Below are 57,671 nucleotides of genomic sequence, written 5' to 3'. Positions count from 1 at the left end.
ATGGCCTCGCATGCCTTCTCCTGCTGGAAGGTCTCTTTTTCTGAGCCGAGTTCGGGCTTCTCCCAGCCGTTGAGCTTGCCGTCGAACGCGAGCTCGAACGTGCGCAGGACGCGCGCTTCGTTGATGCCGGGGGCGACGAGAACGGTGCAGTGCTCAGCCGCGGGGATGTACCACTCGATGCCCTGAAGGACCATGAGCTTACGTTCATCGCGCGCCTTGCGGATGAGGCGGTTCGCCTCCCACACGCCACCTTCGTTGGCATGGCCCCAGTTCGAGTGCTCGGTGAAGGCGATGACGTCCACGCCGAACTCTTCGGCCTTGTCCATGATCATTTCCATCGTGTACTTCGCGTCGTGGCTGTAGAGCGAGTGCACGTGGTGGTCAACGACGAGCCATTCAAGACCGGTCTCGGCAGGCGCGAGGTCCGTGCCTTCGGCCGCGTCGGTGGTGGTCACGGGGGTTTCTTCGGCGATAGCGGAGCCGGTGGTTGCGGCCGCGGCGGCACCGAGGGCACCGGCGGCAACGCTGCCGCGGAGCACGGTGCGTCGGCTCGGGGCGAGCGAGGAGGCTTGGGGGGAGCGAAGCTCGGTCATGGGGAATCTTTCTCTCAGGGCGTCGGGAAGACCAATCAGAACGCTAGAGGGAGGAAGTGAATGGCGAGTAACGACTTGGGGGCGAATTCTGACACCATCTAGTTACCCCTCGTTCACTAAGGCCTGTCACAGTTGTCCTCGCTAACCCACTCCCCGCGCCCCAAGGAACGTGTAGAACCATGCAGCTCTCCCTCTCGCTCCGCCGCTCAGCTGCCCTCGCCGGCGCCGCTGCGCTCCTCGCCCTCCCCCAAGTTGCCGCAGCGGCAACCGAGGTCACCCTCGACGATTCCGTGACGGCCACGATTGAGAATGCCGAGGGCGTCCAGGCACATGGCGCACTCGATGCAGACCCCTTCACCTACACCGTGAAATCTCGCGTGAAGTGCGAAGAGCCCTACGTTGACGGCGCCCGCACCGTCTTCGTCCAGGGTGAAAGCGAGAAGGCTACCCGCGTGGTCATGTCGGGTATCGACTCTCTCGAAAAAGACGGCACGGTCGTCAACCCGATCGACGCGAGCTTCGTGGACGTCGCCGCCGAGGGCAAGGCAAACCTCCAGATCGAATGCGTGAAGATCGACAACGGCATTCCTCAGCCGGCACCCGAAGCGATCGTCCAGCCGCTCACGATCACGAAAGAAGAGTGGAAAATGGAGGGCGTGAGCTTTAAGGAAGCCGCTCCCGAAGAGCCTTCCGACGAAACCCCAGAGAAGAAGCCCACCGATTCCGCACCGGCTCCCGCACCGGCCGAGCCCACCAACGGCGCAGTGCCCGCCCCGGCAGAGCCCACCGATGGCACGGCACCTGGCACGGGTGAGGACGATGACGCTGCAGCCCCGGCAGTGCCTCCGAAGGGCAACGATTCCGACGGTGGCAAGCCCACCGGTGGCGCGAAGACTGACCCCTCGAAGCAGGCACCCGCGAAACCCACGAATGCTTCGCGAAGTGATCGCGGCATCTCGGGATTCATGCCTCGCACGGGCGCCGAAATCGCCGCGACGGCAGTTCTCGCTCTCGCGCTGATCGGCGGCGGCATCTTCGCCGTCGTGCGCATGCGCAAGAACTAAACAGCACGACGCACAAGGGAGGGCCCGGGCAGTTGCCCGGGCCAGACCTTCTTCAATCAGGACCTCTCGCGAGTCGCGTGACAGCCGCTCATGCAACACGAAGATGTCAATGTTTCGGCAACTGGAGTGATCTCTAAGTGACCGAACTGCTGCAAGAACACCAGGAACATAGCGATCGTCGCAAGAAAACACCACGGCAACACTTACAGAGTCGCGATCGTCTTTCTCTACCACAGTCCGATTTCAATCTCAGCATCACCGGCTAGATCCGCCCGGATTCCGCTAATTCGCCCTCCGACCCAAGGTAGCGACGGAGCAAAACCATCCCTGTCAACTTCGGCCAAATGAGTCGCTATCTCCAATTTCCTTAAACAGAGCAGATCCTGCAGGTACTGACCACTCGGTCTAGATCCGTCTACTAGGCGGAAGTAGGTTTCTAAAGCTTCCCTCGCAGCTGTTTGGTAACCAGCCCGGACTAGCGAAGCCGCAAAAGCAACCGCATCGTACAAAGGATCGCCGACGCCGGCCGCGCCCCAGTCGATTATCGCCAACGACCCATTGTCCACCAAAATAAGATTTTCAAAATGCAGATCGCCATGTATAGGGACACATTCTGGCAGGCGACACCCATCAAATCGGGCAGAAAGGCGCTCTAACGCAACATTCCAGGCCGCATCCCCGGAAAACACACACTTTGCTCGTTCCAAAACCGCTGACGGAGTATAGGCAATCGGCCTAGCGGCTTTTACAAAAGCGACGCTACGCTGTAATTGTCTCTGCGCCTCAACCAAGGCTCGCATGGCATCTACCGCCCTGGCGGTGTCCCATCGCTCAAGATTCTGGCCAGCTATCCATCTGCTACACATCACGGTTACAGGACTATCGCCAACCACGTCATTCACATATCTGGCGCCGCAGGCAGTTCTCTTCAGCCCTATAAGCCCGCCCCCAGGATCGCCTAACATGGCGTCCATTACCTCGGCGGTAAACTCTCGGTCAGAGCGGGCAATCCGCCCGTTTTGTATCGCAACCCTGACCGTCCACGCGTGATCGGCTTCAGTAAGCTTACCGATCCAATCAGATTCGTGCTGCACAAACCTTAGCTCCGCGCCAGGGCTCAGCTCCCAATGTGTTGACAAAACGTGCCGCACTCCATCTAGAACAACCGACTTACTCATCGCCCCCTGCACCCCCTACAATTTCCCTTAATCTCCTTGAGTAGTCCGTCCACTCCGCGACAAAGCTATCGTTCGATTCGAACGCAATTGACCTTTCGAACGCCTTCTGTTGCCATACAGACCTAAGCGCCTCCCTTGTCGCGATGAGGCGTGCACCGCGCGCGAATGTACTTCTCAGAGGTTGGCTACATATAGCCGAGGGGACGCCTGACCCCAGTACACCTCGCAGGTTGCCGGCTCCGTCTTCGCCACAAGCTTGCCGTCCCTGTAGGAGCGAACGACGGGCGCATTGAAGTTGAGCGCCTCAACCCAGTTCGGCGCATCGAGCACGATAAACCGCGCGGGGTTGCCCACCTCGATGCCGTAGTTGTCGAGGTGGAGGGTGCGCGCCGCATTGTGGGTCACGAAGTTGTAGGACTCCGCGATCTGCGGATAGCCCATCATCTGCGTGACATACAGGCCGTTCAGCACAACGTCACGAAGATTCCCCGTGCCGAGCGGGTTCCACGGGTCGCGGATATCGTCGGTCCCGAAACTCACGTTGATCCCGGCCTCCGTGAGCTCCTTGACGCGCGTCACGCCGCGGCGCTTCGGGTACGTATCCATGCGTCCCTGCAAATGCGTGTTCACCATGGGGTTTGACACGAAGTTGATGCCGCTCATCGTCAGCAGGCGAAGCAGACGAACGAAGTACGCGTTGTTATAGGAATGCATCGCGGTCGTGTGCGAAGCGGTGACCTTCTCCCCCATGCCGAACTCGAGGGCGCGCGTCGCGAGAGTCTCGAGGCCGCGCGAGGCCTCATCGTCGATCTCATCGCAGTGCACATCCATGAGCAGGCCACGATCACGCGCAAGCTCGCACGCGAAATTGAGGGAATCCACCGAATACTCGCGCGTGAACTCGAAGTGAGGAATCGCGCCAATCGCATCGACGCCCATATCAGCAGCCTTGACCATGAGGTCGCGGCCGTTCGGGAAGGAATCGATACCCTCCTGCGGGAACGCCACAATCTGGAGCGTAATGAGGTCGGCAAGCTCGTCGCGAAGCTCAAGCAACGCACGAAGGGCCGTGAGCTCGGGATCGGTCACATCCACGTGGGTGCGCACGTACTGCACACCGAAGCTCGCCTGGTCACGCGCGACACGGCGCACGCGAGTTTTGACATCCTCAACACTCAGAGTCTTCTTCCGCTCGCTCCAGCGCTCGATCCCCTCAAAAAGCGTGCCGCTCATATTCCACTTCGGCTCGCCCGCGGTGAGAACCGAGTCGAGGTGAATGTGGCTCTCCACAAACGGCGGGAGCGCGAGGCGCCCCTCGGCGTCCCATGTCTCTTCGCCCGGCTCCGCGGTGAGATTCGGTTCGATGTGGGTGAAGCAAGCGTCGGAAATGCGAAGGTCAACCAAGCCCTCGCGGCCCGGAAGGGAAACGTTCTGAATGAGCACAGCGAAGCCTTTCTGTTGGAGCGGGGGAACTGAGGTGAGGGAACGGGGTGACCCGCGCGGGTGAAAACCGCCGAGCACCCCGCACGTAAAGCCGCCCACGTGAGCGACCCTCCGGGGAACTAGTGCGGCACGACCCACCTGAGAGAGGCGACCGCGCCGCACCCACAAGTGTTTTTAGCGGCGCTTCGTCAAGGCTACGCCCACGAGGTGAATGGCGATCGCGACCGCAACCGCGTTGATCGCCGAGATGCCCCACGGCACGAAGTAGCCCACGAGACCACCAGCAATGACGCCGATGACCGCGTGCGGAGCGATCGTCTGCTCTTTCGCGTTCGGGTCGAGGTAGGCGTGCTTGCGCACCAGGAAGTCAGCGATGAGGATCGCACCGATCGGCGGGAGTGCCGCGTTGAGGAAGCTCAGCCAGCCCACGAAGTTGTCATACAGCCACAGCGCGCTCACCGTGCCGAAAATGCCCGCGATGAGAGTCATGGGTCGGGTGCGCACGCGCGTGATGTTCGAAAAGCCCAGGCCGGAGGTGTACAGGGCGTTGTTGTTGGTCGTCCAAATATTCGCGCCGAGCACGAGAATCGCAGGAATCGCGAGACCCTGGGCAATCATGACGTAGAAGATGTCATCCTTGCCGGTGAACGCCCCGCCCACCGCACCGAAGCTGAACATGAGGGTGTTGCCAAGGAAGAACGCGATCACCGTCGTGATGACGGCAACCTTCGCCGAGCGAGCAAAGCGCGTGAAGTTCGGGGTCGCCGTGCCGCCAGAAATGAAGGAACCCACGACCATCCCGATGCCGGTCACGATCGGCATCGACCCGCCACCGAACACCTCGACAAGACCGCCGGCCTTGCTGGTTGCCGTGACCATCGAGTACGTGCCGAGGATCGCGATAAGAGGAACGGAAATGAAGGAGACGACCTCGATCGCTTTCATCCCGAAGTAGGCGGAAGCAGTCATGGCGGCGCCGGCCACGATCACGATCCACCAGGGGCTGATGTGAAGGAGCTCGGCGACGGGGATACCCAGCATCGCAACACCCACGCCGAACCATCCCATCTGGGTCAGGCCCACGAGGGCGGAGGCCAAAAGCGAGCCGCGACGGCCGAAGGCACGACGGGCGAGGAGGTCAAGCCCCATGCCGGTCTTCGCGCCAAGGTAGGCGAGGCCACCGGTGTAGATCGCGAGCACGAGCCCGCCGAGCGTCGTGGCCCAGACGAAGCCGCCAAGATCGAGACCGTTGCCGATCTTCGCGCCGACGCTCATAGAGGCGGAGAAGAAAGTAAATCCGAGCATCACGAAGCCCACGGCCCAAAAACCGTGGCGCGCGGATGCGGGAACTGGGGTGAAGCTGAAGTCGGCGTCGTGGCCGTTTGCTTCGATCGGGGCCGACCCCGAGGCCGTCACTGCGGTCTCGTCGATTGAGGGGCCGGCGATAATGGGGGTGGTTGCGGGGCGCTCAGGCGCTGTGGTGCTCATGCACATTCCTCACGTGAAAACGGGACAAAGGCATGGCTGTACCCGGATCACATGAAGTGCTCGCATGGCTCTCTGTCCATGTCCGTGCACAACCGTTGGAAGGCTAGCACCCATCCCGCGCCCTCGGGAGCAATTCGAGGCTTCTAGTGGCGCGGCTCGCGTTTGCGGGCAGCAATTTTTCATGCGGCCCGGCTCTCCCAGCTGCCCCCATCTGGCCAGTTCCCCAGTTCCCCCAGTCACCGGGCTCCACCAGCTGCCCAGCTCCCCCAGTCGCACAGCTCCCCAGCCGTCTTTCCCCCAGTCACCGTCGCACTTCATGAAAAAACTGAGCCGCCCCCGGCCCAACAGCCGGCCAACAGCCCAGTTTCTTCATAAACCGGAACGGCAGCGCGTCAGTGCTGCGCCGCCGCCGAGTCCCCATCGCCTCCATCGCCGAGTTCGTGGGCCTTGTCTTGGGCGGCGCCCGCAACGTCAACGACCTTGTCGGTAACACCCTTGGCCTGAGGGAACTTCTCCTCGGCCTTCGCGGCGAGGTCAACAACGGCGTCCGCTGCAGCATCAACGCCTGCGGGAATCTTGTCTTTCGCCGTGTCCGCGATGGACTGCGCGGCATCTTTAACCTTGTCGAGGGGGCTGCTGTCGTTCATTGGTACTCCTTCGGAGAGGGGCGCCCCGCGAGGGCGCCACTTTTTTAGCGTTGAATAATTTTACGAACACTTTGTGCGAGCAAACAGAGAGCACCAAAACTGCTGTTCGATAAACTCAAGCGCCGGATGTTTCCCAGCGAAAGGCGTTTCACGTGGCCATCTCGAACCTCACTGTCTCCCAGCCCGGCCCCACACCGGGGATCAGCAAAGGCGGCACGGAGTTCGATGTCGTGATCCTCGGCGCGGGCCTCAACTCGCTCAACGTCTCGATTGCCTTTCACAAGGCCTACGGCATGCGTTCACTCACCGTGATGCGCACCCCTGTCGCGATGAACGAACGCACTGTCACAAGCGCTCACGTCGCTATCGGTGCTGGGGCAAGCGAGTGCGATCTCAAGGATGCGCTCGTTCAGCTTGCGAAAGACAAGCCCGTCAAGCGACCGACGCTCTTGCTCGCGAATGCCGATTCGTTCATTTCCTTCATCGACACGTACCGGGCCGAGCTCGAGGAGCACTACCTTCTCGCGCAAATTGATTCCGCTTCCCTCGCGAAGCTGGCCGACAAGGCCCACTTCCAAGAAGCGTGCAACGAGCTCGACATTCCGACGATTCCCACGGCCGTTGTTGACTTCTCCCGGTACGGCGAAGCCGATTTTGACGCGCCCGAGCAGCTTCCGTGGGCCTACCCAATCATCGGCAAACCCGCGAACACCGCCGATTATTCGCGCGTCAAGTTCCCCGGCAAGCGCAAAGTATTCGTGCTCAAGTCGCAGGCCGAATACAAGGAACTCGTGGCAAAGCTCGGGGACGCTGGCTTCACGGGGCGGTTCCTCTTCCAGGAGCTCATCGAGGGTGACGACACATCCGAATACTCCATCACCGGCTACCGCTCGCGCTCGGGCGAAGTGACGCTCACATGCGCTGCGCAGGTGTTGCTGGGCGAGCACACGCCCGATGCGCTCGGCCGCCCCGCAGCGATGCTCACCGGTCCTCACCGGGCGATCGTCGCGCAGTTCGAAAAACTCCTCGACCACGTGGACTACGTCGGCTTCGCCAATGTTGATCTCAAGGTCGACCCGCGTAACGGAACGGCCTACTTCCTCGAACTCAATCCGCGGCTCGGACGCAACAACCACTACGTCACCGCGGCAGGCGGCTCCTACCCCGAGCACATTGTCGCGGACCTCATCGACAACGCACCCCTTGAGCGTGTGCGCGCCGAGGAGCAGCACCTCTATTCGATCCTCCCCATGCGCCTCGTGAAGCACTACGTCACCGAACCCGAACTGCGCGCTCAGCTCGATTCCGCCGTTCGCGCCCACGGCGTGGACAACCCCTACCGCTATGCCCCGGAGGGTGCGTGGATGAAGGGCTTCGCTCTCGCTTCGGGTCTGCGCCAGGTGCAGAAGTTCCGGAAGTACTACCCGAAGGCTACGCGCACCGGGTTCTAACCGCGCGTGAACCTCGTGGGCGGTCCGGGGAAGCCGCAGAGCTTCCCCGGGCCGCTTCTCCTATGAAGAAAGAATGAGAAACGCCTGCTGAGGCCTAGTCTCGAGCGGGTGCTACCTCGCTCTCACCGGGCTGGTCGTCACGTTCACCGTCATCCACGAGATCGTCGAGGTTCACGACGTCGAGGCCTCCCGAGAGCGCGTACTCTTCTTCGGGGCTCAGAATCAGCCGGTGGCGGCCCCATAGCCAGAAGGTAATGAGCATGACCGCGTAGATCACGATGATCGCGATGATCGCGGGCAGGTAGTCAGGGTTGAGGAGGAAGCCCAGGAAGATGAGCGCGGAGATGACGGCGGCGATGATCGCTCCAGAGTTTCCCCACGGCGATTTGTAGGGACGCTTCGCGTTCGGGAATCGCTTGCGCAGCACGAGGAACGACACCATCTGCATGAGGTAGGCGACGACGGCACCCCAGGCAGCGATGTTGAGAACAACCGCACCGGCGATTCCGCCCTCGCCACCGGCAAGATCGACGCCCACAAGGGCGCAAAAACCGATGACGGCGCCGGCGATAAGGGCAACCCACGGCGTCTGCGTGCGCCCCGTGAGCGAGAGGAACTTCGGGTAGTAGCCCGCACGCGAGAGCGAATACATGTTGCGCCCGTAGGCGAACATGATGCCTTGAAGTGAGGCAAGCAGGCCCACGAGCGCGAAGAGTGCGAGGACGGCAGCGAGACCGTCGCCTACGATCGCGCGGAAGCCGTCGAGGAGCGGTTCGCTTGCCCCGGCGGTCGTTTCCGCGCCGAGCACGCCGGTGTTCAGAACGAGCACGAGAAGGCCGGTAACGACGAGCGTGAAGCGGGCCCACAGTGCCGCCTTGGGAATGTCACGTACGGGGTTGTGGGCCTCTTCGGCTGCGAGCGGCAGCTCCTCGATACCGAGGAAGAACCACATGGCAAAGGGCAGAGCGAACAGGATCGGGAGGAAACCGTGAGGCAAGAAGGCCGAACCGCCCGCGTCGGGAACGATGTTGAAGAGTGAATCCCATGAGAAAGCCCCGGAGAACAGCGCCATCGCACTGAAGACGAGCAGGATCACGATCGAAATGATCGACACCAGAATGGCGAACCTGAACGATACCGCTGCGCCCGAGGAGTTCAGCACCACGAAGATCGTGTAAAGGATGAGCCACCACACGGGTTTTGGCAGGTCAACGCCAAGGAGTTGCGATACCACCGCGTCGGCGTAACCCGAGGAGAAGTAGACGATCACGGCGGTTGTCGCGACGTACTCGATCGTTTCGGCAAGGCCCGTCACGAAGCCTGCATAGGGCCCCATGGCCGCTCTCGCGAACGAGTACGCGCCTCCGGTGTGGGGCATGGCGGCGGCCATTTCGTTGATCGAGAAGATGAGGCCGTAGTACATGACGATGAGAATCGCGTAGGCGATGAGCATCCCGCCGAAGCCCGCGAAATCCACGCCGAAGTTCCAGCCGGAAAAGTTACCGGAAACGACCGCGCCGACCGCGAGGCCCCAGAGTCCGAAAATGCCGGCCGCGCGCTTGAGCTGACGTTTTTCAAAATATTCGGTATCCGCCGTTCGATAGGTGACGCCACCGACCTTGGTGACTTCCCCCGATTGCGTGGAGGGTGAGGCGGGTGATGCTGCCGTGCGTTGAGGAGATTGACGATCGTTTTGATCAGCCATTGCATACCTTCCGTAGTGACGAGACCACGTTGACTCGTGTGTGCTGCCCCACACTACTCGCCTAATGGTTGGATTTCCACGCTTTTGTAGAAATTTATTGGCATGAGTTGTAGACAATCGACCCGGAACACCCAGCACTTTGCCAGACTTTCGGGTTGCATAGCTCACATCGTGTGGTCTAATGGTTGCCAGACCGATGTTTAGTCAATGGCTTGCATCGCCACGTAAGGGCCCCGCCAGGCCACACCGAAGCACAATGAGGAGCTTCCATGTCAGGCAACGAAGGAATGCTGACGTTCTCAGAACTCACCAACCGCATCCACGCCGGCGATATCGACACCGTGATTCTCGGATTCACGGACATGCAAGGCCGACTCGTAGGCAAGCGCATCTCCGCTCGCCTCTTTCTCGACTCCGTCGCCGAACACGGAGCCGAGTGCTGCAACTACCTCCTCGCCGTCGACATCGACAACAACACTGTGGACGGCTACAAGATCTCCAGCTGGAAGAGCGGCTACGGCGACATGGTCATGAAGCCAGACTTGGCCACGCTGCGCCAGGTCCCGTGGATCGAGGGCTCCGCACAGGTCACCGCGGACCTCCTCACGACCTCGGGCGAGGAAGTCGGCCCCGCCCCGCGCAGTGTCCTCAAGAAGCAGCGCGCTCGCCTCGAGGAGCGCGGCTGGACGTGCATGGGCGCGACGGAACTCGAATTCCTGATTTTCGACGACACCTACCGTGAAGCGTGGGCCAAGGGCTACAACGACCTCACCCCCGCAAGCGACTACAACACCGACTACGACATTCAGGCCTCCACTCGCCTCGAACCGCTTCTTCGCGACATCCGCAATTCCATGGACGCGGCCGGCATGTACTGCGAGGGCGTCAAAGGCGAATGCAACCCCGGCCAGCAAGAGATCGCTTTCCTTTACGACGACGTGCTTACCACGTGCGACAACCACAGCCTCTACCGCACGGGCGCCAAGGAGATCGCCGAAAGGCACGGCAAGTCCATCACCTTCATGGCGAAGTTCAACCAGCGCGAAGGCAACTCGTGCCACATTCACATGAGCCTGCGCGACAAGGACGACAACCCCGTGTTCGCCGATGAATCCCGCGAAGGCGGGCGCAGCGTCATCATGGATCAGTTCCTCGCGGGGCAGATCGCCGCTGCGCGCGAACTCGCCCTCATGTTCGCTCCCAACATCAACTCGTACAAGCGCTATCAGCCCGGCACATTCGCACCGACCACTCTCGCGTGGGGCCTCGACAACCGCTCGTGTGCCTTCCGAGTCGTGGGCCACGGCAAATCGCTGCGCTTCGAGAACCGCATTCCCGGCGGCGACGTCAATCAATATCTCGCGATGGCCGCGATGATCGCCGCGGGTCTCCACGGCATCGACAACGAGCTCTCCCTCGAGGAGGAGCTCGTGGGCAACGGCTACGAAAGTGACAAGCCGAGGGTGCCGACGACGCTCCGCGAAGCCGCCGACCTGTTCGAGAACTCCGAGATTGCCCATGCCGCCTTTGGCGAGGACGTCGTTGAGCACTACACGCGGGCTGCCCGGGTCGAACTCGAGGCGTTCGATGCCGCCGTCACGGATTGGGAGCGCGTGAGGGGCTTCGAACGTGGCTAGCGCACCCATCATCGGTATCTCGACATACCTCGAACCTGCCACGTGCGGGGTATGGGATACGCGCGCATCCTTCCTGCACGAGGCCTACCTTCAGGCGGTCCTCGATGCCGGAGGCGTGCCAGTCCTGTTGCCTCCGCAACCGTCGGAACATGAACGCGCTGCCCAGGTCCTCGCCCGCCTAGACGGGCTCATCCTCGCGGGCGGGGCCGACGTCAACCCGGCCCGGTATGGCGAGCAGCCGCACGAGAGGACCGGGGCGCCGCGCGATGATCGCGACGAGTGGGAAATCGCTCTATACGAGGCGGCACGCAGCACCGGGTTGCCCGTGCTCGCGATCTGTCGCGGCATGCAGATCGTCAACACCGTCCACTCGGGCACGCTAATCCAGCACCTGCCCGACGTCGTGGGCTCGGATCGATACCAGCCCGCCCCGGGCGTGTTCGGCTCGGTGGACATCGAGATCACCGAAGGCTCGACGCTCGCGAGCATCCTCGGCAGCAGCGCGCACGACATCCCCGTGTACCACCATCAGGCGGTCGCGAAGGTCGGCAGCGGTCTCACGGTCACCGCTCGCACGTCCGACGGCACCATCCAGGCCCTCGAGTCACCATCAGCCCGGGGCTTCTTCCTTGCCGTCCAATGGCATCCCGAACAACAAAGCGACGACCGCAGACTCTTCGAAGCCCTCGTCAATGCCACGCCCCACACCTCTAAGGAGCGCCCATGACTACGTTCGACATCATCAACCCCGCGACCGAGGAGTTCATTCGCAGCATCGAGCTCGTCGACGTCGAGGCAACTGACGACGCCATCGCCAAGGCCGTCGTTGCACAAAAGCGCTGGGCGGCCACCGCTCCAGCCTCGCGAGCACAGGTTCTACGGAGTTTTGCCCGCATCGTCGCCGAGCGCAACGAGGAGCTCGCCCAGATCGAGGTTGCCAATGCCGGCCACCCCATTGGGCAAGCCCGGTGGGAAGCGCAAAACGTTGCGAATGTCCTCGAGTACTACGCAGCAGCGCCCGAACGGCTCATCGGCGAGCAGATTCCCGTCGAGGGCGGCGTGAACGTGACGTTCCATGAGGCGGTAGGCGTCGTCGGCATCATCACCCCGTGGAACTTCCCCATGCCAATCGCCGCGTGGGGCTTCGCACCCGCGCTCGCGGCGGGCTGCGCCGTGGTTCTCAAGCCTGCCGAATGGACACCGCTCACGGCGATCCGCATTGCCGAGCTCGCCCTCGAGGCCGGCCTTCCCGAGGACCTTCTCACGGTTCTTCCCGGCAAAGGATCGGTCGTCGGCAACCGGTTCGTCACGCATCCCGACGTGCGAAAAGTCGTGTTCACCGGCTCAACGTCAACGGGGAAGACGATCATGCGTGGCTGCGCCGAACAGGTCAAGACCCTCACGCTCGAACTCGGCGGAAAGAACGCGAACATCGTGTTTGCCGATTCCGACCTCGAGAAGGCAGCCGCCGCAGCCCCCGCGGGGGTTTTCGACAACGCCGGGCAGGATTGCTGCTCGCGCTCACGGATCCTCGTCGAAAAATCCGTGTGCGAGAAGTTCATGGAGCTCTTCGAGCCCGCCGTCAAAGCGTTCCGGGTTGGTGACCCCGCGAAGGACGACACCGAAATGGGGCCGCTCGTGGCGAAAGCCCACCTCGACAAGGTCACCGGATACGTGGACGACGAATCGCTTGTCGCCTTTAGAGGGAGTGCACCGTCGGGCCCCGGCTTCTGGTTCCCGCCCACCGTGCTCACGCCCGAACGCACGCACCGAACGGTGCACGAGGAGATTTTCGGCCCTGTCGTCACCGTGCTGCCGTTCGAGGACGAGGCCGATGCACTCGCCCTCGCAAACGACACCGAGTACGGGCTTTCGGGCTCGATCTGGACTCGTGACATCGGCCGCGCGCTTCGCGTGTCGCGCGGGGTCGAGGCGGGGAACCTCTCCGTCAACTCCCACTCGTCGGTGCGGTACTCCACGCCGTTCGGCGGGTTCAAGCAGTCCGGTCTAGGCAGGGAACAGGGGCCCGACGCTCCCCTCGCCTTCACCGAAACCAAGAATGTTTTTTTCGCGCAGGACTAGCCATCATCCACCCCTTGTAGAAAGGTTTTGACATGTCAGAGACGACTATCGACAAGATTGATCTCACCCAACGCCTGAAGGGCAAGGTCGCCGTGATTACGGGCGGCAGCTCCGGTATTGGGCTTGCGACCGCCCGCCGGTTCGCGGCCGAAGGCGCCACGGTCGTCATCGGCGATCTCGATGCGACCAACGGCGAGGCGGCTGCCAAGGAGGTCGGCGGCCTCTTCGTCGAAACGAACGTCACGAGCGAAGAGCAGGTCAACCACTTGTTCGACGAAGCAGCTCGCGTGTACGGCTCGGTCGATATCGCGTTCAACAACGCCGGGATTTCGCCCGCGGATGACGATTCGATTGAGACGACCGAGCTTCCCGCGTGGGAGAAGGTGCAGGACGTCAACCTGAAATCGGTCTACCTGTGCTCGCGCGCAGCGCTTCGCCACATGACGAAGCAGCAGTCCGGTTCGATCATCAACACGGCTAGCTTCGTGGCGGTGATGGGCTCGGCGACCTCGCAGATTTCCTACACGGCCTCCAAGGGTGGGGTGCTTGCGATGACGCGCGAGCTCGGCGTGCAGTTCGCCCGTCAGGGCATTCGCGTCAACGCCCTGTGCCCGGGGCCCGTCGCCACTCCCCTGCTTCAGGAGCTTTTCGCCAAGGATCCGGAGCGTGCTCAGCGTCGACTCGTGCACGTTCCGGTTGGGCGATTCGGTGACGCGAAGGAGCTTGCGGCGGCCGTCGCGTTCTTGGCGAGTGACGACGCTTCCTTCATCACGGCGTCGACGTTCCTGGTCGACGGTGGTCTCAGCGCCGCCTACGTCACGCCGCTCTGAGCCGTCGCGACGCGTGTGACAAGATGTTGAGCGATGACTGAGCTGCCTGATCCCGCCCCCGTGCTGAACTCCTGGGTTCTGTTGAAGCCAGGGGCGGCCTCGAACGCTTTCGAGGGGACCGTGCACAGGCTTGTTCAATCGCTCAAACTTGGGCTCGTTGCTCCGGGGGAAAAGCTTCCTCCGGAGCGCGAGCTCGCATCGATGCTCGGGGTTTCGCGCGACACCGTTCGCGAGGCCATCTCGGCTCTCGTTGAGGCGGGTTACCTCGAAGCGAAACGGGGCCGTTACGGCGGGACGTTCGCAAAGAATCCGCTTCCCACCTCGAGCGCGCTTTCGGAGACCTCGAGTCGCGTCGCGTCCATCATCGACACTCTCGCCCTTCGGGCGGTTGTCGAGGTGGGGATCGTGCGCAGGCTCGCCCGCCAAGAGCTTTCACGCGAAAGCCGCGAACGGCTGTGGCGCGCCCACGAGGAATGCCAGGGTGCCGACCTGGCTGACTACCGCAAGTACGACACCCGCCTGCATCTACTCATGGGGGAACTCGTTGACGCTCCCTCCCTCGTTCCGGTTCTCGCCGATATCCGCATGCGGGTCAACGAGCTTCTTGACCAGATCCCTCTGCTCCAGCCCAATATTGAGCACTCGTGCGAGCAGCATCAAAGGATCGTCCAGGCCATTCTTCGCGGACGGCCGGATGTGGCCTCGGTCGAGATGGAGGAGCACCTCGCGGGAACCGAGGCGCTTCTGCGAGGCTTCCTCGACTAGTCACAGCTCACTCCCCCGCGGCGTTTTAGGGGATTGATCCGGGATTACCCGCGTTCTCGCAGAAAACGAGTAGATTTCGGGACTTTTTACCCGTTTCAATCCCGGAGTTTCCCCCGAGGGGATGCCACTTTCACCGGGGTTTCCCACCCCAAGCTGGGAACCATTCCAGACTGCTTCGTTAGGTTCATTCGTCGTTGCCGCACGCTGTTATGCGTCGGCTCAAACATCCTATGTTGCCTTCTGGAAAGGATCGTTCCGTGTCGTTTTTCGTCCGGGCCTGGCGCTACGTTTCACGTCAACGCGTCAAGTCGTTCATTATTTTGGGAATTTTCGCGGCGATGATGTCGGCGCTCATGGTGACCGGTTCGGTGACGCGCGCCGCCGATGCGGCGGGAGCGCAGGTTGATCGGCGCACGGGCGCGGGCTTCGTTCTGCAAAACAACCCGCAGTTCAATCAGGGAACACCCCGCGGCGCAGGCACCGTGAAGGGTGCGGATATCGAGAAGATCGCGAAGCTCAAGCGCGTCGAGAGCTACGTCGCGCGCCAGAACGTCACGGCGGACCTCGTGGGCGCGAACGTCAAGAAGCTCGACCACAACGAGTACGACGAGCAAAAGGAAAAGCAGTTCGGCAACGCCGCCAACGTGTGGGGCGTGAACGGCTCTGAGCTGGAAAATAGCTTCCGCGGTGGGGCTCTCACCCTCACGCAAGGCCGCCACCTGCGCAGTGGGGACTCGCACAAGGCCCTCATTCACGAGGATCTCGCGAAAGCAAATGGCCTCAAGGTGGGCGATGAGATCACCGTGAAGGGCAACCAATTCGATGTGGATAACCAGAACAAGTCCACGACCGAGGTCAAAACGGAAATCGTCGGCCTTTTTTCGGGCAATAACCCGAGGCCAGTTGCCCAGCGCAGCGAGCTTTTCGCCAATACGCTATTCACGGATCTTAACACGACTCGCGAGCTCTACGGATGGACGGCAAAGACCGAGATTTATCAGGACGCTAACTTCTTCGTGAAGAAGGGCGCCGAACTCAAGACGGTCGCGGAGGAAGCGAGCCATCTTGGGATCGACTGGCGCAACTATCAGCTTGCCCCGTCGACGCAGTATCTCGCGGGCATCACCGGTGCGGTTGATGGCGTTCGCTCGATCATGAACGGCGCGAAAATCGCAACGTTCGTCCTGGCCATCGCGCTTTTGAGCCTCATGCTGTTCCTCTGGCTCGGGGAACGCAAGAAGGAAACGGGTGTGCTCCTTTCGGTGGGCACCACCAAGGGTGGAATGCTGCGCCAGTACTGGATGGAGCTTGGGCTCATCGCCATTCCAGCGATTGGGATCTCGTATCTTGTGAGCACGTTTATCGCGCAATCTATTGGCTCTTCGGTGCTGGGAAGCGTCAATTCTTCTGCGAAGAATGGTTTTGCTCCCGGGCAGCAGGCCGGCGCCGATCTCGAATCGTCGAGCGCACTTAAGACTCTCGATTCATTGCACGTTAGCCTCGGCAATCAGGATGTTGCATACGTCGCGATCGCGGCGGCCGTCGTCATTATCGTGTGCGTGCTGCTCGCCGCACTCCCGATGCTTCGCACGGCCCCGAAGAAGCTTTTGGTGGCACTCAAATGAGAGGCCTTTCTTCGGTGCGCCTCGCCGTGCTTTCACTGCGCAGGCGCCCCGCACGCAGCATCATTCTTCTCCTGCTCATGACCTTGATTTTCACGGGGCTTGTGGCGCAATCAGGCGTGCGCGCCACGATGGGCGATATTAGTGGCGCGATCGATCGGAACGTTGGGGCTGGTTTCACGGCGCAGAATTCCGACGCCAGCCTCGCCCGCACCGATGCCGACGCTCTCGCGAAACTTCCCGGCGTAACCTCAAGTGCGTACGAGACAGATCTTCTCGTGAAACCAAAAGGTCACCGTCCCGTCACGGCGGCCGGAGCAGTGCAGCTTGACCCGGAGTTCGCGAATGAAATGACGGCGACGGCGACGACTAATTCCCAGTTGAATCCGCTGTTTCAAGGCAAGCTTTTCACGCTTGAGCAGGGCGAGCACCTCAAGTCTTCGTCGCACGGCGCCCTCGTTCACAAGGACTTTGCCGCGAAGAACCACCTGTCGGTGGGAAGCGCGCTCACGCTCGTGCGTGACGGCAAGCTCGTGCGACTCGTCGTGACCGGCATCTTTAGCGGTCGCGCTGAGAATCCGTCCGGCCTTCCTGCGGGCGCCGCCGAGAACCGTATTTTCGCCGCGGCCGAAGACATGTCGCCCCTGACCGACCCGGCGTCGATGACCCTCGCACGATACAGCACCGCGAGCGCTGAGGCGCTTCCCGCTGTCCTCGCGAAGGCGCATAAGGCCCGCCCTCACCTGAGCCTCGAGGATAATTCGGCGCAGTTTCGTACCGTCCTTGCCTCGATCGCCGGCGTAGAACGCCTTCTCACGTGGCTCGTTCTTGGACTGAGCGCAGTGAGCATTGCGGTGCTCGTGCTCGTGCTCGCCTTTTGGGCGCGCGGCCGCCTTCACGAGATCGGGATTCTGCTCTCCCTTGGCAGGTCGAAGGGGAGCATCCTTCGCCAGTTCCTCACGGAGATTTGCGCGCTCGTGGCCGTCGCGGCGGTGCTCGCACTCGGGCTGGGGCTCCTCGCGACGACTACCGTGAGCGAGGCTCTCCTGGCCCGCTCTCACGACCCGGTTCTCGAAGTCCTCTCCCCTTCCGCGAGTCCACTCGCGGCCCTGGCTGCGCTTGGCGTGGGCGCCCTCATCGTCGCCATCGCTGTCGCAGCGGTTCTTATTCCTGTTTTTCGGCGCAGCCCGAAGTCAATTCTCGCCTCTATGAGCTAGGAGCACATCATGAGCATTCTTCACCTCGATCACGTCAGCTACACCTACGAACAGTCTCGCGGCCGGGTTCTCGAGGACGTCTCGACAACCTTTGAGCTCGGGAAGCTCTACGCGATCGTCGGCGCATCCGGTGCGGGCAAATCCACTCTGTTGAGCCTCCTTGCGGGCCTTGAAGCGCCCACCGGTGGCACGGTGCGGTTCAACGGAACCGATATTGCACAGACGGGGTATTCGAAGCATCGCCGCGAGCAGATCTCTCTCGTGTTTCAGAACTACAACCTGATTGACTACCTCACTCCGCTCGAAAACCTTCGTCTCGTGGATAAGAAGGCAGGCGTCGAAAGCCTCGAAAATCTCGGTCTCACGAAGGACGAAGCGACCCGCAATGTGCTTCGCCTTTCGGGTGGGCAGCAGCAGCGCGTTGCGATCGCGCGTGCGCTCGTGTCGAAGGCGCCGGTGATTCTCGCGGACGAGCCGACGGGCAACCTCGACGAGGACACGGCAGAAGAGGTGATCGAGATTCTGCGGGGCGCGGCGAAAGCCGGTAAGTGCGTGATCGTTGTGACCCACTCGAGGCGGGTCGCGGAATGTGCCGACGTGCAGCTGCGACTAACGAAGCGGACCCTCGTCTAGAGCCGACCCTCTTCTCCATGCCCCAGGTGGCGCCACCTTCTGGACTCCCCCAGGTGGCGCCACCTTCTCATTTCCCCGAAACACCGCCACCTTCCAATTCTCCCGAAAAGCCGTCACCTTCCAACTCCCCGAAACACCGCCCCTCCTCAATTCCCCAAATGCCGTCACCTTCCGACTCCCCCAAATGCCGTCACTCGTTATGAAGATTCGCCGGCGCCCCCGACCCCGCACAGCGCCAAACCCTACTTTTCTTCATGATCTGATCCGGGGAGAAGCAGCATGCAGGACCCGCGCCTCCCCGAAAAGCCGTCACCTTCCAACTCCCCGAAACACCGCCCCTCCTCGACTCCCCCGAATGCCGTCACTCTTTATGAAGATTCGGCGGCGCCCCCCGGCCCGACACAGCACCAAACCCCACTTTTCTTCATGATGTGAGACGGGGAGAGGATGTGAGACGGGAAGAAGCAGTACGCACGACGTGAGACGGGAAGAAGCAGCATGCACGATGTGGGACGGGGAAAGTGGTACGGGGAAAGGATGTGGGACCGGGAGAAGCAGTAGGCACGATGTGGGACGGGAAGAGGCAGCATGAAGGGCCCGCGCCTCCCTGGAGAAGCGCGGGCCCTTTTCTGTAGCTGTGAGCGTTTAGCTGTTCTTGCGACGCCTTGTGAGTGCCGCACCGCCGGCCGCGAGCGCGGTCGCGGCAGCAACGGTCAGGCCAACGCTCGCGCCTGTGCGCGGGAGGTCGCCCAGTAGATCGTCGCCGCCTGCATCGGATGCACCGCCGGCGTCGGAAGCTGCGGGTGCACTGCTACCGGCATCAGAGGCACCGGCGCCCGCAGCATCGCCTTCGGCTCCGGTCCCATCGGTGTCACCGGCACCGTCAGCGGGGTTGCCCGAATGAGCCGGGTTTTCGCCCGACGGATCCTGGCCCTCGGCGCCGCCCTGGTCGCTACCCGGCTGCTCGCCCACAACGAAGGTGAGGCGCTGAGTCTTGGCGGTAGCCTCCCCGCTATCGGCGCTGCGCTCGCCGTTACTCGCCTGCTTAGCGTGCGCCGTGACGTCGATCGTGTACGTACCCGGCTTCGTGAAGGCCCACGCGGTGTGCATGTGGGTGCCGGGCGGAAGCGGGATGTCGGAAGCCTTCTCGCTCGTGGCGTACATCTGCTTGATGGTGCCGAAGTTCTCGGTGTACGCGAACCACTTACCGCCTTCGGGGGCGCTGACGGGGGTGAGCGTCATCGTTGCGCCTTCGGGATATTTGTCGCGATCGAGTTCTTCGCTCGAGAAGCCCGGCCACACCCGGCCCTGCTGCTGGGACTGCGGCAGAACATACAGCTCGCTGCCTTTCGGGCCGAGCACGTCGTAGCTCTTATCGGCAAGTACGTTACCTTCGCGCTTGGCCTTCGCGAGCTTCGTGACCTCGAGCGTCGTCGAGTCGATCGTGCGAAGCACGGACTTCTTCGCGTGCTGGCGCGAGTCGTCGCCGAGGGCGACGGAGAAGCTTCCGTCGACGTCCATGACGCGCAGGTCAACGTGCCCGTTGTTGATGGTCACGGGGGTGTTGAGGAGGGAGCCGTCGGCCCCTTCATCTCCGGCGCCCGGGTCCGACGCATCCCCACCTTCCGGTGCGTCCGGAGTGCCCGTCGCACCGTTCTCGGAGAACTGGGTCGAGATTTCCTTACCTTTGGCGGTCACCGAGCCAAAGTCCGCGACTTCGGTGTTGCCGATTGCGGCACGCGGAAGCGGCTCGAGGGTCAGGCGGAGGTCATACTTGTCGCCCATGCACGCTTCGCGGTCGATATCGAAGCTTCGGCGGCCGGGGCCGCTGACGGCATCGACGTCACACGTCGCGAACTTGGAGCCCTTTTCGTAGAACCCGCCCGAGACGTGATAGGTGAGGGAGTCGTCGGCAGGTTTCGTGGAGAGCTTCATCAGGGTGTCTTTGTCGCCGGCCTTCGCACTCACCGAAACGTCGCGTGAGCTGACCTTTACCTCTCCCTTGGGGAAGCCGGTTGCGGCAGAGTCGGGGGTTTCCGTGGGGAAGTCGCCCGTGTCCTTCGTCGTCGTGGCTGTTTGGCCAGTGCTCGAGGTGAGCGGCGCGCTGATCCAGCGAGCAGCGCCCTTCGTGGGCACGAACACGGCCTGGAAGGTCGACTTCTGCGAGCCGATCATCTCGCTCCACGTGGCCTTGCCGCCCTTCACGGGCACTTCGGCGAGGTGGTAGCCGTCGATGTAGAACACGACGGTGCCTTCTGCTTCGGCGTTGCCGGCATCGAAGGTGAGGTCGGTGAGGCGCTCGTCGCCGTCCTTCTTCTTGCCCGTGTGCGGAGCGATGGTGAAGGTCGGAGCGGATTCGCCGGTCACTCCAGCGGCTTTGTCGTAGGCCGTCTTGACGTCGCCGAGCTTTTCGTCAGCGGGGTTGGTGCCGCCCACTCGCCACACGAGCGTTGTGGGCTTCGAGGCGGTGAAGGTGCCGTCGGACTTGCGTGCGCTCGCCTGGTAGGTGAGCTCGTACCGGCCGGGCTTGGTGAACGTCGTGAAGTTGTGGGTGTGCGTGCCCGGGTCGAGCCACACGGCGCGCGAGACCTTGTCGTGCGAGGAGAACAGGTGCGTGACCGGCAGGTTGCCGTAGCTCGAGTAGTTGAACATGTTCATCTCGCCGGGGCCGTTGAAGCCCGTCAGTTCGATGGTGAAGTTCTCGTCCTGGAATTGTTCGATGGGCACTGCCGTGTCGGCGCCGAAACCGGACCAGATCGGGGTGTTGCCCGGACCGGGGCTATGGGGCGCCATGTAGAGGTGGTCGCCTTCCTTCCCGAGGAACGCGAGGCGCTGATCCTTCGTCACGTCAAAGATGTAGCTTTGCGTGCCGTCGTCCTGGTAGCCACGTCCAACCCAGTTGGTGGTCTTGTCCAGCGGGAGCGTTTTCCCGTTGGATTGGGAGTTGATCTGGAATGTCTTGGCGTCTTTGTCCCAAAAGACCTTGGGCGCGTCGATGTGCGCGTTCGTCTGGACCGTACGGTCGCCGTCGGGCCCCGCGAAGGCGGGTGCGAGGGCGAGCGTGAGAGCCGCGAGCGTGGCGCCGGTGGAGCGGAGAATCCGCATGAACCCCTCCTCGAATGGTAACTGTTCTCATTTACAGTACAGCTACCGGCGCCTCGCCGCCACCCGAACGACGCCCAGGAGTGGACAAAACACCAAGGCGCTACGTGCGCGGGGCCCGGCCCGAGGGATCTATGCGCCGGGGGTTGTGCGCTTTCGTGCGGCGCGATCCTTCTTGCGGCGCTCGACAACCCAGCGCGGCGCGAACGGCCAGGGAAGCGGCACCCCGACGGCGCCGAGAATGCCTATGGGGATCATGACCACGGTGATGATCCCGAGGATCCGCAGCGGCTCAGCCACGAACGCCCCGCCAGGAAACCCCAGTTCCTCGTGGAGAATGAGCAGCGCCCCGACGCTAAAAACCGGCGTGCAATAGGGCAGGATCCACAGGTTCGGAATCTCGCGGTAGTCGTCGTACCACTCGGCGTTCTTCTGATACCGAACGTGGAACATGTAGAACGCAAAGATCGCTGCGGTCACGACGAAGATGAGGGACCACAGAAGAATCTTCATGCGTCCATCCTCCTCTTTCGCCACCGCCGAGCGGCGGTACGCCTCACCACGCGGAGATCTGCTGCTGGGAGGGGAGCTGATGGGCGGCCATCATGTACAGCACCCACGCATCGGTTGGCTGAAGGTAGTGGGAGCTACCGAAGATCTTGCGCGCCTCGGAGTAGAAGGACAGGTACCCGTGCGGGGTCGACACCCACGCGGTTGCGATCGGCTTCGGGCCATTCTCGGTGTGCTTCTCCGAGGCCACAACGACCTGCTCGTAAAGGCCCTGGGTCACGTCGCCGGCCACGCCCGGTGACACGTCGCGCACGGCCGCGGCGACATCCTGCTGGGCCTTATGGAGTTTGTCTTCCTCCCCGGGCTCGAGAACGAGGTTCTCCCACGTTTCCGCGTCGATCTTCACCGAGTCATTCGACGTGAAGTCTTTGTCGGCGACGGGCGTGAGATCCGAGAGATCAAACAGCACGGCATACCTGCTCGAGAGCTGATGCGACTTGAGCACGAAACTCGGCGCAGCAGAAACCTCACCCGTGAGAACGGTCTGGGCGCTCACGCAGCCGTCCGGCCCGAGCCACAGGAAGCGGTTGTCTTCCGCTCCGTTGCCTGCAACCGACGTGATCGTGAGCTGGTAGCGATAGTCCTTGAGGGTGCGCCAGATGCCCTCGGTACCGTCGGCAACGCGACCGTCACTTGCCACGACCTGGTCGTTCACGTCCACGACTCGAAGGCCCTCGTTCGGAATTCCCTTTTCGAGCAGCATCATGAAGCTCTCGAAGCCGAGTTCCACCGCGGTGCCGTCGCTGCCCGTGTTGATCTGCTCAGTCACTGTGCCGACTCCTTCCACAGCAGGCTGTGCCCCATGTTCAAGATCAGCTGCGCTCTCTCGCCCAGCAGCTCGGTGGGGTACGTGATGGTGAGGTCAACGTGGACGCTGTTGTGCACCGCGGTCCACTGGAACATCACCAGCGGGATGCCCTCGGGGTTGGTGTACGACGCAATGCGCTGCAGCCCCGGCACGCCCTGAACGCCGACGGTGTCCGCATCAAGATGCATGAGCCGGTATTCGTCGAGCGTATCCGCGTAGGAATCCTCGACCTCGTCCTGGATGGCTGCGAGCCCTTCCAGGTTCTCGATGCCCGCCTCGGCCTTCCTCTGGATGAGCACGATGTTCGGGCGGAACTGCTCGTTCCAGATTTCATCCGAAAGGTAAATGAAGATGCCTCGGTCAGCTCCCGACGTGTCTTCTTCCCACCCGCGAGGCGCGAACACATCGACGACCATGTCCGGGTGCGTATAGGTCGTCATCTCTGCGGGTACTGCCTTACCCGAATCGGGCATTGCCTCTCCTCACATCCTCGTTTTCGACGTACGCGATCAATAGAAACCGCCGTAGCTCGGCGTTTTTTGCGCGTCAGTCGAAGAGATTGCCAATGGGATCCTTCACCTTGTTCGCAAGCCAACCACCTGCCGCTCCGCCAGCGACGCCGCCGATGATGCCGCCGGCAACACCGCCCACCACGGTACCAACCGGGCCGCCGAAGGAGCCGATCGCAGCGCCCATGGCCGCACCGGCCTTGCCGCCGGCCCAGCCGCCTGCCGTAGCGCCCGCAGCGGACACGCCAGCGCGCGCGCCCTTTTCCACGTTGCCCATGTTCGGGTGAACCTGGGAGTCGGTTTGCCACGAGTCCATCGCGGTAGTCGCGGCCGAGATCCCCGTGCCGAACCGGGATGCGACCTTCGCGCCCTTAGCGATCTTGCCCCACTTGGCTTTGGTGAGGCCCTGGCTGTGAGCGTGCGGCACTCGCGAATGCTTGCCTTCAAGCTTGAGCATGCTGCGGCCAATGACCGCCTGGAGCGCGCCACCGAACGAATTGGGCTTGGCCAGGGGGTTCATCGGCGAGTTCTTCGCGAGGAACTGACCACCATTGGTAACGGCATCCGCATCCCAGCCGGTCAGGCCCTTAACGAGTCCCTTGCCGAACTTACCCTTCTTGGCGATATCTTGCAGAAGCTTGGGTGCCCACCCCTGCCGGATCTTGATGCTGCCGTTCGTATAGAAAAAGTACGTGCTGTAGTACTTGACGAGGTCAGTACCGAGCTTGCCGAACTGGAGCAGCGCCCCCATGGCACCTTCAACATTGTTCCCGCGGGTGATGGCCCCCAGGAGCTTTTTCCCGATCACGGCGCCGGTGCTCTCCGTCGTGTTTCTGATCGAGTTCGCGCACGACGAATCCGCCGCATCACGGTCAATCCGCAGCTGGGTGCACTTATTCTGCAATCTCAGCTCCCACGCGGCAAGCGAGGCCTGAGCAGCAGCGTCAGTGGGGTCCGCTAGCGCCTTCGCCGCTTCGTACTCCTTGATCTCGTTTTCGAGGTCAGTCTTTCGCGTCCTGAGCGGCCCCAGTTTGTCCGCGTAGGTATCCAAACCGTCGGCAACCTTGCCGGCCGACTTCATAATTTCGTCAGCCATTTCTTCGGGGGTCCTCATGGCGCGGTGCACCTGACCGTCCTCCGGCGCGTGGTACTGCCCGCTGATGGGCTGCCATGCATTCGAGGTGTCCCTCATCTTCTGTTGGACATTCTCGCCAGCGGTGCGGATCTCCGAGGCACCACCGGTCACGATCGACGGGTCTTCGATTTCCGGTACGTCAAAAGTCATTGCAGTTCCTCACTCGCCGATCATCTTCACTGCATGCCGGGCATATCGCTCACATGGGCCTGCTGGTTACCAGCATTAGCCGCCGTGCACATGAGCTGATCGCCCTGGGTGTACTTCTGCACTGCGTCGTCCGTGGAATCGATGTTGTTATTCACCATTTCCACGAGCGCCTGACCCGCCGATTCGAAAGCCGACGCAACGTCCCCCGTGAGCGCAGCCGACGTTTGTTTGCTGTGAAGCAGCGATCCCCCCAAGTCCGACGCGCCGTTCTTGAGGTCTCTGTTGGATGATTCGATCGCGGGGACGGTTCCCCTGGTATTCGAAATCGTGCCGCGCACGGCCTTGTCGTCGATGTCGTAAAACATCTAGCTCTCCCGAATCGTCGAGTTCGTGGCCTACAAGCTGTTCGAGCTCCCCTTGCGGGACCCAGTTAACATCACGAACAGATAACAAACCTGAGTGCGCGCGGCCGCGCGCGTGCACGCCGGTCTTGACTGGTCACCACACCGTCGAGGCTGGCTGAGGAGGCAACTTCCGAGCCAGCGTCCATTCGCAGAATCTACGGTGGAAAGAGTCGATGACGAAGGAGTGCCTGATGACAACCATTGCTTTGGTAGGAACGCTCGACACGAAGGCCGAGGATTACGCCTGGTTGAAGGCGCGCCTTGCAGAACTTGGGGTGGGAGTACTCGCCGTCGATGTCGGCTCGTTTTCCACGGCCGATTTCGCGGATGTCTCTTCCGATGAGGTCATCGCAGCGGCCGGTGAAGATGCCGAGAAGCTGCGCGAGCGTCGCGATCGTGGCGAGATGATGACTGTCATGGGCCGCGGCGCCGCAAAGATCGTGCAGAAGCTCGCGGAAGAGGGGCGCATTCACGGCATTCTTGCTGTCGGCGGCTCGGGCGGTTCGTCTGTGGCCGCGCCCGCGATGCAAGCGGTGCCGGTGGGCTTTCCGAAGCTCCTTGTGTCGACCATGGCCTCGGGCGACGTTTCTCCGTATGTCGGCGAAACTGACACGACCATCATGTATTCGGTCGTGGATGTCGCGGGGGTGAATCGGATTTCGACGATGGTGCTCGGTAACGCCGCGGCGGGCATCGCAGGAATGGCGAAGGCTTACGAAACTCGTCTCACGAGCACCTCCGGGGAGCACCGCCCACTTGTGGGACTCTCGATGTTTGGGCTCACAACACCGGCCGCGGATGAAGCCCGCAAGACCCTCAACGAGCTGGGATACGAGGTGCTCGTCTTCCACGCGACAGGAGCGGGCGGCCGTGCGATGGAGAAACTTATTGAGTCCGGCTTGCTTGCCGGCGTGTGCGACCTGACGACCACGGAACTCGCCGACGACCTTGTGGGCGGAGTGCTAAGTGCCGGACCTGAACGACTTGAGATGGCGGGCCGTACGGGAACGCCGCAAGTGGTAAGCCTTGGTGCCCTCGACATGGTGAACTTCGGTCCAAAAGACTCGGTCCCGAGCGACTTCGAGGGCCGCACATTCATCGTGCACAACCCTACGGTGACTCTTATGCGCACTTCCCGCAGTGAAACAGAGGAGCTCGGTCGGCGTATCGGTACAAAGCTTGCCGCCGCGAAAGGGCCCACCGAGCTGTTCATTCCCACAAAAGGCTTGAGTGGCATCGATGTTGAGGGCGGTCCCTTTTATGACCCTGAGGCAGATGCGGCCCTTTTTGACGCTGTGAAGACAAACCTCGAGGGCAGCGGAGTCCCCATTCATGAGCACGAATGCGCTGTCAATGACGAGGGATTCGGTCGAGCCCTGGCCGAGCGTCTGCATGAACTTATCCGTAACAATTCGGGAAAGAAGGAGAACTGACATGTCCCGCAAGGAAATTCTTGAGCAGCTGCGCGCGAAAGTCGCGAGCGGAAAGCCCATCATCGGCGGCGGCGCCGGAACGGGTATTTCGGCGAAGTCGGCGGAGGCCGGCGGTATTGACCTCCTCGTCATTTACAACTCCGGACGTTTCCGCATGGCTGGCCGCGGCTCACTCTCCGGGCTCCTCGCCTATGGAGACGCGAATGGCATCGTCATGGAGATGGCGAACGAGGTGCTTCCCGTCGTAAAGCACACTCCCGTTCTCGCCGGTGTGAACGGCACAGATCCGTTCCGCGTAATGCCGCATTTCTTGAAGCAGGTCAAAGAGATCGGTTTCGCGGGCGTACAGAATTTTCCGACGGTTGGCCTCATCGACGGTGTTTTCCGTGCCAATCTTGAGGAGACCGGCATGGGTTTTGGCCCTGAGATCGACATGATCCGCATGGCGAATGAGCTTGATCTCCTCACCTCGCCCTACGTGTTTGACGTTGAGCAGGCGAAGGAAATGGCTGCCGCGGGTGCCGACATTCTCGTGCCCCACATGGGACTCACGACCTCCGGCACGATCGGTGCGCAGACCGCTCTCACTCTCGAGGAGTCAGCCAAGAAGGTCCAAGAGCTCGCCGACGCTGCTCGTAGCGTGAACCCGGACATCCTGTGCCTCTGCCACGGCGGCCCGATCGCCAATCCCGAGGATGCTCAATACATTCTCGATAACACCGACGGCATCGTCGGCTTCTACGGCGCTTCCTCCATCGAGCGGTTCCCCACCGAAACGGGCATCCGCGAGCAGACGGAGAAGTTCACGCAGATCACGTTCTCCAAGTAAGAGCTCTGCCCTTGCCTCTCGGCCCGCTGCGCGGCAACGCTTGGCGGGCCTTTCTACTGCATGTCTTCTTCGAAGTAGTCCTCGTCCACGGAATAGAGCGTGAACTCGTGGGCCTTCTCGACGCCGACGCCGTAGGCGAGCATCAGCTTCGTGAGGCGCAAGCCGTCGATCAGCACGATCCGCCCGTGACGGTAACCGGCAGCGGTAACTTTCGCTCGGTCTAGAAATGTTGAGGTCGTGATGAATACGCCGAGGTTTGCGCCCTGCGCATCGAGAGAGCCGATGAAGTTACGGATCTCGGGTTCTCCCACCCTGTTGGTGTCGGCATAGCGTTTCGCCTGGATATACACGTTCGTGAGGCCGAGTGCATCCTGGTGGATGATGCCATCAATCCCGCCATCGCCCGAGCGCCCAACATGCTGCTTCTCACCATAATCGCCGCCGTAGCCCATTGCCCACAGCAGGTCGATGACTGCCTTCTCGAAGAACTCAGGGGAGTTTTTCTGAAGGCGTTGACGAAGATCGGTTTCCACCTGAGCGTTGAAGTCGCGCGTGAGAGCAGCAAGCACCTCGACCGGGTCGCTCTCCTGCACAGCTTCATCAACCGGCGCGGAGGCGGCCGCGTCCCCGGAGCGGCGAGCAGCGACCTCGCTCTGGTATTCCCGCCAGGGCCTCCATTCGAGCAGGTCTCTATCCGTATACGAAGGCAGGTGGCGTTGCGCGACGTCAAAGCCGCTGGACGTGATTCGGTACGTCGCCCTCTTAGGCCGGTCAAGAAGGCCCGCCTTGGTCATGCTGGAACACGCCCACCCGATGCGGTTCACGAATCGCGGTTGACCGGAATCGAGTATTTCGCGCCGTGTCTGTGCTGTGAGCCCCGCAGCATCGGCAACAAGGTCGCACAATTGCCGAAACCGACGGGGCTCCCCGTCAGCAAGAACGGCTAAAACCACCGGCCGAAACTCATCGATTGTGGGGGTATTGTCGGTGCTCATCGTGTGGATCCTTGGAGAGGTGAAGGGGTCTCCCCTTCACGCTACAGCGTATTTGACTGTATCCAACAGCCAAATGCCGCAGCGCTCAGTGGACGCTTGACATCAAGCCAGTTCCATCGGGTTCTCATCGACCGCCCGGATTCGCACCCGCTGCGCGCGGAACAACCCCCCAGTGGAACTTCTTCACAATTTTCAGTCGCGCATTGAATGACTGCACCTGAAGATACACAATTGAGGCATTGGACGGGTCATGCTTGTGGGTCCCTTCCCGTGAACCTCGCCTGAGTTCTACGTTCGTGATTGAGGCGCCGCTTAAATTGAGGAGCAAGGATGGAATCGAAGTCGCCGCACACGGCACGAGATATCACGTACTGGTTTCTCGCATGGGCCGAACACAACGACGCGAACCTCAGCAACCTCAAGATCCAAAAGCTCCTGTACTACTCCCAGGGGCATTACCTTGGAGAACACAAGGTGCCTCTTTTCGAAGACGACATCGAAGCATGGGCCCACGGCCCGGTTGTTCGCTCCGTGTACCACGAGCTCAAGAAGTTCGGCAACGGGCCCATCGATGTCGACGCTACCCTCCCGGCCAACTTCTCGTGGGATGACTTCCGAGACGTTGAAAACGATCTCATGCGGGTATGGAATACCTACGGTCAGTACGAAGCGTGGGCCCTTCGCAACCGTACGCACCGTGAAGCGCCCTGGGCCTCCACATTTGAGTCGGGAAAGAAATTCTTGGTAATCCCGCAAGATTCAATGCGGGAATACTTCGAAACCGCATGACAGCAAAGAAAAGCGCCATGGCAGGCCGCCTCAGGCAGTCGACGAGAAGGTTGCGGCCCGCCCAGAGCCCCGCGATGATGGCTACCCGCTCCTCTCGCTTCGTCACCTCCAGCCCCGCTTCGGAGTCGAAGAAATGGCCCGCGACCAACGTTCCGAGTTCTTAGTCACCTTGCGGGATGTTCGTTGCACCCGTGACCGGGCGAGGCTTGAAGCGGACGTTCTCACCTCCCGTCTCCAAAGCCATAATGACCCCCATAGGGTGACCTCTAAGGATCGTCACGATAAGTGATCGAATTCTTTCGTCGTCCCACCGGTACTGTCGCTGAAAGTCGGGAAGTTGGAGCCGACCATCTGCGGCTTGTGCCAGGAGGTCCACGACGGAGTACACGGGAATTTGGAAGGTCGTCACGAGGGGCTCTTTTCGCTCTGTTACTTTGTGGCTTGTTCGGCGGCGGTCATCTCTGCGTAGCGCTCGAAGAGGAGCGCGAGGCGTTCCTCGTTTGAGTGAAGCGGCTTCTTCGCGCCGAAGGCTTTGTCCACGACGCGGTCGAGGGCGGCGTGGGCTTTGAGAAGCGCGGGGCTCATCGCGAGGGGGTTGTAGTGCTCGGCGAGGGAACGCTCGGGGTGCAGCTCACGCGCCGCGATTACGCCCTTGCCCGCCTCAATAACCTTTTCGCGCAGCTCCGGATCGACGGTGGGAAGCGGAAGGTTGTTCCACACGAGCGTGTTCGAGAACCGTAAATCTGATTTAAGCTGGCCACCTACTGCACGCTGCCAGGTAATGAACATCGACGAGGAAATCACGCCGAAAAGGAAACCATCGGGATCATCCGCAGTGAACAGCTGATCGCCCGCTATAACAGCCTCTGGTAAGTGTTGCGCTGTATAAAAGGTGCGGGTTTCTGACACAACGCGCGGAATCCCTACGTAGGGCACCAGCGACTGATGGTTTTCCTGAAAGAGATAAGGTGTGGAGGCCGACTTTCGCGTAGCGGCTTTCTTAGAATTTTCGCGCATCGCCCTGCAGGCCTCGACTCTCCGAGTGAGAATCGGTGACCGTCGCAGATCATTCGGCTCGAAATCTTCATCCGCCATCCACAGGCACCAGCGATCAAGTCCTCGAACGACTTCGCGACCTTGACGAAACTCTCGTAGATATTTCGCTGCGATGGGATCTGCCACGACTGCGGCGTGCTCGGCGGGCTCAACGATAAGGTTGCCGCCATCAGCTGGTTTAGAGCCGAAAGCGACCTTCGGAAGCTGCAGGCTCAACGCCTTTGATCGCTTCCGCACAAGCACGCTCGGTCCATCCACGAGATAGGCGTTAATCTACTTCGCGGGAACCTGCTTTGGCTCGCCCTTGACGTTCTCGTACGTGAATAATTGCGGGGCGCTGCGTTCGTGCTTGTCGTAGCCGGTGATGACGCAGTGAACGGCGGCGCTTCCGGGTGCTTCGCTTTGTCACGCGAAGGTCTGGTGGGCGAAACGGATACGCCAGCCCGCGTCGAAAAGAGGGCCAAACAGCGCGAGAACGGGTTGGCCCTGCGCGATCGAGTTCGTGGACACGAATGCGAAGCGGCCGCCGGTCACTGGACGGAAGAAGTCGCTCGCCTTTTTGAACCACGCCGTCACATAGTCGAGGTAACCGTCGTAAAGGTCCCCCCACACGAGCTTCATATCCTCGGTTTGGTCAGCGGCCTTTGTGTACTGCCCAATGAACGGCGGGTTACCCATGATGAACGTATCCGAGCCCACGGGCAAGAGCCTTCGCCAGTCAAGGCGAAGGGCATTGCCAACGGTGATCTGGGCGGCGTCTTGGAGGGGAAGCATCGGCTTCGAATAGCCGAGGGTGAAGATCATGGCCTGGTTTGCCTGATGTTCCATGAGGAACATAGCGGTGCGGGCAATCGTCGCGGGCCACTCCTCGATCTCGATGCCGTGGAATTGGCGAAGCCGCACGCGCACAAGATCCTCGGCCATGAGGTCCAACTGAACGCCGCCGCTGTTCAACTCCTGGAGCCGCTCGTGAATCTTCAATTCGAGGGCGCGCAGCTCGCGGTAGGCAATGATGAGGAAGTTTCCGCAGCCACACGCCGGGTCGCACAACTGGTCACGATGGATACAAGACCCCAGTGCGGAGCAGGGCCATCGAACAGCTTCGATACCGGCTATGAACTGGGATTTCCGGCTGCCGCGGACGTTTGGAGATTAGCCTGCTGTACCGCTGAGTATCTGGCACGTCACTACCCGGCTGGCGTCCGTAGAGGGGGTGAACCAGTCGGGATCTCGCGCGCAAGAATAGACGCGGGGTCTCGACAAATGATGCGGGTAGCACCTCTACCTGTAGACGATACCGCTTGCTATTCGTTCTTGCAGGTGGGCCGACGACCATCTGCACTCCTAGTCAACTACAAAGCTTTTAGCAAGTTGGGGGTCAAGTCCCTTGTAGTGGTGTAACGGTGTTTTCCTCTCGTTTGGGGTTTTAGCCTGCGAGTGCGGGCATGTCGGCATCGGTCGTGGTTGTGGGTGTGGTGATCAGGTTGAGGCGGCTCTTGGCGAGGACTTCCAGGCCGAGGTAGCGGCGGCCTTCTGCCCATTCATCGGTTTGCTCGGCCAGGACGGCGCCGACGAGCCGGACAATCGCTTCCCGGTTTGGGAAGATCCCAACCGCATCGGTGCGGCGCCGGATCTCGCGGTTCAGCCGTTCGGTGGGGTTGTTCGACCAGATCTGCTGCCAGACCTCGGTCGGAAAGCTGGTGAACGCGAGAATGTCAGCGCGGGCGGCATCGAGGTGGTCTGCGACGTCGGGGAGTTTCTCGGCGGTGTAGTCCAGTAGCCGGTCGAACTGGGCGTGAACAGCATCGGCGTCAGGCTGGTCATAGACGGAGTGGAGCATGGCCTTGACCGCCGGCCACAAGCTCTTGGGAGTGATGCTCATCAGGTTCGCGGCGTAGTGAGTGCGGCAACGCTGCCAGGCGGCACCGGGCAGGTTCGCCGCGATCGCTTCCACGATGCCTTGGTGGGCGTCGGAGGTGACCAGCCGGACCCCGGACAGTCCTCGGGCGACCGGATCGGCGAAAAACTCGTTCCAGGCCGGGCCGGTCTCGCTCGTGGCGACCCGCATCCCTAAGACTTCGCGATGCCCGTCGGCGTTGACCCCGGTCGCGAGCATGACGACCGCGTTGACCACACGACCTCCCTCGCGAACTTTCATCGTCAACGCGTCGGCGGTCACGAACGTGAACGGCCCAGCATCGCCTAGTGGACGGTGTCGAAACTCGGCGACGTGCTCGTCCAACTCGGCGGCCATGCGAGAGACCTGGGACTTCGACAGCCGGTCGATTCCCAACGTCTTGACCAACTTGTCCATCCGGCGAGTACTGACTCCAGCGAGATAGCAGTCGGCAACAACAGTGATCAATGCGGACTCGGCGCGCTTGCGACGCTCCAGCAGCCACTCAGGGAAATAGGTGCCCTGGCGTAGTTTCGGGACCGCGATGTCCAAGGTCCCAACACGGGTATCGAGAGGCCGGTGGCGGTAGCCGTTGCGCTGGGCACGTCGGTCAGGATCTGGGCGGCCGTACTCGGCACCTGCAACCGCATCAGCATCCGCAGACAGCAACTCGTTGATCACAGTCTGCAACAGGTGACGCCTCGGCAAGCAGTTCGCCAAGCAGCCCGGCAGGGTCGACAATATGGGTAGCGGTCATCGTGTGGCCTTTCGCGAGTGAGTTGTAGGGGACGAAACTCGAGGATCACACGGTGACCGCCCTGCTGTCCAGCACGACCACCCCGCTACACCACTATGAGGGACTCAACTCCCTTGGTGATTAGTAGCGCCCTCGCTCATCAGCGAGATGCTGTTCGCAAATGATCCCACTAGCGCCATGTTCGCGACAGCACCACGTGTGCCAAACGCGTCGAGGTACTCCGATTCGAGCTGTGGGTTTAGGGCTTGGCGCCTGGCACCGGGACCGTGTCCGCTAATCTGAGGTGTGTCTCAGCTGCCAACGAGACGACGCATCGGCGGCAGCCACGAAATCGTGGAACCGTCCGGGCCGACTAGACAATTCCTTAGGCGTGCCGGTTTCGGCGACGATAGCACCGTCCGCTAAGGGTTCGAGGAAGACCACCTGATCGGCGCTATCTATGGTGGATAGTCTGTGCGCTACCACGATCACAGTGCGGCCCTCAGATAGTTGACTGATGACGTCGCTAATCGCCGATTCATTCTCGCCGTCCAGCGCCGAGGTAATCTCGTCGAGCAGCAGTATCGGAGCATCCTTGATGAATGCCCGAGCGATCGCCACTCGTTGGCGCTCACCTCCAGACAGGCTCTGCCCGGCAGGCCCCACTTCGGTATCCCAACCGTGAGGCAGCGCCTCAATCACCCGATCAAGTCTCGCCTTGCGAGCTGCTTCTTCCAACTCGGCATTCGTCGCATTGGGACGGGCAATCCGCAGATTCTCCCGGATCGTGGTGTCAAACAGGTAGGTGTCCTGGAACACCATCGAGGTCAGCTCCATGATCCGCGTGGTTGGAATCTCGCGCCCGTCCACCCCGCCGATGGTCACGCTACCGGCGTCGACATCCCAAAACCTTGCGGTGAGACGCAAGATCGTCGACTTCCCGGCCCCTGACGGCCCCACTAGTGCGGTGACTGCTCCCTGCGGGGCGGTGAGCGAGACATCGTCTAGGACAGGCCGGCCTGACTCGTAGGAAAACGACACTCCTCGGAATTCAATCGACGTCCCACGCGGTTCCCGTGCCTGCTCGGAATCAGGTTCGGCAAGTGGCGCGGCATCAAGGATTATTCCCATCTGGCGCAACGCTACTGCGGCGTTATCGACCTCAGATGCGTAGAGCGCGGCTTTTGTGAGCGGCAGCAGCATGCGCGCACTGACCGCCGCGATCACCAGATACGCAATCGGGTCCAGACGCGCTCCGGTCACGAACGACAGCCCCAAGGCGAGCACCACCGCGAAAGTCACGTTAGCGATGAGGTTGAATCCTTGGGCAGGTCGGCCCTTGATCCGAAGCCCGGCCAACGTCGCCTCAGAGTCGGCTTGCAGAGTCTCTTGTACGGGGTCCCACGACGTCGCGGCACCCGTGGCTCGAAGCACCGGTTGTAGCCTGGCGAACTCAATCAACCGGCCGGCTGCGGCGGACGAGGTACGGTCTTCCATGTCATTGGCTCTGGTTGTTGCCGCCGACATTTTCCGCCACGTGAGAATAAACGGCAAGATCGACACTGCCATGACCACAGCTAACGGCCACTCAATGAATGCGGTGGCAACGAGCATCACCAACGGCACGATGAAGGCGTTGCACAGGTTCGGGATCACCATTGATGCCAGATGCGACAGGGTGTTGATCTCCTTGGATGTCGCATTAGCCACGTCCGCTTCGCGTTTGGCATTAAACCACCCAAGCGGCAGCTGCAAGACATGATCTGCTACGCGATCAATTAAGGTATCGCATACTTCATAGACGCTGATCCGATAGGAGCGGTACATCGCGAAGGTGTCGACCGTCACCGTGATCGCGCCGAGGATGGCAACGACGACGAGCCAGGTGCCAAGGGTTTCAGAGCGGGAGAATAATGCCCGAAGGAATGGGATCATCAACGCCAGTGTGATGCCTTGTAGGACAGCGGAGAAGGCGAACCAGCCCACCAACGTACGCAACTCGGCCCTGTTGACGACCCTGATCATTAGTTTCCACATGAGCGTGTCTCTCCTTAGGCCATGTAATGGAGTTCTTGGGCCCGCCACATCTCGCTATAGGTCCCCGCTTGGTTGACCAAGTCCTCGTGCCTACCACGCTGAGTGATGTGGCCGTCCTCAATCACGAGGATCTGGTCGGCGTCTCGGATGGTGGCGAGTCGATGCGCGATGATGATCACCGTGCGCCCGGATGCCAAGGTGCTGAGCGCTTCGTGGATCGCACGCTCCGACTGGGGGTCTGCTTGCGCGGTGGCCTCGTCGAGAATCAAGATCGGCGCATCCTGCAAGTATGCTCGCGCCAGGGTGATGCGTTGCCGCTCACCGCCCGAGAGGAAGCCACCAACCTCGCCAAGCACGGTGTCATACCCCTCGGGCAGACGCATAATGCGATCGTGGATGCATGCCGCACGGGCTGCTGCCTCGACCTCGGCGCGCGTTGCCGACGGTTTCGACAGCGCGATATTGGTATGGGCCGAATCGTTCGACAACGTTACGTCCTGTAGGACGATCGCGACGCGGGAAAGTAGCCACGAAAAACTCGCCTCGCGCACATCCACACCGCTGATGCGTACCACGCCATCATTGACGTCGTAAAAGCGCGCAATCAGCCGGGCCAGTGTGGACTTCCCTCCGCCCGACGGGCCCACCAGAGCCGTGACCGTTCCGGGCTCAGCCGTAAAGGAGACACCGTGCACAACGGGCACGTCAGGCTCGTAGGAGAAGGAAACCTCACAGACCTCAACTTGGCCGGGGTTTGGGCCCTCTTCTTGGGTGCGGCTGCCTTCGGGCATGGGTTTCTCGGAAAGCAGCTCTGCCGTGGTGCGAGCCGCCAGCTGCGACTCATAGATATGCTGCATCAGACCGACTAGCACCGTGAACCCCTCCGGGATACCGGGAGCGATCAGGAAGAATGGCAGCGTCGCCGACAGCGTGCTCCAATCCTGTGCGACGAATAGCGCCGCCAGTAACGCGACCGTGACGAAGACCGTGGCTGGACGCAGTAGCGAACCGAGCAGACTAATCGCTCTGCCGGAGCGACGAACCCAGTCGAAGGAGATGGCAGAAAATTGCTGGCGGGCGGCGTTAAAGCGCGTTCGGGTCGCATCGGTGGCCTGGAAATTCTTGATCTCCTTAATGCCCTCAAGCATTTCGACGGTGGCTGCGGCCAGTGCGGTCTGGGCATGTCCGAATCGCTTGGTGATATCGCTATAGCCGCGCATGGTCGTGCTGACGATGATCATGATCGCTACGGCCCACGTTCCAAAGAGCGCGAGCGCCAGTCGCCAATCGACCCACACGAGATACCCGAGGCCTACGACCATCGAGACCACGGCGTTGGTGACATCACCGGGAACATGCGCAACGAGAGTATGGATGGCTGCGGTATCGTCACACACCATCTTGCGGATGGCCCCGTGCGGCACCTGCGAGACCCTACCCAAGGGCAAACTGCCCAGCGCTTGGACCACATTGCCGCGCAACCGATGTCGGAGCTTGGCTTCTGCCTCGTGGGTGACACCCAATCCAAACAGGTAGAGCAATTGGCCCACGAACAGCGAAAGCACCGCTATCACGGCCCAAACCCACGGCTTTCCGGTCCAGCCGGTGCGCACCTGCCCGTCAAGCCAGATCGCGGCCATGTTGTGTAAGGCGACGAACGGCACCAGCGTGACGATAGCGCCTAAGGCTGTGAGGACTGCGGAAAGGACCATCGCGCCCTTGGCCGGGCGGATTAGTGCGGCGACGGAAATACTCACATCGGGCTCCTGTCGAGTCGAGTCTTTCGAAACGTTCATTGGCGCCACCACCACAGCAACGCAGTAACGGCCCAAAGGAGGCCCACCAGGCACCAATCTCGCACCTGCCACGGTGTGTGTTGGAGTTCCGTGCGCCGCGGATAGGCGCCAAAGCCACGTGAATCCATCGACAGGGCAACCCGTTCGCCGTGCTGGACGGCGAGGATCGCCAGCGGCACGAGGGAACCCACCCATCGAATTGCGGGCGCTAACGGCCCCCATGATGCCCCAATACCCCGCAATGCCCGCGCTGTGCGCAACAGCTGGAAATCTTGCCGGAAACGAGTGACGAAGGCGACAGCCGCAGTTCCCGCCGCAGTGACCCGATAGGGAAGCTTGAACGTCGTCGTCAACGTGCGAAGCAGCGCTTCCGGATGAGTGCTGATGCCTGAAAGCAGCATGAGGGACAACAGTGCCCCGATACCGCTCGCTGCGGCAAGCTCGCCACCGTGATTGTAGAGTGGGCTGACCTCTTCAATGGTGTAGTTGTAGCGGAACACCGGCAGTAGCACAGCTGCGATGACCCAGGGTGCTAGCAGTGACATGACCGTTCGAGCGCGACTCGCTCTCGCGGCTACCATGGCCAGGCTCGCTGCGATGAGCACTCCAACATTGACGGCCGGGTCCTTGCATACGAACACCATGACCATCGCCGGGATTAGCGCCAATAGCAACGTCACAGGATTGAACGATGAGAAGAGTCCACGGGGCACGGACGGCGAAGGCGGGTTCGCTGGTGCTGCGGATGCGGCGTTTTCACGAGTTTCGCTAACGGCAGCAGGTAGCGCGATGATGTGGCTGCAGCGTGATAGGGCAAGTTCTAGGTCGTGGGTGGCCATGATGACGGTTCTGCCCTCAGCGCGCAGTTCGTCGATGAAGGCCATGAGTTCGCAGGTATTCGCCCAGTCCTGGCCGTACGTGGGCTCGTCAAGGACAATCACATCGCGGCTCTCGGCGACCATCGTAGCCACCGATAGTCTACGAATCTGGCCGCCTGAGAGAGTCAACGGGTGTTGGTCTCGATACTGGGAGAGATGGAATTGCTCCACAATAGCCTCGGCTTTAGACGCGGAAACATCCCCCGTGGAGATTTCGCCAGCCACGGTGGAACAAACCATCTGATGTTCCGGGTTTTGAAACACGTAGCCGACCTGGTGCCGCCCTCGCCGCACAACCTCTCCGCAGACCGTAGCGCGTTGTGCCTTTGATGGTATGAGACCCGCCAGCGCCGCGAGCAGGGATGTTTTGCCTGCGCCATTCGGCCCTATAAGCGCGATAAACTCGCCACCCCGTAGCCGCATAGAGATAGCTGGGGAACGTCCGGGAACACAGAAATCTGCCAGCTCTACCGTGGCGCTGCCTCCACCGTCGAGCGTGTCAATCGCATCGATGGTTTCCCATCCTGCTTCGGTGCGCCGCTGATATTGCACCGAATCACCACAGATATCCGTGATGCGGGGAACTCGAATGCCCGCCTGCTCGCAGGTCAAGGCGTGGTGCGGGGATTCGTCGCGTAACGCACGGGGCAGCCACACTCCGCACGCCTCAAGTTCCGCGGTATGGCTGAGAAAAACCTCATGTGGAGTTCCCTGCGCGATCACCGCGCCCTGCGCGTTGAGCGCTATGACGTGATCGCACAGGGGTAGGACCGGGTCGAGGTCATGGTCGATCACCACGATGCCCACGCCATCGCTAACCAGCTGTTGGATGACGCTGTAAAACTCGTCCGTGCCTTGCGTGTCAATAGTCGATGTTGGCTCATCGAGGACAAGTAAGCGGGGCTGCATAGCCAGTGCTACCGCGATCGCTAGGCGCTGGCGTTGGCCGCCCGATAATCTCCATGGGCTCTCCCACAGCTTGGTCTCCAGACCAACCGCAGCCAATGCCTCGCGTACCCGTCGATCAATCTCAGGAACAGGCAGGCAGAGGTTCTGCAGCGCAAACGCGACATCGTCATACACCGTACGGGTAATGACTGCGGCATCCGGATTTTGTCCCACGTAGGCGACATTGGTAGCGATCAACTGGACCGTGGCGTCGGCGATTTCGGCGCCGGCAATTTGAACGCTGCCGGAGTATTCGGACGGCAGACAGTGGGGCACAAGGCCGCACACGGCTCGGACGAAGGTAGTTTTACCGCATCCAGAGGGCCCAATGACGGCCGTTACCTGACCGCTCAGGTGGACCAGGCTTGGACGTTGCAGCACCCACCGGTCCTGACCCAAGTAGTGAACGGAAAGATCCTCAACCGCCAGGAGCGCCCGCGCGGACTCGCTCACAGACCGTTGCTCGCTGCTCAAAGTGGAGGCCAGCCTTTCACTCACGATGGTCTACGCCTACGCCTGCATTGTTGAGCAAACGGGTTAGTCCGACGACGGCCAAACCGCCAATGACGGACGACGTGACTCCCACCAGCACGATCAGTCCCGATACCGAGATTCCCACCGCGTGCTTGAGCAGCGTGAGGTACAACAGGCTGTTAAATGCCCCGAAGAATGCGGCGGAGATCAGATACGCCCACCACGTCCACTTCCGGTACAGCATCAACGCCATGGGAAACTCAACCAGGAGCCCGCCAATGACGTTACCGACAATCGCGGCAGGCCCAGTGGGAGTAGTAAATACGCTCACAACTCCGATGATCAGCGCGGCCAGCAGCGAAGCGCCCGGCCTTCGCACAACGGCCAGAGGAAGGAGGTAGGGAATGACCCAAAGTCCGAGAAGGGACACCCCGAGCCAGACTGCGCTCTGCGAAGCCGCACCCGCCGGCGCGATGTAGCTCAGTGGGATGAGGATGATGAGGCCGACCACCGACAGGGAGGCCACCATCATGAGATTTCGGGTACCTAGAATTGAGTCGGTTAATCCCCCGCGAGCTGAGCGTCGAACTGTACCGGATCGGTCTGTCACAGCAAACCTCCTTTCACTTAGGTTAGCCTAACCTAACTCCCGACCGGGGTCAAGTCCCTTGAGCTAGACGTTGAGCCTACGCAGAGACGCAGCCCACGCATCGACCCCAGTTCCAAGAAATGCTGGCCCTTGCCCGGAAAGGAGCGATCGACCTGATCCTCACCAAGTCGATCTCGCGCTTCGCTCGCAACACCGTCGACCTGCTCGAAACCGTTCGCGAGCTGAAAGACCTCGGGGTGGAGGTGCGATTCGAAAAGGAGAACATCTCCTCAACCAGCGCTGACGGTGAACTCATGCTCACCCTGCTGGCGTCTTTCGCGCAGGCAGAATCGGAGCAAATCAGCCAAAACGTGAAGTGGTGCGTTGGATCTTCGCCCAGTACATGAAGAAGACCTCGTGCGAAGAGATGGCCGCACAGCTCATCGCTGACGGTAGGGTTCCGCACCTGGCTGATAACAAGTTGCCCGGGGAATGGGTCCGTCACATCCTGAAGAACCCGCACTACACCGGCGACCTCTTGTTAGGGCGATGGTCCACTCCGGAGGGCAGGCCTGGACGAGCAGTGCGCAACACCGGCCAGTTGCCGCAATACCTGGTGGAAAACGCGATCCCCGCGATCATCGACCGCGACACCTTCACCGCTGTACAAACCGAGATCACACGCCGCCGTGAACTCGGGGCCCGGGCGAACTGGTCCATCGAAACTGTGGCGTTGACGGCGAAGATCAAATGCGTGTCCTGCAACTGCTCGTTCGTGCGCAACATACGCAATCCGAAAACCCAAACTCGATCTCCACCGAGCACTGGATCTGCACCGAACGCAAGAAAGGCCGCAAAACCGGATGCGACACCTGCGAGATCTCTGACACGGCACTCAAAGGCTTCATCGCCCAAGTCCTTGACATCGAGACCTTCGACCAAGAGGTGTTCAACGAGCGTATCGACCACATCGACATGCAGGGAAAAGACCACTACACGTTTCATTACACCGATGGCACCAGCAGCTCGCACACGTGGCGACCAAACCTGAAGAAGAGCTCGTGAACCCCAGCAAGAAAAGCCGCCTGGGGTGAACTCTTGCGTGCCCGCTGGGCCGAAGCCAAAAGGCTCGGGTTGAACAACCCACGGCAAGCACCAACACCACCAGAAGCATTGGCGAAGTACCGGGCCGTGGCCAAGGCAGAGGCTGAGCGCCTGCGCGCCGAGCGAGGCGAACGCTAAATGGCCCGCACCGTCACAGCAATCCCCGCCACCCGAGCGCTCCACACTGGTGCTCCACTTGGACAAACGACTCTGCGCAGGGTCGCCGGGTATGCCCGCGTGTCCACCAACCACGACGATCAGGTGACGTCCTACGAAGCCCAGGTCGACTACTACACCCGCTACATTAGCGATCACGCGGGCTGGCAGTTCGTGAAGGTCTACACCGACGAAGGCATCACAGGCACCTCAACCAAACACCGCGCTGGATTCCAGCAGATGGTCACCGACGCGCTCGACGGCAAGATCGACCTGATCATCACCAAGAGTGTGTCCCGGTTCGCCCGCAACACCGTCGACTCGCTCACCACCGTTCGAACCCTCAAAGACAAAGGCGTGGAGGTCTTCTTCGAAAAAGAAGGCATCTGGACCTTCGACGCCAAAGGCGAGCTCCTCATCACCATCATGAGTTCCCTCGCCCAAGAAGAAGCCCGCTCCATCTCCGAAAACGTCACCTGGGGGCACCGCAAACGCTTCGCCGACGGCAAGGTCACCGTCCCATACTCTCGGTTCCTCGGATACGACAAAGGTGAAGACGGCAGCCTCGTCATCAACCCCGAGCAAGCCAAAACTGTGCGCCGGATCTACGGCATGTACCTGGAAGGCCACTCCATCAGGCATATCGCGCACACCCTGACAGACGAGCCAGCAACCTACACGGCAGCAGAGAATAAAACCTGGCATTACCAGTCCGTGCGCTCCATTCTCACCAACGAGAAATACAAAGGAGACGCACTCCTGCAAAAGAGCTACACCGCAGACGTCCTCACTAAGAAGCAAGTCATCAACGAGGGCGAAGTACCCCAGTACTACGTCACCGGAAACCACGAGGCCATCATCAGCCCCGCAGTGTGGGACTTCGTCCAAGCAGAACTCGCCAAAGGCACCGCGAATCAGCGAGCCCAACACCGCACCCGACCTTTCTCATCCACCCTTGTCTGCGGCCAGTGCGGGCACTTCTTCGGCTCGAAAACCTGGCACGCAGGCAGCAAATACGAAAAGGTCATCTGGCGCTGCGGCCACAAATACAAAGGCGACACCATGTGCACTACTGGGCACATCAACGATGAACGACTCAAGTACATGTTCCTCGAGGCTATCCGCCTCCGCTTCGGCTCACCTGCCGATGACACCGTCAACCACGCCGTACTCGACGCGCTCGACACCAGCGACCTCGAAGTCGAAGCAGCCGGACTGATCGCCCAGATCGACCAGGTAGCGAAAAAGCTCGAATCACTAATCGCCCACAACGCACGCGTCGCGCAAGACCAACAGGTTTACGAGAAGGCGTTCAACGCTAGCCAAGAACAGCACCAGGCGCTGTTAGCTGAGCACGCTGCCGTGGTCGACGAAATCCACAACAAGCACAACCGGCTGGCCACCTACCACTACTACAGGCAAGAGACCGCCAACCTTGAACTTGAACAGTTGGTCTTCAGCCCATACCTCTGCGTAGCTTTGCTCGACAAAGGCACCGTCGATGTCGACGGCAGGGTCACCTTTCAATTCCGCGACGGCAGCACCCAAGTAGTAGCCATCAAACAGTAACCCAGTATCTATGTCTAAGCGCCCGCCTCTACTTGGTGGGCGCTTGCGTATTCTCGGAATGGTGGATCGCTTACAACTGAGGGTTCTTCAGCAAGTTGAGGACTACGTGACGCCGTTCCAGGTGGTCGAGGGATTCGATGACTGCTGGTGGCACGACAGGGCTGGAAGAGTCGGCGAAGACTCCCCGGAGGGCAAGGAGTACATCCAGTTTCTTGCCGATGGTGTGGAAGTCGGGCGCGCTGAGGTGACAGATTGGCCACTCTCCGATAGCTACATCGGGATCGACTCGGAAGTGCTGACCAAAGAAATCTGGTTCTTTGAAATCCGCCGTGATCTTCGCCGACATCACTATGGGGCTGCGTTTGCAAGGCATCTGATCAGCCACTACTCAGGCTTTCCCTTGATCGCTTTCTCCGAAGGCGCTGACGAATTTTGGTCAGGAATCGGCTGGCACTATTACCCGCGTAAAGACGGGGATCCCCACTACCGCAAGCTCTTCGTTTCCCAGAAGATTGGCAAGTGATCTTCACCCGCTGGAAGTGAACCAATCAAGCGACTAAATCGTAGTTCCCGCTTGTTTGTACCCGTCGTGCCATGAAAGTTTCGCACAAGCACTCACGTTGGATACAAGAACCCGGTTCGAAGAACCACCACAATCAGGCGCCGACAGCCGTGATGACTACCGATTTTGCACTCGATAAACGGATTTAGAGCTGGGTTATCAAGCTGGGGAAACGCCCCTGCAAAGTCCGAGTTTGCCTCCGTGTCGAAGTGAACCAGTCAAAATTTCCGCGCATCGATGGTGAGACGACAGCTACCTACATCACTACTTACGGACACAACCTCCAGCCGCCACTGGATACAGGAGCACACTCGGCAGGAGCGTCGAGGGATCCGCTAACGTTCAAAGTGTCAAGTTGAAAAACTTCGCTGAGTTCGATTCTAATCGCTGGAATTATCAACTTTCGATCCATTGCTTGAGGGCAGCCCTAATAGCCATTGCACAAGTAGAGCAGACACAGATGGCCGCAGGGCATCAAACGCTTTCACAGATTCCACACCCTGTAATACAGGGCGAATTTCTCAAATCTCTTTGGTGGCACCTTTCAAGTAATTTTATGGCGATGCCTACATACATTTACCGCAGGTTTTGGATTCTTAGCTGCCCAGGTTGGACAATTTTCACATTGCCATGATTTGGCTCGATTACACAAAGGGCACAGCGACATTAACTCAGCAAGAACATGGGGTATGTTTACCCGTCAATCTCAAAAGGGATGCGATGATCAACTTGTAACACTCCACCAGCAACGCCGCATACTTCACATCTCCCAGAGCTCTTTACTGCATCCGATACATTCTTCGAAAATGCTCGGGACTGCTGAGGGTTTGGTTGACGTTTGGGTTGCTTCGCGGTTGCGGGGCGGGAAGGATGTTGATCATGCCGAAGGTCTATAGTGAGCAGTTCAAAGCTGATGCGGTGACGGACGCGCGTCTACAGGCTCATGGGATGAGCCCGTCAAATGATCCCGTGGTGGCCAAAGAGATGAGTGCTGTCCTGAAACGGATCCGTGAACTAGAAATGGAAAACGAGGTTCTTAGGGCTGCAGCAGCTTATTTGAGCCAGGAAACAATCCAACCAAAAGGATCTTCCCGACCATGGAAGCACAGGTCGCAAAGGGTAAGGCAACCTTGACGATCGCGACTCGGGTGTTAAAGTTTTCTCGCCAAGCATTCTACAAGTGGCTGGCTAAGCCGCTCTCGGACAGACGATGGAGGGGACGAGGAGCTTATAGCTAAGATTCGTCTGATCCACCACAATGATCCTGAGTTCGGTTACCGGTTGATCGCTGATGAACTCCATGCTCAAGGGGTAAAGATTTCTGAGCGACGAGTGTGGCGATTGTACTCGAGTGCTGAGATCTTCTTCGGTGATCTCCAGGCGCAAACCACGTAGGAAGAAGCCGGTGGGCCGGTCCACGATGATCTGCCTGCCAGGCACTTCCATGCCGATACCCCAAATACTGCGTGGGTGACCGACATTACTGAGCATTGGACAGGCGAAGGAAAACTGTCTCGGTGTGCGATCAAAGACCTGCACTCGCGTAAAATCGTGGGCTACGCCACTAGTGCGCGGATAAAATCAGGTTTGGCTGTGGCCGCGTTAGATGGCGCAAGGAGGAAACGAGGACATCCCCGTGGCGTGATCGTCCACTTCGATCGAGGCTCACAACCTTGCTCTAGGAGTTTTCGTGCCGCATTGAAGACCTACCATGCCAAGGGCCCCATGGGCAGGCCCGGAGCCTATGGGGATAACGCGGCCATAGAGTCATTCTGCGCCCTTGTGCAAAAGAATGTCCCTAACCGTCAATCCTGGGCCAACCGCCAAGAGCTCTTCGTAGCGATCGCCACTGGATCGAAAGCACCTAGCACCGCAAGAGACGCCAACGCGCGCCCGGTAAATTGACACGCATTGAATACGGAACCATCACGGGAGCAGCCGCACCACTCGCGGCCTAAAAAACAGAAGGAAAACTGTCAACCAAACCTTCAGCAGTCCCTCCAGCACAACATGACATCCGGCAAAGCCAAGTGGGCCATAGTCTTCACCGCCAACGACGTCTTGCCCACCGTGGCCTGCGGTCTCACCGACCGCGCGTTGGAAGAGAACGGCGTTGCCTGGAGCAAGAAAACGTCCCCAGACGTGCTGAGCAAGAAAGCATGGCGCCTGAAGGACGTTGAAGAAAACCTCGACGCGATCCGCCTTGAAGCGTTCGTCACCGCTGCTGACCGCAACGGAAAACAGATCCAGAACGGAACCCTCGCAGAGCTTCTGCCACCAAAGTATTGGATCGAGAAAGTCACCGAACGCGGCGACGCGGAAGAAGGCACCATCTTGATCTCCGGCGCCATCCCTATAGATGGCGAGGTCAACCAGTTCGCGAACGCATGGCGCGTGGCGATGACCAACCCAGACACCGACGACACCATCGCGATCGCCTACACCATCAAACCAATGCTAGAACCAATCGGCTAACAACGAAATGGGCTGGGCATGGATTTTGAAGTCCATGCCCAGCCCTTTTGTAGCCTGCAGAGGTATACTCGTCAGTTCGCTTTATCCCTCCAGGTTCTCACCACAGCAGTTTCACTGCTTACGTGGTCGCCTCCTGAGGAACAATCCAACACCGAGCAACGTGGCCGCGATCGCGAGGAAGCCTGCAACTTCCACACCAGTTCGAGGCAGCCCCTTCTCAGGAACCCTCGGTTTCTCCGGCGTCGGCTCCGGCGTTGGTTCCTCACCTGGTTCCGGTGTTGGCTCCGGGGTTGGTTCTGGCGCCGGCTCAGGAGTCGGATCCGGTGTCGGCTCAGGAGTCGGATCCGGTGTCGGCTCAGGAGTCGGCTCAGGAGTCGGATCCGGTGTCGGCTCAGGAGTCGGATCCGGTGTCGGATCAGGAGTCGGATCCGGTGTCGGATCAGGAGTCGGATCCGGTGTCGGCTCCGGTTCACGTGTATTCGTGACCGTCACCTCGAAGACGCTACCGGCGTCCGCCACCTTGACCTGCGAGGTGTAGCCCTCAACCGAGTCTTCCTGCACCGTATAACTGACCGGCTCATCATCGACCGTGGCTGGTAGCGATTCGAACGTGTGCTTCCAACCATTTGCGGCCGAAAGCACAACCTTCTCGCCCACCGGGGTGCGTTTATCTCCCTGCTGGCGCATCAACTGCACCTGCACCGAGTCCGGAGTCTCCGTAAGAGTCTCGCCGTTCTCGTCCTTCCACACCTTCTCAACGCTGACGTCGACAGGCGTACGCACCGTGAACTGCGCAGACGTACGCATCCGCAGTTTCGTGTTCTCAGCACGACCCACGGCCTTGTTGACAACAACATCGCCATGCTGGGCTTGATGCAGCTCAGTCTTCACAGTAATCGTTTGACTATCCCCAAATGCCAGCGGGGCTTTGGTGATAACGCGGAGCGCGGTTGCGTCCTCCTTCACGCCTTCTTCCCAGATGTCAGACGGCGTTCCGGTGCCACCATTGACCTTGGCATTCGGGTCTTCATCAATCTCAGCTGGGTCCACAGTGGTGCTGTAGACCTTCGCGCCTTCAGCACCTTCAACTCCGGTCACCTTGAGTGTGCCATCAAACTTCGAACCCTGGGAATCATCGTTTGACGGAAGCACATCGATCACGTCAGTGAGGTTCGAACGTGTCGGGTCATTCGACGTCAGGCTAAGCGTCCATTCGTTAGCCGCAACACCGTTCCGAGTCGTCTCAACAACAGGCGTTTCAACGTTTTTCTTCAGCGACGTGTAGCCGGCCCGCGGCACCGTCACCTTAGCTGTCGCCTTGCGGGTCTGGCCCTGGCTCGATGCCGCGACCTCGTTGGTGTAAACCGCTCCAGGCTTTGCGTCCTTAGGCAACTTCGCCTTGTAGTTAATGACGTAAGCGTTGCCGTCCTCAAAGACGCGGATATTAGGCTCAACGCCATCCTTCGTCCACGTCAAAACCTGCTGGCCGTTAGCGTCGGTCTTCACGTCAGGCTCAACGTCAGCGCTACCCGGAACATACTCCATGCCCGCCGGCAGGGTGTCTTCGATAACCACCTGATCCTTAGGCATGTTCGCAACCTCGGATTCGAGGCCGTAACGAATCGTATAGTCAGCTTCCTCACCCGGACCATACTCCGGCTGGGCGACGTCCTTGACTACAACAGGCAGCGAGGGAACCACGCGTAGAAGGTCACGCCCCGGGCCTGCATATGGATAGCGGACCCCGTCGGTGATAACGCCAGGGGATGCGAACCCAGGAGTGATCTCCCGTTCGTTAGTGACGCGGTCATAAGCAATCTTCGCGTCAAGACCCATCGTCCAGTCGGTTCGTGTCTCGTTGAGAACAGAAGTCCACGCCCACACGTCTGCGCCAATCTCTACGTCATCGTGAATCTTCTGTTCGATAACCAGGTAGAAGTATGACTGCGGGAGCTTCGACAGGTGCCCCTTATCGCGAGGCACACGCAACTTGACAGCCTTCACTGTGGAGAGATCTGCAGGCTTGGTGTAGCTCCAGCCGTCTTTTTCATCTTTACCTTCATCAAACGGGGTTTCTTCAGTTCCGCATTTGAAAAGGTTAGGGTCCTCAACCTCACCCGTGTAGTAGAGGATCTTGAGGTCCTCCACGTTTTCGCCATAGTAGACGTTCGGCTTCGCGTAGGGGTCAGCAACAACGCGGGCGTTGACGAAATCGACGCGCTCGGTATCCAGGGTGTTGCAAATCCAGTTGTCAGAGAAGCCCTCAACACGCGGAGGAGCGATTCCGGAAACCGACATCACAGTAGAGCCCACCGGAGCACGCGACGTATCAGACCATCCGATACCTGGGTATGCCTTCGGATGCTGGGACCCGACAACCCATGCACCCGTCCAGTTGCCGCGAATCATCGGGGCGCGGTTCTGGTTGTTCGATGGGTCGTCTTCACTCGTTGAGCCATCGACGGCGGTGTACGTCGGCGTCGATGCTTTCAGCGTCACGTTGGTGTTTCGGTTCGAACCAGGCCCGGTGGCCTTATACGGAACCTTGATGCGCAGCTCTCCAGCGGCGATAACTTCGCGCGGATGCTTCGGCTGAACCTGCGGCAAACGGACACCATTCGAGTCAAGCTCAGGACGTTTCGAAACATAATCCAGATCAGACAACGTCAGTCGGAAAGTGTTCGTCTCAGGATCAACCAGAGTGAACTCACACGTAGGGAACTTCGCGGTCTGTTCCTGCGGCTTACCGGGAGCGGAGTACGGGTAGCCGGAATGCACACGATCAATAGGCGCACACGCTACATCCTGCGTAGTGATTCTTTCACCGCGGACACCATTGATCGTGATGTCATAGCTGACGCTTTCCGGGCCCGCCGCTGACCCCGTTGAATGCGCCAACGAGAACGGGAAAGACATGACCTGGTACGTGTCTGGCTGACCAGTCAATGAGCTCGGCGCACCAGCATCAAACTTAGCGTCCATGATGAACGGCGCGACGATCGGGATTTCTGGCAGCTCAGCTTCAAGACCCCGGAAGGTCGCCTTCGCAGAGACCTTCGACTCAGCCGGGCCATCAACCTTGACACCCGATAGCACCATCTGAGCTGTACCCTCATCGCGCTCACCGATGTCACAAGTCAGAGTGCGCTTATCTTCTGAAATCTTTGAAGCTGAAGCGCCCTGGGTTTTGTTCCGTGGTTAGACGGTCGCGGGCGCGGTGGTCGTGGGGTGAGTGTAGGACGCTTCGACTCTCGCGGGGGTGCGGTAGCCGAGCGCTTCGTACAGACGCTCGGCGTTCCATCAGTGGACCCAGCCCATGGTGGCGATCTCGACCGCCTGGGTGGACTCCCAGATTCGCTAGGAGTGGATCAGCTCGGCCTTGAACAGGCCGTTGATGGTCTCGGCCAGGGCGTTGTCGTAGGAGTCTCCGAGGGAGCCGACCGATGCGGTGACCCCGGCGGTGATCAGCGCGTCGAAGTACGCCAGAAAAACGTATTGGGCTCCTCGATCGCTGTGATGGATCAGTCCGCTCTGGCTGCGCACGACGCCACGGGTCAGCAGTGCGTGCTCCAGCGCCAGCAGGGGCAGGCCGTCGATGTGGAGAATCGCAGCGACCGCCGATCCGACGATCTTGCGAGTGCATACGTCGGTGATGACGGCGACGCAGCAGAATCCGGCGAGGATCCGCACGTCGGTGATGTCAGCGACCCACAGGCGGTTCGGCTGCTCTGCAGTAAAGCGCCGCTCGACCGGATCCGGGCGGACATCGGGCACGTGAGTGGGGTATTTATGGTGACCGGCTTCCGGCCACGCCGCACCGCGTGAAGGCCGGCTCCTCGCATGAGCCGGGCGACCTGGTCACAGCCCAAATCCCAGCCAGCGCGCCGCATCGCATGGTGCTTCTTCCGCACGCCGTAGACGCTGTAGTTCTCGGCGTGGATGCGCCGGATCTCCGGGAGAAGAACCTCATCCCGCAGCGCCCTGGCCGAGGCTGAGCGTGCCTGGGCGGCCCGGTAGCCGCGGGAGGTGATGAACCCACATTCTGTCGCGCTGAGCACGCGGCAGATGACCTCGACCCCGAACTGATCACGGTGCTCGTCGATGAACCGGATCACCTCGTCGTGGGGCGGTCGAGTTCCGCGGCGAAAAGCCGAGGCCGCTTTGAGGATCTCGTTGGCACGGCGAGCTTCAGCCAGCTCGCGGCGCAAGCGCCGGTTCTCCTCCTCGAGTGACTCGCTGCTGCCAGCGGACGGTTCGGTGGGGCCGCAGCGGTTGCACCAGATCCGCGGGGTCTCCAGGCCGACACCGAGTTGGGGTGCGATGGCCCGGATCGACTCTGCACGTGGGCCCGCCTCGCGGGCTTGACGCTCGTAGACCATCCGCACGGCGCAGTCACGCAGCTCGGGACTGAACTTCTCAGGGCTACCTTCGATTCTCCTTGCTGAGACTCGGAACAGAACCCAGGACGCTTCATAAGCGCCTTCTGGAACTTCCGACTCCGAAATTGGCTTTCCCTATCGCTACGCACCACCACGCCTTCTACCCAGCCACGCTGCATGAGCGCGTTCTCCAACGCTCGAACCGCGAGCGACGCTTTCATGCGGGAATCGATCGCGCACCCGACAATCTTGTTCGAACACACATCCTTGAACGCACACAGGTACAGCTTCCCCTCACCAGTCCAATGCTCGGTGATATCCACCAACCATTTCTCATCCAAACCATCAGCCGTAAAATCGCGTTGCACCAGTTCGTCACCTACCGGCGCACCAGCTTTCTGGTAGCGGCGCTTTCGTGTCGTAATGGTCGACTGAATGCCGGCGATCTTGCACAGCCACCACACCCGTCGCTCCGAGATGACAAAGCCGAGATCATGCAGATCATCAGCGAGCACCCGGCACCCGCCCTCGGGGTCGTCCTCGTGGAGTTCACGCAATACTTGAATGATCTGCGCGTCAGCAATCTTTCGGGCAGACAACGGCTGTTTCAGCCATTGGTAATGCGCCTGCTTCGTAAACGCCAGCACCCGGCACGCCACCGCCACCGGCACTCGAATGCGGGCACCGGGCGCGGCCATCTCTTGGACGAGTGGGAACACTGTTTTGTGGGCGTGATATGAATCTGCGACAAATACGTCGCCGCACGCCTGAGTACCTCGTTCTCCTGCTCGAGGAGCCGGTTCCGACGCATCAATTCACGAATCTGCGCATTCTCGCCCCGGGGTCACGTCTTTTGCTACCGGCAGGCCAGCGTCACATCTGTCAGCATCAGCGACCCATTTCGACATTGCTGATCTCGAGATACCAAGATCGCGACACACCTCGCGTTGCGTGGCACTTGCCCGCACCAACGCGACGACGTCTTACTTGAACTCTTCTGCGTACTTCATCACTAATCATTCTCCTTCACCCCACCCGCATGCACGAGTGGACAGGAGTCAACCAACCCCTCAGCAGACCCCACCTTCTCCAGCAAAATCAGGTGCGCCTAGTGCGGGGTCTGGTACGGGTCGAAAACCTGGCATGCCGGCACCAAATACGAAAAACGCATCTGGCAGTGCAACCACAAATACGCAGGTGGAACCTCGTGTGCGACCCCTCATGTCAGCGATGAACAAATCACCCCCGCGTTCCTCGACGCCGTCCACCACTTCCTCGCCAGCCGGGACCAGGTCGACGAGCTGGTCGACAAGGCCGTACGAGTCGAACTGGACACCACCGACCTTCATATCGAAACCGACCAACTCTTCGCGCGCGTCGGTGCGACCGCCGAGACGATCGACGCGCTGATAGCCCGCAACGCCCGCATCGCCCAAGACCAGGCTGAATACCAGAGCCGCTTCGACACACTCACCGACGAGCACGCCACCCTCCTAGAGGAGTACCACCGGCTCCTCGACCAGATCAGCGACCTCGACAACCGGCAAGCCGCCTACTGCCACTACCAGGAAGAACTCGACAAACTCGACATCGACCACATCGAGTTCACCCCATACCTATGTCACGCCCTCGTCGACCACGCCAAAATCAGCGTCGACGGCACCATCACGTTCACGTTCAGGGATGGAAGTTCGCAGGCGATCTCGCTCAAGAAATGATCGTCTCAGCAATAACTGCGACATTGTGTACAGGGCCTTGGGCGCCGGAGTACACGGTGATTTCACGGTAGTTCGGGTGTGCGATGTTCAGCGAAGGGAGTGGGGCTTCACGGAGTCGAACAACAAGGAACCCGTCTGCTAGGAGATCTAAGGTCTTGACGCGATCAACGTCCGCTTTGTTGCGATGCCAGTACGAGCCGTCATATTCGATGGCGAGTTGTTTCCCGGATGGAAGATCCACGCAAATATCAACAGTCCAGGAGGAGTGAGTCTGGAACTTTGCGGAATGAATGCGGGAACCAGATTTCGCGTTTCCCCAGTGCGCAAGAGCTGCTGAATAGTACTCGGTCTCGATCCGTGATTTTCCTGTTTCGATGCACTCCGGGCATTGCGACCCATTGACTCGCGCTGCGGGCATGGCTCGCCACACATGAGCCGGATCGTTTTTGCATACCCAAAGGGGTGGCTCAGCAAGTTGCGAGGTGTTCGGACGGATTTCCCACGGCGAGAGCGGATTGTCTGGCGACCATTCCTCGGCAACCTCTGGATAGTGGTATGCCAGCGAATCAAGGATTGTATGGCACACCGGGCAGCGCCACTGCTCATATTTATCGCGTTCTCGGGGAGTGGCTTGGAACTCATGTCCGCAGACAGGGTCACGCCACCAGACAATGCGACGGGACTCGGGAGAGACGTCTGCAAGGCGCAAATTGCCATTCTTGGTGGGTGCCACTGGCTGCTGATCTCTGGTGTCAACCTACTCGCGGAGGGATCAGCTGCCGCAGCATCCGCATTAGCTTTCCTGGTCTTAATTGCCTTGCAAGCAGAACAGCCCCCAAACAGACAGTTGAGAGGTTGACGCGTGTTTCGGTGACCAGCAGGACACCGGAATCTATAACCCGAACCCCAGTGGTTCTCGTCGACTCGAACACCCTCAGGAGAGAGGTCGTCGTCCCAAGCGGTCAACAGCTCGGGTACATCAGCGATAGTCTTACCTGCAAAAGAAGCTCTTTTCTCTTCCCAGGCGACCCGCCGAATCTCCTGACACTCAGGACAGGAGAAATAGTCATTCGTGACATCTAGGATGCGAGCCTTGAACGAATGCAATTCAGGGCAGGTCCACCGCGCTTCTCATACACGGCAGCCGTACGGCCACTAATACCGAAGCACCGAAGAAGTCCGCGCACAAACTCCTGAGCCTCGCCTTTTTCATATCCCTCCGCATCGCGCCACTCCGCCATAAACGCGCCCGCGCGATTGCGGATATCGGAAAGAACGAGAGGCTTCGGCATGGCAGCTCCAGGGCGCGGTAACGATACTGTCTGCATCTACGTTACCGGGCAGCCTCGCTCGCCCTAATGTGCTTCGAGAAGAGCCTCGGCCGTGTCACGGTCGGTGACAAGTCCCGTGATGAGGCCGGTGCGGGCCGCACCGAGAATGGCCGACACTTTCTTTGCCCCCGCCGCGACCGCGATGACGCGGGGGGTTTGGCTCAAGTGGTGAGTTTCGAGGGTCATGCACATTCTGGTGACTTCGGGAGCGAGGACCCTGCCGGCCTCGTCAAACCAGATGCCTGCGAGTTCACCGGCGGGCCTGACGTGATCGAGCCGCGCCCTGACCGAGGGCGGGAATTCGCGATAGAGCTGCGTTTCCTTGTGTTCCCATGAGCCAATCGACACGACGGCCGTGTCAAGGTGTTCGAATTGCCCCCGCACATAGGAGTGGGTTTCGAAGAGCTGGCGGCGCATTTCTGGCGAGCGGACGTAGAAGGGGACCGGGAGGTCGTGGATGTAGCCGTTGGCGCTGAGAACAGCCTCGCGGATGTTGTCGATTGGCGACGACGCATGCGCGGCCGCTAGGGCGCCAGAGATCTGGATGACGGTGATGGGGGGAAGGTGTCGGAGGTTCTTCGCGACCTCGGCCACCGTGCGCCCCCACCCGAGGCCCAGGTTATCCCCGGGCTTCACAAGTTCGCCGAGCAGTTGCGCTCCCATTGATCCGAGTTGCGTGCGCACATCGGTGTCTGTTCCGTTGGAGCCGATCACTCGCACGTAGCGGAGGCCGAGGTGGCTCGCGAGGGGCTCGGAGAGCATGGGCAGATCAGTGGACGGGTCGATGATCTCAAGGCGAATGATGCCTTCTTCGCGACCCTTGGCCAGGAGCCGTGCGATGCGAAACCGGGAGATGCCGAACTCTTTGGCGAGCTGCACCTTGGAGACGTCTTCGAGGTAGTGGCGGCGCGCGAGAGACGCAATCAATTGCGGCTCGGGCAACTCGGCATCCATCGGTGCCTCTCTCCTCAAATGTCCTGGTCTGGTCAGGCGCCTAGCCTTCTCCACGCACTTTACCGTGATTGACATGGGTCACACCAAGGGCTAGTGTGCTCATGTGAGCAGCCAAGGGCGCTCATTTGAGCATACGTCACGCTGGGGCAGCGGGTCACCCGTCCAAAGCCCTCGCACACACCCACTCGAAGAGGAGTGACATGGCAGAAAGCAGCACATACGCGATTGGCGTCGACTTCGGAACCGAATCCGCCCGCTCAGTCTTGGTGCGGCTTGCCGATCGCGCGGAAATCGAAACCGCGACCCACCTCTACGAACACGGCGTGATGACCGAAACGCTCGCCGCCTCGGGGGAAAAGCTCGCCCCCAACACCGCACTGCAGGATCCCGACGATTACCTCGTCGCCCTCGAAAAGGTCGTGCGCGCCGTCGTCGACCGCAGCGGGGTGGATCCTCAGCAGATCGTTGGCCTCGGCGTTGACACCACCGCCTGCACGATCGTGCTGACAGACGACGACCTGGCTCCACTCTCGCGCTCCCCCCGCTGGAAGAAACACCCGCTGGCCTACGCGAGGCTGTGGAAGCATCATGCCGCGCAAAACCACGCCGAAGAAATCAACCGCGCTGCCGAAGCCGAAGGCGGCCTCTTCCTGCCGCAATACGGAGGGCGCCTTTCATCCGAATGGGTGCTCCCAAAAGCCCTGCAAACCCTCCGCGACGATCAAGAGGTGTACGACGCTACCTCGCGCATCATCGAGCAAGAAGATTGGATCGTCTCGACGCTCGTGGGCACGGAAGTGCGCGGAGCATCCGTCGCAGGCTTCAAAGGCAACTACCGCGAAGAAGCGGGAGGCTACCCCTCCCCCGAGTTCCTCAATTCGCTCGAACCCGGCTTCGCGGGCGTTCTCGACAAACTGGGGCACGAATTCCTCACCCCAGGCGAAAGCGCCGGGACGCTCACCTCTGAGTGGGCCACGCGGCTCGGGCTCGACACTCACGTCACCGTTGCCGCCGGCAACATCGATGCGCATGCCGCCTTCCTCGGTGCTGGCGCCGCGCAGCCCGGAACCATGGTGGCCGTCATGGGCACAAGCGTGTGCAACCTCGTCGTTTCCAAAGAGCACCGCACCCCGCGCGGAATCCAGGGAGTCGTCAAGAACGGCATCCTGCCCAACCACTGGGCTTACGAAGCGGGCCAAGCGGGCTTCGGCGACACCTTCGGGTGGTTCGCCCGCAACATGACCTCGGCCGACATCGCCGACCTCGCCTCCATTTCCGCGACCTCCACCTTCGAAGTCCTGGAGTCGAAAGCCCAGGCCCTGCAGCCCGGCGGCTCTGGCCTCATCGTCCTGGATTGGATGAACGGCAACCGCTCCACGCTCATTGACTCGAACCTCTCCGGGGCTATCGTCGGACTCACCCTCGACACGCGCGACTACCACATTTACCGCGCGCTCCTCGAAGGTGCGGCCTTCGGGCAACGGATCATCCTCGAAGCATTCGAAGAGGCCGAGGTTCCGATCAACCGCTTCATCGTGTGCGGCGGAATCCCCGCCAAGAGCCCCCTGCTCATGCAAATCCTTGCCGACGTCACCGGAATGCCGGTCGAGGTGTCTTCCTCCGCGAACACCTCCGCCCTGGGCGCGGCCCTCCACGGCGCGATCGCCGCAGGTGAACTGACCTGGCAGAGCGCCGGCAAAGCTGAGTCAGCGATCGCGACCGTTTACCGGCCCAACCCCACCGCCCACGAGGCCTACAACGAGATCTACACCCACTACCGCGCAATTCACGACACCTTCGGGATCGACCAACGCTCCCTCATGCACAGCTTGCGAGAAATCCAGGCCAACTCCACCCACTAACCGCGCCGGGGCGACAAGCTCCGGGCGCTCAAGCCCGACCGACGTGCGAGACGCGCGGTAGCGTCGGATCCCCAGGGAAAAGGCGAGGCCCCACAGCGCGCATCACGTACACGAGCGCGACCAGCACGGGAATCTCCACCATCGGTCCGATCGTGCCCGCGAGTGCTTGCGAAGAGGTCGCGCCGAAGGTTCCGATTGTCACGGCGATCGCGAGCTCGAAATTGTTTCCGGCGGCTGTGAAGGCCGTGGAGGCACTCTGCGCATAGTTCATGCCCGATGCGCGGGCGGCAATAAGCGAGATTCCAAACATGAGCACGAAATAGGCGAGCAGTGGCAGGGCAACACTTGCGACGCTCCAGGGGTGCTGCAGGATCTGCCGGCCCTGGAGGCAAAACAGCACCACGATCGTGTAGAGCAGCCCGATCATCGCGAGTGGCGAGACCTTGGGGAGAAAGGAATGCTCGAACCATTCCCGGCCTTTGTATCGCTCACCGAGGATGCGTGAAAGCACGCCGAGGGCGAGCGGGATGCCGAGGAAAATGAGCACGCTTTTCGCGATCGCCGCAAAGGAGAAGTGCACACTGGCGGTATCTAACCCCAGCCATCCTGGGAGGACCTGCAGGTAGAACCAGCCGAGCACCGAGAACATGAGGAGCTGGAACACGGAATTGATCGCTACGAGAACAGCGGTTGCTTCACGGTCCGCGCACGAAAGATCGCTCCACACAAGCACCATGGCGATGCAGCGCGCGAGACCCACGATCACAAGGCCCGTTCGAAGCTCCGGTTCGTTCGGCAGGAACACCCACGCTAGAGCAAACATCAGGAGTGGACCCAGGACCCAGTTGAGGAGCAGCGAGAGGATCATGAGCCGCCTATCGCGCACGATTTTCCTCGCTTTTTCAAACCGCACCTTCGCAAGAGGCGGATACATCATGACGAGAAGGCCGAGAGCGATCGGCAGCGAAATGTCGCTAATTTTTACGTGGTTGAGCACTTCCGCGGTTTGCGGAACCCACACGCTCAGCGCAATTCCCACGCCCATCGCCACAAGGATGAAAAGCGGCAAAAGGCGGTCCAGGATGGACAGTCGGGGTGCGGAGGTATCCTGCACAATTGGTCCTTTCGTTTACTCGGCGCTTGCGGTCAGTTCTGCAAGCAGAGCCCGAACGCGTCGATCAATATCGTCGCGGATGAGGGCCATGCGCTCCTCCCCCTCGATTCCGCGCAAGGAGGGCTCGTCGATGTCCCATTTTTCGATCGTGCCGCGCATCCCCTCGATCGGTTCGACGTGTGCGTCTCCACCCACAATGATGGTGCGGTGTGCGGCGCGCAGAATGCGTGGGTCGATCGGCTTCGGGAATTCCCCGTCAAAATTTCCTCCGACGGCTGCCACGCTCACGCGAGAAGCTTCATTGAGCGCCGTTCCCGGCTTCGTGCCCGCTGAATGCACCTCGACCGCACCGTGTGCATGGTGACGCATGAGTGCTGCCGCCATTTGGCTCTTGCCGCCATTTTTCACGCACACGAACAGCACACTTGGTGCATTCATGGTTTCCCTCCTCGCAGAAATGAATAGTCAGCGCTCATTCTAGGAGGCGTCGGCTCTGACCGGATCGGCGGGCCGGGCAGGGCGGGAACTCGAGCGGACATCGCGAATCCGCTTTCACGCGAGTGGCCCCCGGAAGCATGTCACTTCCAGGGGCCACTCACCTTTAGGCCAAGCCTTTAGCCGCGATCAGGGCTTGCGACGCCTCACAATCGCCACGCCCACTCCCATCAGAACGATGGCCAGGGCTGCGGCGGCGCCCACCTCGGTGCCGGTGCGGGGCAGCGGCAAACGGGGCTTTTCAGGGACCGGAGGTGTTGCCGGCGGCGTTGGTGGCGTAGGCGGGGTTGCCGGAGGCGTTGGCGGCGTCGGCGGTGTCTGCGGCGGGATCTGTGTATTCGTGATCGTGAAGCCATCGCGAGCATTACCCGTCACGATCGAGGTGTAACCATCGACCTCAAGCTCCTCAACCGAGTAGGTGATGCCAACCTTCTTACCGTCCACAAGCTGCCACTCAGGCAA

At 60.7% G+C, this 57,671-nt stretch carries 46 protein-coding genes and 6 pseudogenes (1 of these 52 only partly in view); 21 read left to right on the top strand and 31 right to left on the bottom strand.

Annotated features, from left to right (window positions below):
- On the bottom strand, positions 1–593 hold the 5' end (the start) of the coding sequence (locus HMPREF3176_RS01905) for a PHP domain-containing protein (RefSeq protein WP_070457743.1). It extends 1,111 nt beyond the left edge of the window; only the first 593 of its 1,704 coding nucleotides appear in the window; it begins with the start codon at positions 591–593; its stop codon lies beyond the left edge, outside the window.
- 179 nt (positions 594–772) lie between these two features.
- Here HMPREF3176_RS01905 and HMPREF3176_RS01900 point away from each other — a divergent pair, with 179 nt between their 5' ends.
- The gene (locus HMPREF3176_RS01900) at positions 773–1,657 is read left to right on the top strand and encodes a hypothetical protein (RefSeq protein ID WP_070457741.1); all 885 of its coding nucleotides are present in this window, start codon (positions 773–775) and stop codon (positions 1,655–1,657) included.
- A 227-nt stretch (positions 1,658–1,884) separates the two neighbouring features.
- Here HMPREF3176_RS01900 and HMPREF3176_RS10515 read toward each other — a convergent pair whose 3' ends face one another.
- The 4 genes from HMPREF3176_RS10515 to HMPREF3176_RS01880 form a co-directional block, all read right to left on the bottom strand.
- The gene (locus HMPREF3176_RS10515) at positions 1,885–2,523 is read right to left on the bottom strand and encodes a phosphotransferase family protein (protein ID WP_256365627.1); all 639 of its coding nucleotides are present in this window, start codon (positions 2,521–2,523) and stop codon (positions 1,885–1,887) included.
- A gap of 486 nt (positions 2,524–3,009) precedes the next feature.
- On the bottom strand, positions 3,010–4,278 hold the full coding sequence (gene codA, locus HMPREF3176_RS01890; protein WP_070457738.1) for a cytosine deaminase: 1,269 nt from the start codon (positions 4,276–4,278) through the stop codon (positions 3,010–3,012).
- A 174-nt stretch (positions 4,279–4,452) separates the two neighbouring features.
- Positions 4,453–5,766, bottom strand: a complete 1,314-nt coding sequence (gene codB / locus HMPREF3176_RS01885) for a cytosine permease (RefSeq protein ID WP_083286182.1) — start codon at positions 5,764–5,766, stop codon at positions 4,453–4,455.
- A 392-nt stretch (positions 5,767–6,158) separates the two neighbouring features.
- A complete protein-coding gene (locus tag HMPREF3176_RS01880; protein WP_070457736.1) occupies positions 6,159–6,413 on the bottom strand; it encodes a hypothetical protein in 255 nt (84 codons plus the stop codon).
- A gap of 152 nt (positions 6,414–6,565) precedes the next feature.
- On the opposite strand from HMPREF3176_RS01880, the gene HMPREF3176_RS01875 reads away from it, so the two are divergent.
- Complete coding sequence (locus HMPREF3176_RS01875; protein ID WP_083286181.1) at positions 6,566–7,864, top strand: carboxylate--amine ligase; 1,299 nt, start codon at positions 6,566–6,568, stop codon at positions 7,862–7,864.
- A gap of 94 nt (positions 7,865–7,958) precedes the next feature.
- Here the strand turns inward: HMPREF3176_RS01875 and HMPREF3176_RS01870 are convergent, their stop codons facing one another.
- The gene (locus HMPREF3176_RS01870; protein WP_070457735.1) at positions 7,959–9,569 is read right to left on the bottom strand and encodes an amino acid permease; all 1,611 of its coding nucleotides are present in this window, start codon (positions 9,567–9,569) and stop codon (positions 7,959–7,961) included.
- 269 nt (positions 9,570–9,838) lie between these two features.
- Between HMPREF3176_RS01870 and HMPREF3176_RS01865 the strand changes: the two genes are divergently transcribed.
- The 8 genes from HMPREF3176_RS01865 to HMPREF3176_RS01830 all read left to right on the top strand — a co-directional run bounded on the left by HMPREF3176_RS01865 (position 9,839) and on the right by HMPREF3176_RS01830 (position 18,355).
- Positions 9,839–11,206 carry a glutamine synthetase family protein gene (locus HMPREF3176_RS01865; RefSeq protein WP_070457733.1) on the top strand — a complete coding sequence of 456 codons (1,368 nt, stop codon included), beginning with the start codon at positions 9,839–9,841 and terminating at the stop codon, positions 11,204–11,206.
- On the top strand, positions 11,199–11,933 hold the full coding sequence (locus HMPREF3176_RS01860) for a gamma-glutamyl-gamma-aminobutyrate hydrolase family protein (RefSeq protein WP_070457731.1): 735 nt from the start codon (positions 11,199–11,201) through the stop codon (positions 11,931–11,933). Before HMPREF3176_RS01865 ends, HMPREF3176_RS01860 begins: the two co-directional genes overlap by 8 nt.
- Positions 11,930–13,288, top strand: a complete 1,359-nt coding sequence (locus tag HMPREF3176_RS01855) for an aldehyde dehydrogenase family protein (RefSeq protein WP_070457729.1) — start codon at positions 11,930–11,932, stop codon at positions 13,286–13,288. The genes HMPREF3176_RS01860 and HMPREF3176_RS01855 overlap by 4 nt, the downstream gene beginning before the upstream one ends.
- Before the next feature lie 32 nt (positions 13,289–13,320).
- Positions 13,321–14,118 (top strand): 3-oxoacyl-ACP reductase, encoded by a 798-nt coding sequence (locus HMPREF3176_RS01850; RefSeq protein WP_034371421.1) that lies wholly within the window; start codon positions 13,321–13,323, stop codon positions 14,116–14,118.
- Between the two features lie 33 nt (positions 14,119–14,151).
- Positions 14,152–14,883, top strand: a complete 732-nt coding sequence (locus HMPREF3176_RS01845; protein ID WP_016663592.1) for a FadR/GntR family transcriptional regulator — start codon at positions 14,152–14,154, stop codon at positions 14,881–14,883.
- A 257-nt stretch (positions 14,884–15,140) separates the two neighbouring features.
- Positions 15,141–16,508, top strand: coding sequence for an ABC transporter permease (locus HMPREF3176_RS01840; protein ID WP_070457727.1), 1,368 nt, complete (start codon positions 15,141–15,143; stop codon positions 16,506–16,508).
- Positions 16,505–17,722: an ABC transporter permease gene (locus tag HMPREF3176_RS01835; RefSeq protein WP_083286179.1), complete on the top strand. Its 1,218-nt coding sequence runs from the start codon at positions 16,505–16,507 to the stop codon at positions 17,720–17,722. Before HMPREF3176_RS01840 ends, HMPREF3176_RS01835 begins: the two co-directional genes overlap by 4 nt.
- A 9-nt stretch (positions 17,723–17,731) precedes the next feature.
- On the top strand, positions 17,732–18,355 hold the full coding sequence (locus HMPREF3176_RS01830) for an ABC transporter ATP-binding protein (RefSeq protein ID WP_070457725.1): 624 nt from the start codon (positions 17,732–17,734) through the stop codon (positions 18,353–18,355).
- Between the two features lie 645 nt (positions 18,356–19,000).
- Here the strand turns inward: HMPREF3176_RS01830 and HMPREF3176_RS01825 are convergent.
- From HMPREF3176_RS01825 to HMPREF3176_RS01800, 6 genes are all read right to left on the bottom strand, one after another.
- A complete protein-coding gene (locus HMPREF3176_RS01825; RefSeq protein WP_070457723.1) occupies positions 19,001–21,460 on the bottom strand; it encodes a choice-of-anchor M domain-containing protein in 2,460 nt (819 codons plus the stop codon).
- A gap of 129 nt (positions 21,461–21,589) precedes the next feature.
- Positions 21,590–21,970, bottom strand: coding sequence for a hypothetical protein (locus HMPREF3176_RS01820; RefSeq protein WP_061212280.1), 381 nt, complete (start codon positions 21,968–21,970; stop codon positions 21,590–21,592).
- A 43-nt stretch (positions 21,971–22,013) separates the two neighbouring features.
- Positions 22,014–22,796 (bottom strand): hypothetical protein, encoded by a 783-nt coding sequence (locus HMPREF3176_RS01815; protein ID WP_061212279.1) that lies wholly within the window; start codon positions 22,794–22,796, stop codon positions 22,014–22,016.
- On the bottom strand, positions 22,793–23,308 hold the full coding sequence (locus HMPREF3176_RS01810; RefSeq protein ID WP_070457721.1) for a hypothetical protein: 516 nt from the start codon (positions 23,306–23,308) through the stop codon (positions 22,793–22,795). The genes HMPREF3176_RS01815 and HMPREF3176_RS01810 overlap by 4 nt, the downstream gene beginning before the upstream one ends.
- A gap of 73 nt (positions 23,309–23,381) precedes the next feature.
- Positions 23,382–24,629, bottom strand: a complete 1,248-nt coding sequence (locus HMPREF3176_RS01805) for a hypothetical protein (protein WP_070457719.1) — start codon at positions 24,627–24,629, stop codon at positions 23,382–23,384.
- 26 nt (positions 24,630–24,655) lie between these two features.
- The gene (locus tag HMPREF3176_RS01800; RefSeq protein ID WP_061212276.1) at positions 24,656–24,994 is read right to left on the bottom strand and encodes a hypothetical protein; all 339 of its coding nucleotides are present in this window, start codon (positions 24,992–24,994) and stop codon (positions 24,656–24,658) included.
- A 230-nt stretch (positions 24,995–25,224) separates the two neighbouring features.
- Here HMPREF3176_RS01800 and HMPREF3176_RS01795 point away from each other — a divergent pair, with 230 nt between their 5' ends.
- Both HMPREF3176_RS01795 and HMPREF3176_RS01790 read left to right on the top strand, forming a co-directional pair.
- On the top strand, positions 25,225–26,466 hold the full coding sequence (locus HMPREF3176_RS01795; protein WP_070457717.1) for a Tm-1-like ATP-binding domain-containing protein: 1,242 nt from the start codon (positions 25,225–25,227) through the stop codon (positions 26,464–26,466).
- A 1-nt stretch (position 26,467) separates the two neighbouring features.
- On the top strand, positions 26,468–27,295 hold the full coding sequence (locus HMPREF3176_RS01790) for a phosphoenolpyruvate hydrolase family protein (protein ID WP_070457715.1): 828 nt from the start codon (positions 26,468–26,470) through the stop codon (positions 27,293–27,295).
- Positions 27,296–27,348: 53 nt separating this feature from the next.
- Here the strand turns inward: HMPREF3176_RS01790 and HMPREF3176_RS01785 are convergent, their stop codons facing one another.
- A complete protein-coding gene (locus HMPREF3176_RS01785) occupies positions 27,349–28,290 on the bottom strand; it encodes a restriction endonuclease (protein WP_070457714.1) in 942 nt (313 codons plus the stop codon).
- A 330-nt stretch (positions 28,291–28,620) separates the two neighbouring features.
- On the opposite strand from HMPREF3176_RS01785, the gene HMPREF3176_RS01780 reads away from it, so the two are divergent.
- Positions 28,621–29,079: a Panacea domain-containing protein gene (locus HMPREF3176_RS01780; RefSeq protein ID WP_070457712.1), complete on the top strand. Its 459-nt coding sequence runs from the start codon at positions 28,621–28,623 to the stop codon at positions 29,077–29,079.
- A 160-nt stretch (positions 29,080–29,239) separates the two neighbouring features.
- Here HMPREF3176_RS01780 and HMPREF3176_RS01775 read toward each other — a convergent pair whose 3' ends face one another.
- The 8 genes and pseudogenes from HMPREF3176_RS01775 to HMPREF3176_RS01740 form a co-directional block, all read right to left on the bottom strand.
- Positions 29,240–29,488 carry a GmrSD restriction endonuclease domain-containing protein gene (locus tag HMPREF3176_RS01775; RefSeq protein ID WP_070457710.1) on the bottom strand — a complete coding sequence of 83 codons (249 nt, stop codon included), beginning with the start codon at positions 29,486–29,488 and terminating at the stop codon, positions 29,240–29,242.
- A 20-nt stretch (positions 29,489–29,508) separates the two neighbouring features.
- A complete protein-coding gene (locus HMPREF3176_RS10510; protein ID WP_246826623.1) occupies positions 29,509–30,372 on the bottom strand; it encodes a type IIL restriction-modification enzyme MmeI in 864 nt (287 codons plus the stop codon).
- Positions 30,373–30,540: 168 nt separating this feature from the next.
- On the bottom strand, positions 30,541–31,185 hold the full coding sequence (locus tag HMPREF3176_RS10505) for a DNA methyltransferase (protein ID WP_070457708.1): 645 nt from the start codon (positions 31,183–31,185) through the stop codon (positions 30,541–30,543).
- 376 nt (positions 31,186–31,561) lie between these two features.
- Positions 31,562–32,789: pseudogene (locus HMPREF3176_RS01760) on the bottom strand (IS256 family transposase).
- Positions 32,790–33,062: 273 nt separating this feature from the next.
- A complete protein-coding gene (locus HMPREF3176_RS01755; RefSeq protein ID WP_070457704.1) occupies positions 33,063–34,805 on the bottom strand; it encodes an ABC transporter ATP-binding protein in 1,743 nt (580 codons plus the stop codon).
- A 14-nt stretch (positions 34,806–34,819) separates the two neighbouring features.
- A complete protein-coding gene (locus tag HMPREF3176_RS01750; protein WP_070457702.1) occupies positions 34,820–36,562 on the bottom strand; it encodes an ABC transporter ATP-binding protein in 1,743 nt (580 codons plus the stop codon).
- A 35-nt stretch (positions 36,563–36,597) separates the two neighbouring features.
- Entirely contained in the window at positions 36,598–38,880 is a 2,283-nt protein-coding gene (locus HMPREF3176_RS01745) for an ATP-binding cassette domain-containing protein (RefSeq protein WP_083286188.1), read from the bottom strand.
- Positions 38,881–38,917: 37 nt separating this feature from the next.
- A complete protein-coding gene (locus HMPREF3176_RS01740; RefSeq protein ID WP_223845782.1) occupies positions 38,918–39,433 on the bottom strand; it encodes an ECF transporter S component in 516 nt (171 codons plus the stop codon).
- Between the two features lie 185 nt (positions 39,434–39,618).
- Here HMPREF3176_RS01740 and HMPREF3176_RS10425 point away from each other — a divergent pair.
- The 7 genes and pseudogenes from HMPREF3176_RS10425 to HMPREF3176_RS01715 form a co-directional block, all read left to right on the top strand.
- A pseudogene (locus tag HMPREF3176_RS10425) lies at positions 39,619–39,897 on the top strand (recombinase family protein); the annotation flags it as partial.
- A pseudogene (locus HMPREF3176_RS10675) lies at positions 39,894–40,118 on the top strand (hypothetical protein); the annotation flags it as partial. The pseudogenes HMPREF3176_RS10425 and HMPREF3176_RS10675, both read left to right, overlap by 4 nt.
- 122 nt (positions 40,119–40,240) lie before the next feature.
- Positions 40,241–40,555: a hypothetical protein gene (locus tag HMPREF3176_RS10500; protein ID WP_246826621.1), complete on the top strand. Its 315-nt coding sequence runs from the start codon at positions 40,241–40,243 to the stop codon at positions 40,553–40,555.
- Positions 40,556–40,732: 177 nt separating this feature from the next.
- Complete coding sequence (locus tag HMPREF3176_RS01730; protein WP_070457700.1) at positions 40,733–42,319, top strand: recombinase family protein; 1,587 nt, start codon at positions 40,733–40,735, stop codon at positions 42,317–42,319.
- 10 nt (positions 42,320–42,329) lie between these two features.
- On the top strand, positions 42,330–42,842 hold the full coding sequence (locus tag HMPREF3176_RS01725; RefSeq protein WP_034371366.1) for a hypothetical protein: 513 nt from the start codon (positions 42,330–42,332) through the stop codon (positions 42,840–42,842).
- Positions 42,843–43,760: 918 nt separating this feature from the next.
- A pseudogene (locus HMPREF3176_RS10495) lies at positions 43,761–44,839 on the top strand (IS3 family transposase).
- Positions 44,793–45,356: a DUF2848 family protein gene (locus HMPREF3176_RS01715; RefSeq protein ID WP_141742330.1), complete on the top strand. Its 564-nt coding sequence runs from the start codon at positions 44,793–44,795 to the stop codon at positions 45,354–45,356. The pseudogene HMPREF3176_RS10495 and the gene HMPREF3176_RS01715 overlap by 47 nt, the downstream one beginning before the upstream one ends.
- Before the next feature lie 111 nt (positions 45,357–45,467).
- Here the strand turns inward: HMPREF3176_RS01715 and HMPREF3176_RS01710 are convergent, their stop codons facing one another.
- The 7 genes and pseudogenes from HMPREF3176_RS01710 to HMPREF3176_RS01675 all read right to left on the bottom strand — a co-directional run bounded on the left by HMPREF3176_RS01710 (position 45,468) and on the right by HMPREF3176_RS01675 (position 53,738).
- A complete protein-coding gene (locus tag HMPREF3176_RS01710; RefSeq protein WP_246826619.1) occupies positions 45,468–48,455 on the bottom strand; it encodes a Cna B-type domain-containing protein in 2,988 nt (995 codons plus the stop codon).
- A gap of 99 nt (positions 48,456–48,554) precedes the next feature.
- A pseudogene (locus HMPREF3176_RS10670) lies at positions 48,555–49,735 on the bottom strand (IS3 family transposase).
- A 101-nt stretch (positions 49,736–49,836) separates the two neighbouring features.
- Positions 49,837–50,433, bottom strand: a pseudogene (locus HMPREF3176_RS10665) (DDE-type integrase/transposase/recombinase); the annotation flags it as partial.
- Between the two features lie 117 nt (positions 50,434–50,550).
- The gene (locus tag HMPREF3176_RS10660; RefSeq protein ID WP_371327101.1) at positions 50,551–50,703 is read right to left on the bottom strand and encodes a hypothetical protein; all 153 of its coding nucleotides are present in this window, start codon (positions 50,701–50,703) and stop codon (positions 50,551–50,553) included.
- Between the two features lie 102 nt (positions 50,704–50,805).
- Complete coding sequence (locus HMPREF3176_RS01695) at positions 50,806–51,219, bottom strand: hypothetical protein (protein WP_070457696.1); 414 nt, start codon at positions 51,217–51,219, stop codon at positions 50,806–50,808.
- A 223-nt stretch (positions 51,220–51,442) separates the two neighbouring features.
- On the bottom strand, positions 51,443–52,186 hold the full coding sequence (locus HMPREF3176_RS09960) for a zinc-ribbon domain-containing protein (protein ID WP_083286175.1): 744 nt from the start codon (positions 52,184–52,186) through the stop codon (positions 51,443–51,445).
- Between the two features lie 622 nt (positions 52,187–52,808).
- Positions 52,809–53,738 carry a sugar-binding transcriptional regulator gene (locus HMPREF3176_RS01675; RefSeq protein WP_070457688.1) on the bottom strand — a complete coding sequence of 310 codons (930 nt, stop codon included), beginning with the start codon at positions 53,736–53,738 and terminating at the stop codon, positions 52,809–52,811.
- A gap of 200 nt (positions 53,739–53,938) precedes the next feature.
- Here HMPREF3176_RS01675 and HMPREF3176_RS01670 point away from each other — a divergent pair, with 200 nt between their 5' ends.
- Positions 53,939–55,600, top strand: a complete 1,662-nt coding sequence (locus tag HMPREF3176_RS01670) for a ribulokinase (RefSeq protein WP_070457686.1) — start codon at positions 53,939–53,941, stop codon at positions 55,598–55,600.
- Positions 55,601–55,628: 28 nt separating this feature from the next.
- Here HMPREF3176_RS01670 and arsB read toward each other — a convergent pair whose 3' ends face one another.
- The 3 genes from arsB to HMPREF3176_RS10415 form a co-directional block, all read right to left on the bottom strand.
- Positions 55,629–56,714, bottom strand: coding sequence for an ACR3 family arsenite efflux transporter (arsB, locus tag HMPREF3176_RS01665; RefSeq protein ID WP_070457684.1), 1,086 nt, complete (start codon positions 56,712–56,714; stop codon positions 55,629–55,631).
- Between the two features lie 15 nt (positions 56,715–56,729).
- On the bottom strand, positions 56,730–57,152 hold the full coding sequence (locus HMPREF3176_RS01660; RefSeq protein WP_070457681.1) for an arsenate-mycothiol transferase ArsC: 423 nt from the start codon (positions 57,150–57,152) through the stop codon (positions 56,730–56,732).
- Between the two features lie 186 nt (positions 57,153–57,338).
- On the bottom strand, positions 57,339–57,671 hold a 333-nt coding region (locus tag HMPREF3176_RS10415; RefSeq protein WP_210386444.1), incomplete at its 5' end, for a Cna B-type domain-containing protein.

Source organism: Dermabacter sp. HMSC08H10 (assembly GCF_001807585.1).
Lineage (GTDB): Bacteria > Actinomycetota > Actinomycetes > Actinomycetales > Dermabacteraceae > Dermabacter > Dermabacter hominis.
The sequence above is the reverse complement of the archived record's forward strand: the minus strand, read 5'-3'. Positions and strand labels throughout refer to the sequence as shown.

Excerpts from the sequence above, each read along its gene's own strand:
- HMPREF3176_RS01845 (WP_016663592.1), top strand. The coding sequence starts at position 14,152 with ATGACTGAGCTGCCTGATCCCGCCCCCGTGCTGAACTCCTGGGTTCTG.
- HMPREF3176_RS01865 (WP_070457733.1), top strand. The coding sequence starts at position 9,839 with ATGTCAGGCAACGAAGGAATGCTGACGTTCTCAGAACTCACCAACCGC.
- HMPREF3176_RS01790 (WP_070457715.1), top strand. The coding sequence starts at position 26,468 with ATGTCCCGCAAGGAAATTCTTGAGCAGCTGCGCGCGAAAGTCGCGAGC.
- HMPREF3176_RS01855 (WP_070457729.1), top strand. The coding sequence starts at position 11,930 with ATGACTACGTTCGACATCATCAACCCCGCGACCGAGGAGTTCATTCGC.
- HMPREF3176_RS01795 (WP_070457717.1), top strand. The coding sequence starts at position 25,225 with ATGACAACCATTGCTTTGGTAGGAACGCTCGACACGAAGGCCGAGGAT.
- HMPREF3176_RS01820 (WP_061212280.1), bottom strand. The coding sequence starts at position 21,970 with ATGAAGATTCTTCTGTGGTCCCTCATCTTCGTCGTGACCGCAGCGATC.
- HMPREF3176_RS10500 (WP_246826621.1), top strand. The coding sequence starts at position 40,241 with ATGCGTGTCCTGCAACTGCTCGTTCGTGCGCAACATACGCAATCCGAA.
- HMPREF3176_RS01825 (WP_070457723.1), bottom strand. The coding sequence starts at position 21,460 with ATGCGGATTCTCCGCTCCACCGGCGCCACGCTCGCGGCTCTCACGCTC.
- HMPREF3176_RS01725 (WP_034371366.1), top strand. The coding sequence starts at position 42,330 with ATGTCTAAGCGCCCGCCTCTACTTGGTGGGCGCTTGCGTATTCTCGGA.
- HMPREF3176_RS01675 (WP_070457688.1), bottom strand. The coding sequence starts at position 53,738 with ATGGATGCCGAGTTGCCCGAGCCGCAATTGATTGCGTCTCTCGCGCGC.
- HMPREF3176_RS01805 (WP_070457719.1), bottom strand. The coding sequence starts at position 24,629 with ATGACTTTTGACGTACCGGAAATCGAAGACCCGTCGATCGTGACCGGT.
- HMPREF3176_RS01780 (WP_070457712.1), top strand. The coding sequence starts at position 28,621 with ATGGAATCGAAGTCGCCGCACACGGCACGAGATATCACGTACTGGTTT.
- HMPREF3176_RS01660 (WP_070457681.1), bottom strand. The coding sequence starts at position 57,152 with ATGAATGCACCAAGTGTGCTGTTCGTGTGCGTGAAAAATGGCGGCAAG.
- HMPREF3176_RS01755 (WP_070457704.1), bottom strand. The coding sequence starts at position 34,805 with ATGTGGAAACTAATGATCAGGGTCGTCAACAGGGCCGAGTTGCGTACG.
- HMPREF3176_RS01710 (WP_246826619.1), bottom strand. The coding sequence starts at position 48,455 with ATGGTGCTATCGGGTGTCAAGGTTGATGGCCCGGCTGAGTCGAAGGTC.
- HMPREF3176_RS01785 (WP_070457714.1), bottom strand. The coding sequence starts at position 28,290 with ATGAGCACCGACAATACCCCCACAATCGATGAGTTTCGGCCGGTGGTT.
- HMPREF3176_RS01740 (WP_223845782.1), bottom strand. The coding sequence starts at position 39,433 with ATGATGGTGGCCTCCCTGTCGGTGGTCGGCCTCATCATCCTCATCCCA.
- HMPREF3176_RS01800 (WP_061212276.1), bottom strand. The coding sequence starts at position 24,994 with ATGTTTTACGACATCGACGACAAGGCCGTGCGCGGCACGATTTCGAAT.
- HMPREF3176_RS01730 (WP_070457700.1), top strand. The coding sequence starts at position 40,733 with ATGGCCCGCACCGTCACAGCAATCCCCGCCACCCGAGCGCTCCACACT.
- HMPREF3176_RS01870 (WP_070457735.1), bottom strand. The coding sequence starts at position 9,569 with ATGGCTGATCAAAACGATCGTCAATCTCCTCAACGCACGGCAGCATCA.
- codB (WP_083286182.1), bottom strand. The coding sequence starts at position 5,766 with ATGAGCACCACAGCGCCTGAGCGCCCCGCAACCACCCCCATTATCGCC.
- HMPREF3176_RS01880 (WP_070457736.1), bottom strand. The coding sequence starts at position 6,413 with ATGAACGACAGCAGCCCCCTCGACAAGGTTAAAGATGCCGCGCAGTCC.
- HMPREF3176_RS01810 (WP_070457721.1), bottom strand. The coding sequence starts at position 23,308 with ATGCCCGATTCGGGTAAGGCAGTACCCGCAGAGATGACGACCTATACG.
- HMPREF3176_RS01900 (WP_070457741.1), top strand. The coding sequence starts at position 773 with ATGCAGCTCTCCCTCTCGCTCCGCCGCTCAGCTGCCCTCGCCGGCGCC.
- HMPREF3176_RS01835 (WP_083286179.1), top strand. The coding sequence starts at position 16,505 with ATGAGAGGCCTTTCTTCGGTGCGCCTCGCCGTGCTTTCACTGCGCAGG.
- HMPREF3176_RS01670 (WP_070457686.1), top strand. The coding sequence starts at position 53,939 with ATGGCAGAAAGCAGCACATACGCGATTGGCGTCGACTTCGGAACCGAA.
- HMPREF3176_RS10515 (WP_256365627.1), bottom strand. The coding sequence starts at position 2,523 with ATGTGTAGCAGATGGATAGCTGGCCAGAATCTTGAGCGATGGGACACC.
- HMPREF3176_RS01850 (WP_034371421.1), top strand. The coding sequence starts at position 13,321 with ATGTCAGAGACGACTATCGACAAGATTGATCTCACCCAACGCCTGAAG.
- HMPREF3176_RS01830 (WP_070457725.1), top strand. The coding sequence starts at position 17,732 with ATGAGCATTCTTCACCTCGATCACGTCAGCTACACCTACGAACAGTCT.